The 57671-nt window shown below is 52.3% G+C and carries 50 protein-coding genes (1 of these 50 running past the window's edge); 41 read left to right on the top strand and 9 right to left on the bottom strand.

Annotated features, from left to right (window positions below):
- The 5 genes from leuO to cra form a co-directional block, all read left to right on the top strand.
- Window positions 1-86, top strand: partial view of a transcriptional regulator LeuO gene (gene leuO, locus IV04_RS00250; RefSeq protein ID WP_037403435.1) — the final stretch only. Its footprint begins 862 nt before the window's first position; only the last 86 of its 948 coding nucleotides appear in the window; its start codon lies beyond the left edge, outside the window; its stop codon occupies window positions 84-86.
- 454 nt (window positions 87-540) lie between these two features.
- A complete protein-coding gene (locus tag IV04_RS00245) occupies window positions 541-2346 on the top strand; it encodes a long-chain fatty acid--CoA ligase (RefSeq protein WP_037403436.1) in 1806 nt (601 codons plus the stop codon).
- Between the two features lie 368 nt (window positions 2347-2714).
- Window positions 2715-4433 carry an acetolactate synthase 3 large subunit gene (gene ilvI / locus IV04_RS00240; RefSeq protein WP_037403437.1) on the top strand — a complete coding sequence of 573 codons (1719 nt, stop codon included), beginning with the start codon at window positions 2715-2717 and terminating at the stop codon, window positions 4431-4433.
- Window positions 4433-4927, top strand: a complete 495-nt coding sequence (ilvN, locus tag IV04_RS00235; RefSeq protein WP_037403439.1) for an acetolactate synthase small subunit — start codon at window positions 4433-4435, stop codon at window positions 4925-4927. The genes ilvI and ilvN overlap by 1 nt, the downstream gene beginning before the upstream one ends.
- A 271-nt stretch (window positions 4928-5198) precedes the next feature.
- Window positions 5199-6203 (top strand): catabolite repressor/activator, encoded by a 1005-nt coding sequence (gene cra / locus IV04_RS00230; RefSeq protein ID WP_037403440.1) that lies wholly within the window; start codon window positions 5199-5201, stop codon window positions 6201-6203.
- 34 nt (window positions 6204-6237) lie between these two features.
- Here the strand turns inward: cra and IV04_RS00225 are convergent, their stop codons facing one another.
- Window positions 6238-6678 (bottom strand): L-alanine exporter AlaE, encoded by a 441-nt coding sequence (locus IV04_RS00225; protein WP_037403442.1) that lies wholly within the window; start codon window positions 6676-6678, stop codon window positions 6238-6240.
- Window positions 6679-7546: 868 nt separating this feature from the next.
- Between IV04_RS00225 and mraZ the strand changes: the two genes are divergently transcribed.
- From mraZ to lpxC, 16 genes are all read left to right on the top strand, one after another.
- Window positions 7547-8005, top strand: a complete 459-nt coding sequence (mraZ, locus tag IV04_RS00220) for a division/cell wall cluster transcriptional repressor MraZ (protein WP_037403443.1) — start codon at window positions 7547-7549, stop codon at window positions 8003-8005.
- Window positions 8006-8007: 2 nt separating this feature from the next.
- On the top strand, window positions 8008-8949 hold the full coding sequence (gene rsmH, locus IV04_RS00215; RefSeq protein ID WP_037403444.1) for a 16S rRNA (cytosine(1402)-N(4))-methyltransferase RsmH: 942 nt from the start codon (window positions 8008-8010) through the stop codon (window positions 8947-8949).
- Window positions 8946-9266: a cell division protein FtsL gene (gene ftsL / locus IV04_RS00210; protein ID WP_037403445.1), complete on the top strand. Its 321-nt coding sequence runs from the start codon at window positions 8946-8948 to the stop codon at window positions 9264-9266. The genes rsmH and ftsL overlap by 4 nt, the downstream gene beginning before the upstream one ends.
- Before the next feature lie 42 nt (window positions 9267-9308).
- The gene (locus IV04_RS00205; RefSeq protein ID WP_037403446.1) at window positions 9309-11072 is read left to right on the top strand and encodes a peptidoglycan glycosyltransferase FtsI; all 1764 of its coding nucleotides are present in this window, start codon (window positions 9309-9311) and stop codon (window positions 11070-11072) included.
- Window positions 11059-12546 (top strand): UDP-N-acetylmuramoyl-L-alanyl-D-glutamate--2,6-diaminopimelate ligase, encoded by a 1488-nt coding sequence (gene murE / locus IV04_RS00200; protein ID WP_037403448.1) that lies wholly within the window; start codon window positions 11059-11061, stop codon window positions 12544-12546. Before IV04_RS00205 ends, murE begins: the two co-directional genes overlap by 14 nt.
- Window positions 12543-13904, top strand: coding sequence for a UDP-N-acetylmuramoyl-tripeptide--D-alanyl-D-alanine ligase (gene murF / locus IV04_RS00195; protein WP_037403451.1), 1362 nt, complete (start codon window positions 12543-12545; stop codon window positions 13902-13904). Before murE ends, murF begins: the two co-directional genes overlap by 4 nt.
- A complete protein-coding gene (gene mraY / locus IV04_RS00190; protein ID WP_037403453.1) occupies window positions 13898-14980 on the top strand; it encodes a phospho-N-acetylmuramoyl-pentapeptide-transferase in 1083 nt (360 codons plus the stop codon). The genes murF and mraY overlap by 7 nt, the downstream gene beginning before the upstream one ends.
- Window positions 14981-14982: 2 nt before the next feature.
- On the top strand, window positions 14983-16302 hold the full coding sequence (gene murD / locus IV04_RS00185) for a UDP-N-acetylmuramoyl-L-alanine--D-glutamate ligase (RefSeq protein ID WP_037403455.1): 1320 nt from the start codon (window positions 14983-14985) through the stop codon (window positions 16300-16302).
- Window positions 16299-17501 carry a cell division protein FtsW gene (gene ftsW, locus IV04_RS00180; protein WP_037403457.1) on the top strand — a complete coding sequence of 401 codons (1203 nt, stop codon included), beginning with the start codon at window positions 16299-16301 and terminating at the stop codon, window positions 17499-17501. Before murD ends, ftsW begins: the two co-directional genes overlap by 4 nt.
- Before the next feature lie 3 nt (window positions 17502-17504).
- Window positions 17505-18569, top strand: a complete 1065-nt coding sequence (murG, locus tag IV04_RS00175) for an undecaprenyldiphospho-muramoylpentapeptide beta-N-acetylglucosaminyltransferase (protein WP_037403458.1) — start codon at window positions 17505-17507, stop codon at window positions 18567-18569.
- Between the two features lie 87 nt (window positions 18570-18656).
- Window positions 18657-20132 (top strand): UDP-N-acetylmuramate--L-alanine ligase, encoded by a 1476-nt coding sequence (murC, locus tag IV04_RS00170; protein ID WP_037403459.1) that lies wholly within the window; start codon window positions 18657-18659, stop codon window positions 20130-20132.
- The gene (locus IV04_RS00165) at window positions 20125-21045 is read left to right on the top strand and encodes a D-alanine--D-alanine ligase (RefSeq protein WP_037403460.1); all 921 of its coding nucleotides are present in this window, start codon (window positions 20125-20127) and stop codon (window positions 21043-21045) included. The genes murC and IV04_RS00165 overlap by 8 nt, the downstream gene beginning before the upstream one ends.
- A gap of 1 nt (window position 21046) precedes the next feature.
- Window positions 21047-21910 (top strand): cell division protein FtsQ, encoded by an 864-nt coding sequence (gene ftsQ, locus IV04_RS00160; RefSeq protein ID WP_037403461.1) that lies wholly within the window; start codon window positions 21047-21049, stop codon window positions 21908-21910.
- A complete protein-coding gene (gene ftsA, locus IV04_RS00155; protein ID WP_037403462.1) occupies window positions 21907-23163 on the top strand; it encodes a cell division protein FtsA in 1257 nt (418 codons plus the stop codon). Before ftsQ ends, ftsA begins: the two co-directional genes overlap by 4 nt.
- A 74-nt stretch (window positions 23164-23237) precedes the next feature.
- A complete protein-coding gene (gene ftsZ, locus IV04_RS00150; RefSeq protein WP_037403463.1) occupies window positions 23238-24392 on the top strand; it encodes a cell division protein FtsZ in 1155 nt (384 codons plus the stop codon).
- Window positions 24393-24497: 105 nt separating this feature from the next.
- Entirely contained in the window at window positions 24498-25415 is a 918-nt protein-coding gene (gene lpxC, locus IV04_RS00145) for a UDP-3-O-acyl-N-acetylglucosamine deacetylase (RefSeq protein ID WP_037403464.1), read from the top strand.
- A gap of 14 nt (window positions 25416-25429) precedes the next feature.
- On the opposite strand, the gene IV04_RS00140 is transcribed toward lpxC, so the two are convergent.
- Window positions 25430-25954, bottom strand: a complete 525-nt coding sequence (locus IV04_RS00140; RefSeq protein ID WP_037403466.1) for a DUF721 domain-containing protein — start codon at window positions 25952-25954, stop codon at window positions 25430-25432.
- A 26-nt stretch (window positions 25955-25980) separates the two neighbouring features.
- Here IV04_RS00140 and secM point away from each other — a divergent pair, with 26 nt between their 5' ends.
- From secM to mutT, 3 genes are all read left to right on the top strand, one after another.
- Window positions 25981-26514, top strand: coding sequence for a secA translation cis-regulator SecM (gene secM / locus IV04_RS00135; protein ID WP_037403467.1), 534 nt, complete (start codon window positions 25981-25983; stop codon window positions 26512-26514).
- Window positions 26515-26601: 87 nt separating this feature from the next.
- Window positions 26602-29313, top strand: coding sequence for a preprotein translocase subunit SecA (secA, locus tag IV04_RS00130; protein WP_037403468.1), 2712 nt, complete (start codon window positions 26602-26604; stop codon window positions 29311-29313).
- 82 nt (window positions 29314-29395) lie between these two features.
- Window positions 29396-29800, top strand: a complete 405-nt coding sequence (gene mutT, locus IV04_RS00125; RefSeq protein ID WP_037403470.1) for an 8-oxo-dGTP diphosphatase MutT — start codon at window positions 29396-29398, stop codon at window positions 29798-29800.
- Between the two features lie 42 nt (window positions 29801-29842).
- Here the strand turns inward: mutT and yacG are convergent, their stop codons facing one another.
- From yacG to coaE, 3 genes are read right to left on the bottom strand one after another with little or no spacing between them, the layout of a single operon-like run.
- Window positions 29843-30034, bottom strand: coding sequence for a DNA gyrase inhibitor YacG (gene yacG, locus IV04_RS00120; protein ID WP_037403471.1), 192 nt, complete (start codon window positions 30032-30034; stop codon window positions 29843-29845).
- A gap of 47 nt (window positions 30035-30081) precedes the next feature.
- A complete protein-coding gene (zapD, locus tag IV04_RS00115) occupies window positions 30082-30834 on the bottom strand; it encodes a cell division protein ZapD (protein WP_037403473.1) in 753 nt (250 codons plus the stop codon).
- Between the two features lie 5 nt (window positions 30835-30839).
- Complete coding sequence (gene coaE, locus IV04_RS00110; protein ID WP_037403475.1) at window positions 30840-31454, bottom strand: dephospho-CoA kinase; 615 nt, start codon at window positions 31452-31454, stop codon at window positions 30840-30842.
- A gap of 415 nt (window positions 31455-31869) precedes the next feature.
- Here coaE and IV04_RS00105 point away from each other — a divergent pair, with 415 nt between their 5' ends.
- From IV04_RS00105 to IV04_RS00055, 11 genes are all read left to right on the top strand, one after another.
- A complete protein-coding gene (locus IV04_RS00105; protein ID WP_037403477.1) occupies window positions 31870-32913 on the top strand; it encodes a GMP reductase in 1044 nt (347 codons plus the stop codon).
- A 436-nt stretch (window positions 32914-33349) separates the two neighbouring features.
- Window positions 33350-35947 carry a bifunctional aconitate hydratase 2/2-methylisocitrate dehydratase gene (acnB, locus tag IV04_RS00100; RefSeq protein ID WP_037403480.1) on the top strand — a complete coding sequence of 866 codons (2598 nt, stop codon included), beginning with the start codon at window positions 33350-33352 and terminating at the stop codon, window positions 35945-35947.
- Between the two features lie 322 nt (window positions 35948-36269).
- Complete coding sequence (locus IV04_RS00095) at window positions 36270-37385, top strand: RNA ligase RtcB family protein (RefSeq protein WP_037403481.1); 1116 nt, start codon at window positions 36270-36272, stop codon at window positions 37383-37385.
- Window positions 37382-37999, top strand: a complete 618-nt coding sequence (gene prfH / locus IV04_RS00090; protein ID WP_037403482.1) for a peptide chain release factor H — start codon at window positions 37382-37384, stop codon at window positions 37997-37999. The genes IV04_RS00095 and prfH overlap by 4 nt, the downstream gene beginning before the upstream one ends.
- Window positions 38000-38083: 84 nt before the next feature.
- Window positions 38084-38803 carry an RNA ligase family protein gene (locus tag IV04_RS00085; RefSeq protein WP_037403483.1) on the top strand — a complete coding sequence of 240 codons (720 nt, stop codon included), beginning with the start codon at window positions 38084-38086 and terminating at the stop codon, window positions 38801-38803.
- Window positions 38787-39902, top strand: coding sequence for an AAA family ATPase (locus IV04_RS00080; protein WP_037403485.1), 1116 nt, complete (start codon window positions 38787-38789; stop codon window positions 39900-39902). The genes IV04_RS00085 and IV04_RS00080 overlap by 17 nt, the downstream gene beginning before the upstream one ends.
- Before the next feature lie 190 nt (window positions 39903-40092).
- A complete protein-coding gene (yacL, locus tag IV04_RS00075; protein WP_037403487.1) occupies window positions 40093-40455 on the top strand; it encodes a protein YacL in 363 nt (120 codons plus the stop codon).
- 194 nt (window positions 40456-40649) lie between these two features.
- Entirely contained in the window at window positions 40650-41606 is a 957-nt protein-coding gene (locus IV04_RS00070; RefSeq protein ID WP_037403488.1) for a 2-keto-3-deoxygluconate permease 1, read from the top strand.
- Window positions 41603-42874, top strand: coding sequence for a four-carbon acid sugar kinase family protein (locus IV04_RS00065; protein WP_037403490.1), 1272 nt, complete (start codon window positions 41603-41605; stop codon window positions 42872-42874). Before IV04_RS00070 ends, IV04_RS00065 begins: the two co-directional genes overlap by 4 nt.
- Complete coding sequence (locus IV04_RS00060; protein ID WP_037403492.1) at window positions 42834-43847, top strand: D-threonate 4-phosphate dehydrogenase; 1014 nt, start codon at window positions 42834-42836, stop codon at window positions 43845-43847. Before IV04_RS00065 ends, IV04_RS00060 begins: the two co-directional genes overlap by 41 nt.
- Before the next feature lie 13 nt (window positions 43848-43860).
- Window positions 43861-44619 (top strand): DeoR/GlpR family DNA-binding transcription regulator, encoded by a 759-nt coding sequence (locus tag IV04_RS00055; RefSeq protein WP_051916474.1) that lies wholly within the window; start codon window positions 43861-43863, stop codon window positions 44617-44619.
- 65 nt (window positions 44620-44684) lie between these two features.
- Here the strand turns inward: IV04_RS00055 and speD are convergent, their stop codons facing one another.
- The 3 genes from speD to IV04_RS00040 form a co-directional block, all read right to left on the bottom strand.
- Window positions 44685-45479 carry an adenosylmethionine decarboxylase gene (gene speD, locus IV04_RS00050; protein WP_037403495.1) on the bottom strand — a complete coding sequence of 265 codons (795 nt, stop codon included), beginning with the start codon at window positions 45477-45479 and terminating at the stop codon, window positions 44685-44687.
- Window positions 45480-45515: 36 nt separating this feature from the next.
- Window positions 45516-46379 (bottom strand): polyamine aminopropyltransferase, encoded by an 864-nt coding sequence (speE, locus tag IV04_RS00045; RefSeq protein WP_037403496.1) that lies wholly within the window; start codon window positions 46377-46379, stop codon window positions 45516-45518.
- Window positions 46380-46487: 108 nt separating this feature from the next.
- On the bottom strand, window positions 46488-46835 hold the full coding sequence (locus tag IV04_RS00040; RefSeq protein WP_037403512.1) for a YacC family pilotin-like protein: 348 nt from the start codon (window positions 46833-46835) through the stop codon (window positions 46488-46490).
- 233 nt (window positions 46836-47068) lie between these two features.
- On the opposite strand from IV04_RS00040, the gene cueO reads away from it, so the two are divergent.
- Both cueO and hpt read left to right on the top strand, forming a co-directional pair.
- Entirely contained in the window at window positions 47069-48691 is a 1623-nt protein-coding gene (cueO, locus tag IV04_RS00035; protein ID WP_037403498.1) for a multicopper oxidase CueO, read from the top strand.
- 94 nt (window positions 48692-48785) lie between these two features.
- Window positions 48786-49322 (top strand): hypoxanthine phosphoribosyltransferase, encoded by a 537-nt coding sequence (gene hpt / locus IV04_RS00030; RefSeq protein WP_037403499.1) that lies wholly within the window; start codon window positions 48786-48788, stop codon window positions 49320-49322.
- Window positions 49323-49377: 55 nt separating this feature from the next.
- On the opposite strand, the gene can is transcribed toward hpt, so the two are convergent.
- The gene (gene can, locus IV04_RS00025) at window positions 49378-50034 is read right to left on the bottom strand and encodes a carbonate dehydratase (protein ID WP_037403500.1); all 657 of its coding nucleotides are present in this window, start codon (window positions 50032-50034) and stop codon (window positions 49378-49380) included.
- A 189-nt stretch (window positions 50035-50223) separates the two neighbouring features.
- Here can and IV04_RS00020 point away from each other — a divergent pair, with 189 nt between their 5' ends.
- The 4 genes from IV04_RS00020 to IV04_RS00005 all read left to right on the top strand — a co-directional run.
- Complete coding sequence (locus tag IV04_RS00020; protein WP_037403501.1) at window positions 50224-51147, top strand: ABC transporter ATP-binding protein; 924 nt, start codon at window positions 50224-50226, stop codon at window positions 51145-51147.
- Window positions 51144-51914, top strand: coding sequence for an ABC transporter permease (locus IV04_RS00015; protein WP_037403502.1), 771 nt, complete (start codon window positions 51144-51146; stop codon window positions 51912-51914). Before IV04_RS00020 ends, IV04_RS00015 begins: the two co-directional genes overlap by 4 nt.
- 182 nt (window positions 51915-52096) lie before the next feature.
- Window positions 52097-53380, top strand: a complete 1284-nt coding sequence (locus IV04_RS00010; RefSeq protein WP_037403503.1) for a polysaccharide deacetylase family protein — start codon at window positions 52097-52099, stop codon at window positions 53378-53380.
- Between the two features lie 667 nt (window positions 53381-54047).
- Window positions 54048-57671: autotransporter-associated beta strand repeat-containing protein (locus IV04_RS00005; RefSeq protein WP_200877125.1), on the top strand; the 3624-nt coding region annotated here is incomplete at its 3' end.

Raw genomic sequence — 57671 nt, 5'->3', positions numbered from 1 at the left:
ATCTTTCCTGGCACGAGTCTGCCGAACGGGATAAAGGCCACCAGTGGATGAAGTCTGTTCTGCGTCAGTCTGAATTATTGCGCTAACTGCACGATTTATTAACCCGACGTACTTGCCTGTACTTCGGGTTAATAGTCGTGATGTAATTTCATTAATAAGAAAAGTCCTGCTTTTCAAGCCGGACAAATCCCAATAGAAACGTTTTACAACCGTTTTTACGAAGCATTTTTATGGTTTTTTATTTATAAAATTAAATTCTACATAAAGATGGTTTCTTAGCATTTTAACCTAATGATTTTTTTTGCTCTCCTTTTCACTCCCCAGCCCAGAATTAACTTTCCGTTTGACCATCGTGTCCAAAGCCTGGTCGATATAAAGGTAACTCAAGTTCTAGCTCACACTTCTACGCTGAAATCTCTTTTCCGAGCGCAGGAGAGTCGGTAGACTGCGCAAAAAAAAGTAAACACGTGTAAGCTGAGATAGAGGAATCTAAGTTCCTATCGCGGCTGATCGTGTGATTAATTTCAGGCTTAGAGCGCTATGATCAATAATTTGCAGCACTACCATCTGGTCCAACGTATACAGCATCAAATCTCTCAGCGTGCCGACTGCATTGCTTTTCGCCAGTGGTCCCCCGATGGTGAAACGCAGCTGACCTGGTCACAGGTTGGTACTCATGTGAACTCTATCGCCTGCGCGCTTTTGGCTCTTGGCGTAGATGTGCAAGAACGGATTGCTATCTTTGCTAATAATTGCATGGCTTGGTCGCTGGCCGATCTGGCTATTCTGCAACTGCGCGCCATCAGCGTGCCGCTTTATGCAACCAATACCGCAGCCCAAGCCGCTTTTATTATTAATGATGCTGATATTCGCATGGTGTTTGTCGGTGAACAGGCACAGCTGGATGCTGCCATTGCTCTGCGCGGCGTGTGTCCGCAGCTCACGCATATCATCGTATTTGATGATGAGGCCGATTTACGTGGTTGCGAGATTGCTCAATACCTCAGTCATTTTGAGCGTGAGGCCGATGTCGAGCAGTTTGAGGCAATACTGCAAGAAAGGATTGCAGATAGCAGCCTGCAAGATTTGTTCACGCTGATTTATACCTCCGGTACTACGGGCGAGCCAAAAGGGGTGATGCTGGACTATCGCAACATGGCGGCACAGTTACAGTTACATGATGATCGCATCACGGTCACCGAAGACGATGTTTCGCTCAGTTTCCTGCCAATGTCACATGTTTTTGAGCGGGCCTGGAGCTTCTTTATTATGCATTCCGGTGCTCAGAACGTTTTTCTGCCGAATACCGATTGGGTACGTGAGGCGATGGCTGCCGTACAGCCAACCCTGATGTGTGCGGTGCCGCGTTTTTATGAAAAAATCTTCAGTGCGGTACATGAGAAAGTCGCGCGTGCACCTTGGTTGCGCCGTGCTCTGTTCCACTGGGCGATCGTGTGTGGTGAGCGCAAGTTTCTGCAGGAGCGAGCGGGCAAGCCGCTCGGCAAGCTGTTCGATCTCTCCCACCGTTGGGCGGATAAGCTGGTACTGAGTAAACTGCGTGCGATCCTGGGGGGCCGGGTTCGTTTCCTGCCAGCCGCCGGAGCTAAACTGGACGATAATGTCATCCTGTTCTTCGAAGCGATGGGGGTGAACATCAAATATGGTTACGGCATGACGGAAACCTGTGCCACGGTCTCCTGTTGGGAGGAAAATAATTTCCGCTTTGGCTCTATTGGTAAGCCGTTACCCGGTGTAGAAGTGCGCATCGCTGAGGAAAATGAGATCCAGGTGCGTGGGCCAATTGTAATGCGTGGCTATTTCAATAAACCGTTGGAAACTGCGAACACCTTTACCGCCGATGGCTGGTTAAAAACCGGTGATGCTGGCATGATCGATGAAGATGGCAATCTGTTTATCACCGAGCGCCTCAAAGATCTGATGAAAACCTCTGGTGGTAAATATATTGCTCCGCAAATGCTGGAAGGTACGCTGGTACAAGATCGTTTTATTGAGCAGGTGGCGATCATTGCCGATGCACGCAAGTTTGTTTCCGCGTTGATTGTCCCGAGTTTCGAATCGCTGGAGGATTACGCCCGTTCGATTAACCTGAAATACCAGGATCGGCTCGAATTGCTGCGTAATAACCATATTATTGAAATGTTTGAAAACCGTCTGCGCGAGATGCAAAAAGAGCTGGCGCTATTCGAGCAGGTGAAAAAATTTACTCTATTACCTGCGGCGTTTTCTATGGAATTGGGCGAGTTAACGCCAACGCTGAAGTTGCGGCGCAAGGTGATCCTGCAGCGTTACCAGAATGAGATTGAATCTATGTATCAGGATAAATGATGGCGTTGCTCCAGGAAGGTTGCGCACAGCCAACATGGGTTGAAGTATAACGACTATCATATCGTTCGGTAATTTCCGGCATAGACGAAACAATACCTGGCGGTTATTGCTGGCGGCTAGCGTATTGTTTCTGTAAGCGATTAATCCTCAGCCGGATGTTAACAACCTTTGTTGTTAACGGATTGTTTTGCCGTTTGCCTGCCTCATATTCTAGCGTTATGTTAGGCTGTATCACGGTATTAAGTTCCGCTGACACTGCTTAATACTGCGATACAAGCTAAACCATCCATAAATTTTGGGGCGTTGCCCCACCGCGGGCGCTTAGTTTCAGCGCCAGACAAGAATTAAGCAAGCCTGGAGGCAAACCCATGGAAATGTTGTCAGGAGCCGAGATGGTCGTCCGATCGTTGATCGATCAGGGCGTTAAACATGTATTCGGCTATCCGGGCGGGGCGGTACTGGATATTTATGACGCCCTGCACACGGTTGGGGGCATCGATCATATTCTGGTGCGGCATGAGCAGGGAGCCGTGCATATGGCCGATGGCTATGCGCGTGCGACCGGTGAAGTGGGGGTGGTTCTCGTAACATCCGGCCCTGGTGCGACCAATGCGATTACCGGCATTGCCACGGCGTATATGGATTCCATCCCTATGGTAGTGCTTTCTGGCCAGGTTCCCAGTTCACTGATTGGTTACGATGCTTTCCAAGAGTGCGATATGGTGGGGATCTCCCGCCCGGTGGTGAAGCACAGCTTTCTGGTCAAACGCACTGAAGATATTCCTTCCGTATTGAAGAAAGCGTTCTATCTAGCTTCTACTGGCCGCCCTGGCCCGGTGGTGATCGATCTGCCCAAAGATATTGTTGGCCCGGCAGTGAAAATGCCTTATGCCTATCCGAAAGACGTCAGTATGCGTTCTTATCACCCAACGGTGCAAGGGCATCGTGGGCAGATAAAGCGCGCTCTGCAGACCATTCTGGCAGCAAAAAAACCCGTGATGTACGTGGGCGGTGGGGCAATCAATTCAGGCTGTCATGAAGAGTTGTTACAACTGGCCGAGAAACTGAATCTGCCGGTAACCTGCACGCTGATGGGATTGGGGGCGTTCCCTGGTACTCACCGGCAAAGCGTGGGTATGCTGGGGATGCACGGGACTTATGAAGCCAATAACACCATGCATAACTCCGATGTGATCTTTGCCGTCGGGGTACGTTTTGACGATCGTACCACCAACAACCTGATTAAATATTGCCCGGACGCTACCGTGTTGCATATCGATATCGACCCGACCTCGATTTCTAAAACGGTCGATGCCGATATTCCTATCGTTGGTGATGCCAAGCAGGTCTTGGTGCAAATGCTGGAGTTATTGGCACAAAGTGACAAAACGCAGGATTTCGACGCGTTGCGCGACTGGTGGCAATCCATCGAACAGTGGCGGGCACGCGATTGCCTGGGTTACGACAAGAACAGCGGCACTATCAAGCCTCAAGCGGTGATTGAAACCTTGCACCGGCTGACCAAAGGTGATGCTTATGTTACCTCTGACGTTGGTCAACACCAGATGTTTGCCGCACTTTACTACCCGTTTGATAAGCCACGCCGTTGGATTAACTCTGGCGGATTAGGCACCATGGGCTTTGGCTTGCCTGCGGCGCTGGGGGTGAAGTTGGCATTGCCAGAAGAAACCGTGGTGTGTGTCACTGGTGACGGCAGTATCCAGATGAATATTCAGGAGTTGTCCACTGCTATGCAGTACAACCTGCCGGTAATCGTGCTCAATCTGAACAACGGCTATCTGGGTATGGTGAAGCAGTGGCAGGATATGATCTATTCTGGCCGCCATTCCCAATCCTATATGAATTCTCTGCCGGATTTTGTGAAACTGGCGGAGGCATACGGTCATGTGGGGATCTCAATCCGCACTCCTGATGAGCTGGAAAGCAAACTGGCGCAGGCGTTGGCTGAGAAAGAGCGGTTAGTGTTTGTTGATGTTACCGTCGATGAAACTGAACATGTGTACCCGATGCAAATTCGCGGTGGAAGCATGGACGATATGTGGCTAAGCAAAACGGAGAGAACCTGATGAGGCGCCGTATTTTATCTGTACTGCTGGAAAACGAATCAGGTGCGTTGTCGCGCGTGGTAGGGCTGTTCTCTCAGCGTGGCTATAACATTGAAAGCCTGACGGTAGCACCGACTGACGATCCTACGTTGTCACGCATGACGATTCAGACTGTGGGTGACGAAAAGGTGCTCGAGCAGATCGAGAAGCAACTGCACAAACTGGTTGATGTGCTGCGCGTTAGCGAACTGGTCCAAGGGGCGCATGTTGAGCGTGAGATCATGCTGGTGAAATTGCAGGCCAGTGGTTACGGGCGTGAAGAGGTGAAGCGTAGCACGGATATTTTCCGTGGTCAGATCGTGGATGTCACTTCTTCGCTCTACACCGTGCAACTGGCGGGAACCAGCGACAAACTGGACGCGTTCCTGAATGCTGTGCGTGAAGTGGCTGAAATTGTTGAAGTCGTGCGCTCAGGAATTATTGGTGTTTCGCGCGGTGATAAAATCATGCGCTAACCACGCTGATTTTTTGCGGGTTAACGAGAAGGCGTAGCTTTACTGCTGCGCCTTTTTTTTCGGCTTTTTAGTCATTTGCTGGCACCTTTCTGCAAAAGCGGTTGCTCGACCGGGTTTTCTGCGGTTAGATCCAAGGGGTGGGATGAATAACCATAGTGATTATTATGGTTACTCAGGATCTTTCAGCTTTCAAATCGCAGCGTGGTTTGGCCGCAAGAGCCAAACCGCCATCTTGATTGCTTTTTATTTTCAGCATCATTAAGGGGTTAACGTGAAACTGGATGAAATCGCGCGTCTCGCAGGCGTTTCGCGCACTACGGCCAGTTATGTCATCAACGGTAAGGCGAAGCAGTATCGTGTCAGCGATAAAACCGTTGAAAAAGTGATGGCCGTGGTCAGGGAGCACAACTATCACCCGAATGCTGTTGCGGCAGGGTTACGCGCTGGCCGTACTCGCTCAATCGGCCTGGTGATACCGGATCTTGAAAATACCAGTTATACCCGTATCGCCAACTATCTTGAGCGGCAGGCGCGCCAGCGGGGTTATCAACTGCTGATTGCCTGTTCTGAAGATCAGCCGGACAACGAAATGCGCTGCGTTGAGCATCTGTTGCAGCGCCAGGTGGATGCTATCATTGTGTCGACGGCATTGCCGCCGGAGCATCCTTTCTATCAGCGTTGGGCCAACGATCCTTTCCCGATCATTGCGTTAGATCGCGCGCTGGATCGTGAACATTTCATCAGCGTGGTTGGGGCCGATCAGGAGGATTCCTTGGCGCTGGCGCAGGAGTTGCGCGGTTTCCCGGCTAAGTCGGTGTTATATCTTGGGGCATTGCCAGAGCTTTCCGTGAGTTTTCTACGTGAGCAGGGGTTCCGCCAAGCTTGGCAGGATGACGAACGTCATGTGGACTATCTGTATGCTAACAGTTATGAACGCGAGGCTGCTGGTGCGCTGTTTGCTGAATGGCTGAAAACCCACCCAATGCCGCAGGCGCTGTTTACCACGTCCTTTTCCCTGTTGCAGGGAGTGATGGATGTCACGTTGAAAAAATATGGGCACTTACCAACGGATCTGGCTATTGCCACTTTTGGCGATAATGAACTGCTGGATTTCCTTGAGTGCCCGGTGCTGGCCGTGGCGCAGCGCCACCGTGATGTGGCTGAACGGGTGTTAGAACTGGTTCTGGCCAGTCTTGACGAACCGCGTAAGCCTAAACCAGGCATGACGCGCATCCGTCGTAATCTGTTCCGCCGTGGCAGCCTGAGCCGGAAATAAGCCCAAAGGGCCAGTCTGCCACTGGCCTTTGGTTTTATACATACCCCACCACGCGAAACAAGCGGCGGCAATATTCCAGAAAGTAGCCGTATACTACCCCCATTGCCATGGACACCACCGCATTACTGGCCACCGCCGCCATGATTTGTTGCCCATCGGCACCCACGCTCCACAGGATCGCAGCATAAACAGGTGACTGAAAACTGACATAGGCCAGCAGATCCGCCAGATTGCGCAGTAAAAACTGCCCTTGAGGGAAACGGCGGGCTGTTGCGATAAAAAAGTCGCGGTAGCGGCCATAGGGCCAGGCAATAAGAATGTTGACGGGAATCGACAATAAGCGGGAAGAAAGTGACTGACTGAAGCTCATGCCAGAAATCAGGATTTCAATCGCCATACCTGCCAGAAAGCAGTACACCACCAAAGCAAAAGTGTCGGCGGCAGCACTGCGTAAGCGTGAAGCAGGTGAAAACATGGGATAAGCTCCTATGAACAGGTTAACATTTTTAGTTAATTTGTTAATGTGGTGTAATAAACTGATTTTTATTTATTATCCAGTGTACTAAGCTATTTATTTATTTTAACTAGCTTGATATTTTTATTTTTAACAATTGTGTGGTTTTTATCCTGATGAGAGGGCTCAAAGCATCGCTTGGAGGGATTAAAAATGGTTAATATTGTAAATGCTATTAAAAACAGTGTGTTGTGATTTTTTCCTTGATGTTGGTGCAGAAAACCTGGTTCATGCAGAAATGGACGAAAATGTAAAAAATTTCGGTCTGAATTGTAAGTGAGTGTTTTAAGAGGAATCTCAGTAAATTGATTTAAATTCGAATGAGTAAGCTCAGTAATATCCGGGCAATATATTTTTTCTGCGGGTTCTTCATTGATAGAATAATTGACGTAGAATAGCGCGCTGTTTGCGGCGAAATATGTCTCTGGCGTTATTAAGTCAATGGTTTAAGACATAAATCCGCAAATGGGTGATGTGCAGCCAAGCCTTATCCGGCGCGGCTTGCCGCAGGGTGACATCCCGTGGCTATCCGGGTAAAAAGTGAGATCTGGATTGCAGAAGGAACTAATGAGTTAATTAATCGCCAATGTGCGACATTTTTAATCACCTCATTTTCGTTTAGAAAATTATCCCCGTTTATCAGGATGTTATTTTTTATTCGTTTAATAAATAGAGTTCTTTTCGTGAGTCAGCCCCCAAAATATCCACAGAAATATTGCCAAAGCGCTGCCGCTCTGGCTTGACAAGGTTTTCATACCCTCCGTAAACTCTTAATGTGGTAATTTGTGGGGGAAAGTGGTGGAAAAGGTCACTGGGGGGTAGCTCAGGTATGTTTCGTGGAGCGACGCTGGTTAACCTCGACAGTAAAGGGCGGCTTGCCGTACCCACCCGTTATCGGGATTTACTGAATGAGGAATCGCAAGGCCAAATGGTTTGTACCATTGACCTCCATCAGCCCTGTCTGCTGCTTTATCCTTTACCCGAATGGGAAGTTATCGAACAAAAATTGTCCCGTCTGTCGAGCATGAATCCCGCCGAGCGCCGCGTTCAGCGCTTGCTGTTGGGGCATGCCAGCGAATGTCAGATGGATAGTGCCGGGCGGTTGCTGTTAGCCAGTACGCTGCGTCAACACGCCGGGCTAACGAAAGAAGTGATGCTGGTCGGGCAGTTCAACAAGTTTGAACTGTGGGATGAACAGACCTGGTATCTACAAGTCAAGAAGGATATTGACGCTGAACAGTCCACTCAGGAACCGTTATCTGAGCGGCTACAGGATTTGTCATTATAAGCATGTTGGAAAACTATAAGCACACCACCGTACTGTTGGATGAGGCTGTGAACGGCCTCAACATCCGCAGTAACGGCACATATATTGACGGAACTTTTGGTCGCGGTGGCCATTCTCGTCTGATTCTGTCCCAACTGGGGCCGGAAGGGCGTTTGTTGGCAATCGATCGCGATCCGCAGGCTATTGCTGCCGCCCAATCTATTGAAGACCCTCGTTTCTCTATCATACATGGCCCATTTTCGGATCTGGCGCATTATGCGCAAGAGCGCGATCTGGTAGGCAAAATTGACGGTGTGTTGCTCGACTTGGGGGTTTCTTCCCCGCAGTTGGATGATGCTGAGCGCGGTTTTTCCTTTATGCGCGACGGCCCGCTGGATATGCGGATGGATCCTTCCAGCGGCCAGTCTGCCGCCGAATGGCTGATGAAAGCCGAAGCTGATGATATTGCCTGGGTGCTGAAAACCTTTGGCGAAGAGCGTTTTGCCAAGCGTATTGCCCGCGCCATCGTGGAAAGAAACCGTACCGAGCCAATGACGCGCACCAAGGAGTTAGCGGATCTGATTGCTAACGCCAGTCCATTCCGTGAAAAACACAAGCACCCGGCAACGCGCAGTTTCCAGGCGATCCGTATTTATATCAACAGTGAACTGGAAGAGATCGAGCGTGCTCTGGATGGCGCGCTGGCGGTATTGGCCCCGCATGGCCGCTTGTCGATTATCAGCTTCCATTCATTGGAAGATCGCATTGTTAAACGCTTTATGCGCCACCATAGCCGGGGAGCCCAGGTACCTGCCGGGATCCCGTTGACCGAAGCGCAACTGCGTGAACTTGGGGGGCGCACACTGAAAGCATTGGGCAAAATGATGCCGTCTGACGATGAAGTGGCGGAAAACCCGCGAGCGCGCAGTTCGGTGCTGCGTATTGCTGAGAGGATGTCCGCGTGATTGGCAATCAGCGTCACGGGCTGGTTGGGGTTATTGGCGGGGACTTACTGCGTAACGCCAAAATACCGCTGATCTTATTGGTCGCTGTGCTGGTTTCCGCTGTTTTTGTGGTTACCACGGCGCACCGGACCCGCTTGTTGACCGCTGAACGCGAACAGTTGGTGTTGGAGCGGGATGCGCTGGATATTGAGTGGCGCAACCTGATTCTGGAAGAAAATGCCCTTGGCGATCATAGCCGTGTAGAACGTATTGCCACTGAGAAGTTGCACATGCAGCACGTTGATCCATCGCAGGAAAATATCATCGTTAAACCCTAAAAGGCTTAACCGCATTGACGATACGGAGCAGAAAGAGAAGCAATGAAAGCAGCACGCCCCGGTAGGTTGAGACGCCAGGAAGACCAAGCCAGCTTTGTCAGCTGGCGTTTTGCGTTGCTGTGCGGTTGTATTTTGCTGGCATTGGTCGGCTTGATGGTGCGCGTGGCTTATCTGCAGGTGATCAACCCTGAACAACTGGTGAAAGAGGGCGATATGCGCTCGCTGCGGGTGCAGGAGGTTCCAACTGCGCGCGGCATGATCAGCGATCGTTCTGGGCGGCCATTGGCGGTGAGCGTCCCGGTGAACGCCGTCTGGGCCGATCCGAAAGAATTGATCGAGCACGGGGGGATTACGCTGGATTCGCGCTGGAAGGCGCTTTCCGATGCGTTGCAGATCCCATTGGATCAACTCTCCAACCGTATTAATGCCAACCCGAAAGGGCGCTTTGTTTATCTGGCACGGCAGGTTAATCCGGCGATCGGTGACTATATCCATAAGCTGAAACTGCCGGGGATTTACCTGCGTCAGGAGTCACGCCGTTATTATCCTTCAGGCCAAGTGACGGCCCATATCATCGGCGTGACCAATATCGATGGCCAAGGTATTGAAGGGGTTGAAAAGAGCTTCGACCGCTGGCTGACCGGGCAACCGGGTGAACGCACTGTACGCAAAGATCGTTATGGCCGGGTGATTGAGGATGTCTCTTCGGTAGACAGCCTGGCAGCCCATAACCTGATGTTGAGCATTGACGAGCGTTTACAGGCGCTGGTTTACCGCGAATTGAATAATGCGGTTGCGTTCAACAAGGCGGAATCAGGCACCGCCGTGCTGGTGGACGTGAATACCGGCGAAGTATTGGCGATGGCCAATAGCCCGTCATATAACCCGAACAACATGGCCGGTACGCCGAAAGACACCATGCGTAACCGCGCGATCACCGATATTTTTGAACCGGGTTCCACAGTGAAACCGATGGTGGTAATGACGGCATTGCAGCGCGGCGTAGTGAAAGAGAACAGCGTGCTCAATACCATTCCTTACCGTATTAACGGTCACGAAATCAAAGATGTGGCACGTTATTCGGAACTGTCCATGACCGGGATTTTGCAGAAGTCGAGTAACGTCGGTGTTTCTAAACTGGCGTTAGCGATGCCGTCCTCAGCGTTAGTAGACACTTACTCACGTTTTGGACTGGGAAAAGCGACCAATTTGGGGCTGGTCGGAGAAAGCAGTGGCTTATACCCAAAAAAACAACGGTGGTCTGACATAGAGAGGGCCACCTTCTCTTTCGGCTACGGGCTAATGGTAACGCCGTTACAGTTAGCGCGAGTCTATGCCACGATCGGCAGCTTGGGCGTGTATCGCCCGTTGTCGATCACCAAGGTTGACCCTCCGGTGGCCGGTGAGCGCGTCTTCCCAGAGGCTACGGTGCGTACCGTGGTTCACATGATGGAAAGCGTGGCGTTGCCGGGCGGTGGTGGCGTGAAAGCCGCCATCAAGGGTTACCGGATTGCGATTAAAACCGGTACCGCGAAAAAAGTCGGCCCGGACGGTAAATACGTCAACCGATATATCGCTTATACCGCAGGGGTGGCACCCGCCAGCCAACCCCGTTTTGCTCTGGTGGTGGTCATTAACGATCCACAGGGTGGGAAGTACTACGGCGGTGCGATTTCCGCGCCAGTGTTTGGTGCGATCATGGGGGGAGTGTTGCGGATCATGAACGTTGAGCCGGATGCTTTACCCACTGGCGACAAAAGCGAATTAGTTATCAACAGTAAAGAGGGTACAGGTGGCAGATCGTAATTTACGCGATTTACTCGCTCCTTGGGTGCCAGCAGCACCCGAGCGCCAGCTGAGGGAAATGATATTAGACAGCCGCATTGCGGCTGCCGGGGATCTGTTTGTCGCCGTGGTCGGTCATCAGGCGGATGGCCGCCGCTATATTCCGCAAGCCATCGCGCAAGGGGTTGCCGCTGTCATCGCCGAAGCTGAAGGCCAGGCTGAAGACGGGGAAATTTGCGAAATGCACGGTGTGCCCGTCATTTACCTTAGCCAACTCAGCCAGCGTCTTTCTGCACTCGCCGGGCGTTTCTACCAGCAACCCGCAGAGCGTTTGCGTCTGATCGGTGTGACTGGTACCAACGGTAAAACCACCACTACGCAGTTGCTGGCGCAATGGAGCCAACTGCTGGGTGAAACCGCCGCCGTTATGGGGACAGTGGGGAATGGGTTGTTGGGACAGGTTTGCCCAACGGAAAATACCACCGGTTCTGCGGTTGATGTTCAACATATCCTCAACGATTTGGCCACTCAGGGTGCCACTGTTGCTGCGATGGAAGTCTCTTCTCACGGACTGGTGCAACACCGAGTCGTCGCTTTACCCTTTGCTGCCGCAGTATTTACTAACCTGAGCCGCGATCATCTGGATTATCATGGCGATATGGCCAGTTATGAAGCGGCTAAATGGTCGCTGTTTGCGCAGCATGAAGTCGGGCAGGCGATCATTAATGCCGATGATGAAGTGGGTCATCGCTGGTTGGCTAAATTACCCGATGCGGTAGCCGTGACCATGCAAGCCAACTTACAACCAGGTTGCCGTGGTCGTTGGCTGAAAGCGACCTCAGTGAATTACCACGATAACGGTGCCACCGTGCATTTCAGCTCAAGCTGGGGTGATGGCGAGATTGAAAGCCGCCTGATGGGGGCATTTAACGTCAGTAATCTGCTGCTGGCGCTGGCAACTTTGCTGTCTCTTGGTTACCCGTTTGATGAACTGGTAAAAACCGCCAATCAGTTGCAGCCGGTCTGTGGCCGCATGGAAGTGTTTAATGCGCCGGGGAAGCCGACGGTGGTGGTGGATTATGCCCATACCCCGGATGCCTTGGAAAAAGCGTTGGAAGCTGCGCGTTTACATTGCCAGGGGCAACTGTGGTGCGTATTTGGTTGCGGTGGCGATCGCGACAGAGGTAAGCGCCCACTTATGGGCGGGATTGCCGAGCAGTTTGCCGATCGCGTTGTGGTGACCGACGATAACCCGCGTACCGAAGAACCGCAGGCAATCATCAAAGATATTCTGGCCGGATTGCTCGATGCCGGGCATGTGCAGGTGATCCATGGGCGTGCAGAAGCCGTCACCAGTGCCATCATGCAGGCGAAAGAACAGGATGTCGTCCTGGTGGCAGGTAAAGGCCATGAGGATTATCAAGTGGTGGGTCATCGTCGCCTGGATTACTCCGATCGTACTACCGTTGCACGTTTACTGGGGGTGTTGGCATGATCGCGGTATCCCTGAAGGTCTTGGCTGAGGTATTGAGTGCTGAACTGATCGGTGCTGATTGCCAAATCACTGAGGTGATGACCGATACCCGCCAAGTGACGGCAGGCTGCCTGTTTGTGGCGCTGAAAGGCGAGCGTTTCGACGCCCATGACTTTGCCGCTGATGCAATAGCCGCAGGCGCAGGTGCGTTGCTGGTAAGTAAGCGCTTATTGGTGGATGCGCCACAACTGGTGGTGAAAGATACCCGTTTGGCATTAGGGCAACTGGCTGCCTGGGTTCGTCAGCAGGTCCCGGCTAAAGTGGTGGCGCTCACAGGGTCATCAGGGAAGACCTCGGTGAAAGAGATGACAGCCACCATTCTGCGCGAATGTGGTGAGGTGCTGTATACCGCAGGGAATTTCAATAACGACATCGGCGTGCCGCTGACGTTACTGCGTTTGCAGCCGCAGCATGATTTTGCCGTGATTGAGTTAGGCGCGAATCATATTGGCGAGATCGCTTACACCACCGCTTTAACCCAACCACAGAGCGCGCTGGTGAACAACCTGGCGGCGGCGCATCTGGAAGGATTCGGCTCTTTGGCCGGGGTGGCTCAGGCCAAAGGTGAGATATTTGCTGGTTTGCCCGCCAACGGTGTGGCGATCATCAATGCTGATAATAACGACTGGCCGCATTGGCAGGTTCAGTTGCAGGGCAAAAAAGTGTGGCGCTTTTCGCCTCAGGCGGCAGATGGCGTGGATTTTTTTGCCAGCGATATTCAGATCAATGGCAAGGGTACGCAATTTACGCTGCACAGCCCGTTAGGAACGGTAGCTATCGAGCTGCCGCTGCCTGGCCGCCATAATGTGGCTAATGCTCTGGCGGCGGCGGCACTGGCGATGTCGGTCGGTGCAACGTTGGCGGCAGTGCGCGCAGGATTACAACAACTCCAGGCGGTGCCAGGTCGGTTATTCCCGGTCGCGCTGGCGGAGGGCAAGCTTTTACTGGATGACAGCTATAACGCCAATGTTGGCTCAATGATCGCTGCTGCTCAGGTGCTGGCAGAAATGCCGGGTTACCGGGTGATGGTGGTTGGCGACATGGCCGAGTTAGGGGCAGAAGCGGCAGAATGTCACCGCCAGGTGGGAGATGCCGCCCGTCTGGCCGGGGTTGATAAAGTGATCAGCGTCGGTCAACTCAGCCACGTGCTGAGTTCGGCAGCCGGTAACGGCGAGCATTATCAGAATAAAGCAGCAGTGATCGCGCGCGTGGCGGAACTACTGTCAGCACATGCGGTAATTACCGTGTTAATCAAAGGTTCACGTAGTGCCGCAATGGAGCAGGTAGTACGCGCGTTACAGGAGAAAGCACCATGTTAGTTTGGCTGGCCGAATATCTGGTCAAGTATTACTCAGGTTTCAACGTCTTTTCTTACCTGACGTTCAGGGCCATTGTCAGCCTGCTGACCGCGCTGTTTATTTCGTTGTGGATGGGGCCACGGGTGATCAAACGCCTGCAGGAAATGTCCTTTGGCCAAGTGGTGCGTAACGACGGGCCAGAATCACACTTCAGCAAACGCGGTACGCCAACCATGGGCGGCATCATGATCCTGACCTCCATCACCATTTCGGTGCTGATGTGGGCGTATCCGTCGAATCCTTATGTCTGGTGCGTATTGTTTGTGCTGGTGGGGTACGGCATCGTCGGGTTTGTCGATGACTATCGCAAAGTGGTGCGCAAAGATACCAAAGGGTTGATTGCCCGCTGGAAGTACTTCTGGCAATCGGTGATCGCGCTGATCGTCGCGTTCTCCATGTATGCGATAGGAAAAGACACGCCAGCCACCGAGCTGGTAGTGCCGTTTTTCAAGGACATTGTGCCACAGCTTGGTCTGCTATACGTGCTGTTAGCCTACTTTGTGATTGTGGGGACCAGCAATGCGGTTAACCTGACCGATGGGTTGGACGGGTTGGCGATTATGCCAACCGTATTGGTTGCTGCCGGTTTTGCCTTGGTTGCCTGGGCAACGGGTAACGTGAATTTTGCCAACTATCTGCATATCCCGTATCTGCGCCATGCTGGTGAGCTGGTGATTGTGTGCACCGCGATTGTCGGTGCCGGTTTGGGCTTCTTATGGTTCAACACTTACCCGGCTCAGGTGTTTATGGGCGATGTCGGTTCGCTGGCCTTGGGCGGCGCGTTGGGGACGATCGCGGTGCTGCTGCGTCAGGAGTTTTTGCTGGTGATTATGGGCGGCGTGTTCGTGGTTGAAACGCTGTCGGTGATTTTGCAGGTGGGATCGTTCAAGCTGCGCGGGCAACGTATTTTCCGCATGGCACCGATTCATCACCACTATGAATTGAAAGGTTGGCCAGAGCCACGCGTGATTGTGCGTTTCTGGATTATTTCGCTGATGCTGGTGCTGATCGGCCTGGCAACGCTGAAGGTGCGCTAATTATGGTGGATTATCAGGGTAAAAAAGTGGTCATCATCGGGTTAGGCCTGACCGGTTTATCCTGTGTTGATTTCTTTATGATGCGGGGCGTAACGCCGCGCGTTATGGATACCCGTATTGCTCCGCCGGGGCTGGATAAACTGCCTGAGAGCGTGGAGCGGCATCTGGGGGATTTGAACCAGGCGTGGTTGCTGGAGGCGGATTTGATTGTCGCCAGCCCTGGTATCGCCCTCGCGACACCGGCCTTGAGTGCCGCTGCGGCTGCCGGGGTGGAAATCGTTGGTGACGTCGAGCTGTTTTGCCGTGAAGCACAGGCACCGATTGTGGCGATCACCGGTTCCAACGGTAAAAGTACGGTGACCTCGTTAGTAGGCGAAATGGCTAAAGCCGCCGGGTGGGCGGTGGGCGTTGGCGGTAATATCGGCCTGCCCGCGCTCAGTTTGCTGCGTCAGGAATGCCAGCTTTACGTGCTTGAGCTGTCGAGTTTCCAACTGGAAACCACCTACAGCCTGCGTGCTGCTGCCGCGACCATCCTGAACGTGACAGAAGATCATATGGATCGCTATCCGCTTGGTTTACAGCAGTATCGTGCTGCCAAACTGCGGATTTATGAAAATGCCGGTGTATGCGTGGTGAACGCCGACGACGCGCTGACCATGCCAGTACGTGGTGCTGATGAGCGTTGCGTCAGCTTTGGTGCTGATGTGGGTGATTACCATCTCAACCGCCAGCAGGGTGAAACCTGGTTGCGGGTTAACGGCGAGAAAGTCCTCAATACCCGCGAGATGAAGCTCACCGGCCAGCATAACTATACCAATGCGCTGGCAGCGTTGGCTTTGGCCGATGCCGCCAAACTGCCGCGTTCTTCCAGTCTGCAGGCATTAACCACCTTTACTGGCCTGGAGCACCGCTTCCAACTGGTGTGGGAGCGTAACGGCGTGCGCTGGATTAACGATTCCAAAGCCACCAACGTTGGCAGCACAGAAGCCGCGCTGAATGGCCTGCAGGTTGAGGGTACGCTGCATTTGCTGTTGGGCGGTGATGGCAAGTCCGCAGATTTCTCGTCGCTGACGCGTTATCTGCAAGGTGACAACATCCGGCTGTACTGTTTTGGCCGTGATGGTGCCCAACTGGCAGAGCTGCGCCCGAGTGTTACCACCCTGACTGAAACCATGGAACAGGCCATGCACACTATTGCAGGCCGTGCGAAAGCGGGCGATATGGTGTTGCTGTCACCCGCCTGTGCCAGCCTGGATCAGTTCCGTAATTTTGAAGTGCGCGGTAACGAGTTTGCCCGCTTGGCGCGGGAGCTTGGCGGATGAGACTACGGGTGCCGACGTTTGGCCTGGCCAACAAACTGAAAGACTGGGTGATGGGATCGCGTGAAAGTGATTCTGCCAATATGGTGCTGTATGACCGTACCCTGTTGTGGTTGACCTTTGGCTTGGCGGTAATCGGTTTCGTCATGGTGACGTCGGCTTCGATGCCGATTGGTCAGCGCCTTGGCGACGATCCGTTCCTGTTTGCCAAACGTGACGCACTGTATCTGATCCTGGCATTCGGTCTGTCGTTGGTCACGCTGCGTATCCCGATGGAGGTATGGCAGCGCTACAGTAACGTTATGTTGTTGTTATCCATGGTGATGCTGCTGATTGTATTAGTGGTGGGGAGTTCGGTGAACGGGGCATCGCGCTGGATCGCTCTTGGCCCACTGCGTATTCAGCCTGCCGAACTTTCCAAGCTGTCGCTGTTTTGTTACCTGTCGAGTTACCTGGTGCGCAAGGTTGATGAGGTACGCAGTAACTTCTGGGGCTTCTGTAAACCGATGGGCGTGATGGTGGTGTTGGCGGTATTGCTGCTGGCACAGCCAGATTTGGGAACGGTGGTGGTGCTGTTTATTACTACCTTGGCGATGCTGTTTCTGGCTGGGGCCAAGATGTGGCAGTTCCTGGCAATTATCGGTTCCGGGGCGTTTGCCGTGGGGTTACTGGTGATCGCGGAACCCTATCGTATGCGCCGCGTGACCTCTTTCTGGAACCCATGGGCCGATCCGTTCGGCAGTGGTTACCAGCTAACCCAGTCGCTGATGGCGTTTGGCCGCGGTGAGTTCTGGGGGCAGGGGTTAGGTAATTCGGTACAGAAACTGGAGTATTTACCGGAAGCGCATACCGACTTTATCTTCGCAATTTTAGCTGAGGAATTGGGCTATATCGGTGTGGTTTTAGCCCTGTTAATGGTATTCTTCGTCGCTTTTCGTGCGATGTCGATTGGCCGCCGTGCATTGGAGATCGATCAGCGGTTTTCCGGTTTTCTGGCATGTTCGATCGGCATTTGGTTCAGCTTCCAGGCGTTGGTTAACGTCGGTGCGGCGGCGGGGATGCTGCCGACCAAAGGGTTGACGCTGCCGCTGATCAGCTACGGCGGTTCGAGCTTGATAATTATGTCGACGGCGATTGTGCTGTTGCTGCGTATTGATTATGAAACGCGCCTGACCAAAGCGCAGGCGTTTGTGAAGAGGTAGCGGATGAGCGGTAAAGCGAAGCGTTTAATGGTGATGGCAGGCGGGACCGGCGGGCATGTGTTCCCGGGGCTGGCGGTTGCGCATCATCTGATGGCGCAGGGCTGGCAGGTGCGCTGGCTTGGGACCGCCGACCGCATGGAAGCCGATTTGGTGCCGAAGCACGGAATCGAAATTGATTTTATTCGTATTTCTGGTTTGCGCGGCAAAGGGTTGAAGGCCCAGTTGACCGCGCCGTTACGCATTTGGCGCGCCATGCGCCAGGCAAAGGCGATCATGCGCAGTTATCAGCCTGACGTGGTGCTGGGCATGGGGGGTTATGTTTCTGGCCCCGGTGGCTTGGCTGCCTGGCAGTGTGGTATCCCGGTGGTGCTGCACGAGCAGAATGGCATTGCCGGTTTGACCAATCGCTGGCTCTCCAGGATTGCCAAAACGGTGTTGCAGGCCTTTCCCGGTGCGTTCCCACACGCAGAGGTTGTCGGTAACCCGGTACGGACCGATGTGCTGGCGTTGCCATTACCTGCAGAGCGTTTGGCGGGGCGTGAAGGGCCGGTTCGGGTGCTGGTGATTGGCGGTAGCCAGGGGGCTCGGGTGCTGAATCAGACGCTTCCTGCCGCCGCAGCTTTGCTGGGCGATAAGATTACCCTTTGGCATCAGGTGGGGAAGGGAGCGCTGGAAACGGTGCTGCGCGACTACGAGAGGGTAGGGCAGACCGGGCACAAAGTGACTGAGTTTATTGATGATATGGCAGCAGCTTATGCCTGGGCTGATGTGGTGGTCTGTCGTTCTGGCGCATTGACCGTCAGCGAGATCGCAGCAGCCGGTTTACCCGCCATTTTCGTGCCCTTTCAGCACAAAGATCGCCAGCAGTATTGGAATGCTCGCCCGTTGGAGGCCGCAGGCGCGGCGAAAATTATTGAACAACCACAGTTTACCGCTGAAGCAGTGGCGGAACTGTTGGCAGATTGGGATCGCACAACGTTGCTGACGATGGCTGAAAAAGCCCGTGCGGTGGCGATTCCCGATGCAACAGAGCGCGTGGCGGCAGAGATTGTTCGCCTCGCCAGATAGAGCTAGATCATGCAGGGCTTGGCTCGCCGGGCCATATAAAGAATAAGCAATATGGGGTTCGCAGATTGAACCCGGATAGAGAGAGTGATGAATACACAGCAATTGGCGAAACTACGCACTTTCGTGCCTGAGATGCGACGCGTCCGGCACATACACTTTGTTGGCATCGGTGGTGCTGGCATGGGTGGTATCGCCGAGGTGTTGGCTAACGAAGGCTATCAGATCAGCGGTTCCGATTTGGCACCGAATCCGGTAACTCAACAGTTGAGCGAGCTTGGGGCAACCATTTATTTTCATCATCGCCCAGAGAATGTGCTGGATGCGAGCGTAGTGGTGGTTTCTACCGCCATTTCGGCAGATAACCCGGAGATCGTCGCAGCTCGTGAGGCGCGTATCCCGGTGATCCAGCGTGCCGAAATGCTGGCTGAATTGATGCGCTATCGTCATGGCATCGCCATCGCCGGTACGCACGGCAAAACCACGACAACGGCGATGGTGTCGAGTATTTATGCAGAAGCCGGTTTGGATCCGACCTTTGTTAACGGTGGGTTGGTGAAGGCGGCGGGGACGCATGCGCGCCTGGGTTCCAGCCGTTACCTGATCGCTGAGGCTGATGAGAGTGACGCCTCGTTCCTGCATTTGCAGCCGATGGTGGCGATTGTCACCAACATCGAAGCCGACCATATGGATACTTACCATGGCGATTTCGAGAACCTGAAGCAGACGTTTATCAGCTTCCTGCATAATTTGCCGTTTTATGGCCGGGCGGTGATGTGTGTTGATGACCCGGTGGTGCGTGAACTGCTGCCGCGCGTGGGCCGCCACATTACTACCTATGGTTTCAGTGACGATGCTGATGTGCGTTTAGAAAGCTATCGCCAGGTCGGGCATCAGGGGCATTTTACCCTGAGCCGTCAGGATAAGCCGTTGTTGACGGTGACCCTGAATGCGCCGGGCCGTCATAATGCGCTGAACGCCGCTGCGGCGGTTGCGGTAGCGACGGAGGAAGGCATTGATGATGAAGCCATTCTGCGTGCGCTAGCCGGTTTCCAGGGGACAGGCCGCCGTTTCGATGTGCTTGGTGATTTCTCGCTGGCAGCGGTGAATGGTAAAGCAGGTAGTGCGATGCTGGTGGATGATTATGGCCACCATCCGACCGAAGTCGATGCGACTATCAAGGCCGCACGTGCAGGTTGGCCGAACAAGCGTCTGGTGATGATTTTCCAACCGCACCGTTTCACGCGGACCCGCGATCTGTACGATGATTTTGCCCATGTGTTGTCTCAGGTGGATGTACTGCTGATGCTGGATGTGTATCCGGCTGGCGAAGCGCCAATCCCCGGTGCTGACAGCCGTTCGCTGTGCCGCACCATCCGTACTCGCGGCAAGCTGGATCCGATCCTGATTGCCGATGCGGACATCGTGCCGGAAACCCTGGCGCAACTGCTGCAGGGGGACGATCTGATTCTGGTGCAAGGCGCTGGCAACGTCGGTAAAATCGCGCGCAAATTGGCTGAGCTAAAGTTGCAGCCGCAGAATAAAGAGGAGGGGCATCATGGCTGATAAAGTAGCTGTGTTGCTGGGGGGAACCTCCGCAGAGCGAGATGTGTCACTGCAGTCCGGTGCTGCAGTGCTGGCTGGGTTGAGAGAAGCAGGTATTGACGCGCATCCCGTCGATACCCGTGATTACCCGGTAACCCAGTTGAAAGCACAGGGGTTTAACAAGGTGTTTATCGCGTTGCATGGGCGCGGTGGTGAGGATGGCACCTTGCAGGGGATGCTGGAGTATCTGCAGCTACCTTATACCGGCAGTGGGGTAATGGCTTCTGCCCTGACCATGGACAAGTGGCGTACGAAGTTGGTGTGGCAATCTATGGGGTTACCGATAGCTCCTTATGTGGCGCTGTGCCGCCAGCAGTATTTCAGTAACGAACGGGATAACCTGCTGGCCGCTGTGGCAGCGTTGGGGCTACCGCTGATCGTCAAGCCTAGCCGTGAAGGCTCGAGCGTCGGTATGAGTAAAGTGACCGAGAGCGGCGCTCTTGAAAGCGCATTGGAAGAGGCTTTCCGCCATGACGACGATGTTTTGGTAGAGAAATGGTTGAGTGGCCCCGAATATACCGTGGCGATCCTGGGTGATCGGGTGTTGCCTTCCATCCGTATTCAACCCGCCGGGGTGTTCTACGACTACCAGGCTAAATATATTGCCGATGATACGCAGTATTTCTGCCCGAGCGGCCTGAGTGAACAGCAGGAGGCCGAAATGGCTGCGCTGGCACTGCGTGCCTATCGTGGGCTGGATTGCAGCGGTTGGGGCCGTGTTGATGTGATGCAGGATAGCGACGGTGGTTTTTATCTGCTGGAGGTGAATACTTCGCCAGGTATGACCAGCCACAGTTTGGTGCCAATGGCTGCGCGGCAGTCTGGGTTGACGTTCTCGCAGTTGGTTGCGGCAATTTTGGCATTGGCTGACTGAGATGTCGCAAGCGGCTCTGAATTCGCGTGACCGCGAGGTGGATAACGGCCCGCGCCGCAGCAATGGAACCCAACTGGCGGGAATGATTTTCCTGCTGATGGTGTTGGGAACCATTTTGTGGGGCGGTTGGGCGGTGATTGGTTGGATGAAAGATGCTAACCGCTTGCCGCTCTCAAAATTGGTGGTGACCGGTGAACGCCATTACACCACCAATGACGATATTCGCCAGGCGATCCTGGCGCTGGGAGCGCCCGGCACGTTCATGACGCAGGATGTGGACATCATCCAGCAGCAGATCGAGCGCCTGCCGTGGATCAAGCAGGCCAGCGTGCGTAAACAGTGGCCAGATGAGTTGAAGATTCATCTGGTGGAATATGTCCCGGTGGCGCATTGGAATGATTTGCATATGGTAGATGCCGAAGGCAAATCGTTCAGTGTCCCGGCAGAGCGATTAGGTAAACAGAAATTGCCGCTGCTTTATGGCCCGGAAGGTAGCGAGCAGGATGTGTTGGAAGGCTATCGCGCAATGAGCAGCGTGTTAGCAGCGAGCAGATATACATTGAAGATGGTGGCGATGACCGCCCGTCATTCATGGCTGCTGGCGTTGGATAACGATGTTCGGCTGGAACTGGGACGTGACGATCGCATGGGGCGTTTGCAACGCTTTATAGGGCTTTACCCGCTGCTACTGCAGCAGGCACAGGTGGAAAACAAGCGTGTCAGCTATGTCGATTTACGTTATGACACCGGAGCCTCGGTGGGGTGGACTCAGGCGTTGATCGATCCGCAGTTAGCTGGGCAGGCAGCAGGCGAACAGCCAAACAGTAATCAGCAACAGAATCAGGCACAGGCAAAACAACAATGATCAAGTCGACGGACAGAAAACTGGTAGTTGGACTGGAGATCGGAACTGCAAAAGTTTCCGCATTGGTAGGGGAAGTCCTGCCCGATGGCATGGTCAATATTATTGGCGTGGGCAGTTGCCCCTCTCGCGGTATGGATAAGGGGGGAGTCAACGATCTGGAGTCGGTAGTCAAATGCGTTCAGCGTGCTATCGATCAGGCCGAGCTGATGGCTGACTGTCAGATTTCTTCGGTTTACCTGGCCTTGTCGGGTAAACATATTAGCTGCCAAAACGAAATAGGGATGGTGCCTATTTCAGAAGAGGAAGTGACTCAGGAAGATGTGGAGAATGTCGTACATACTGCCAAGTCGGTTCGTGTGCGCGATGAGCACCGCATCCTGCACGTGATTCCTCAGGAATACGCCATCGATTATCAGGAAGGGATTAAAAATCCGGTTGGGTTATCTGGCGTGCGTATGCAGGCCAAGGTCCACCTGATCACCTGCCATAACGATATGGCAAAGAACATCGTCAAAGCGGTTGAACGTTGCGGCCTGAAAGTGGATCAACTGATTTTCGCCGGCCTGGCAGCCAGTTATGCCGTGTTGACCGAAGATGAGCGTGAACTCGGCGTTTGTGTGGTGGATATCGGCGGTGGCACTATGGATATGGCGGTGTATACCGGCGGAGCGCTGCGCCATACTAAAGTGATCCCTTATGCCGGGAACGTGGTCACCAGCGATATCGCTTATGCCTTCGGGACGCCACCTGCAGATGCAGAAGCGATTAAAGTTCGTCACGGTTGTGCGCTTGGATCGATTGTCAGCAAGGATGAAAGTGTAGAGGTGCCGAGCGTCGGGGGGCGCCCACCACGTAGTCTGCAAAGACAGACACTGGCTGAAGTGATTGAGCCACGCTACACCGAACTGTTGAATCTGGTTAACGATGAAATTTTACAATTGCAGGAGCAGTTACGGAGCCAAGGGGTCAAGCATCATCTGGCAGCAGGTATTGTGCTGACCGGTGGAGCCGCCCAGATTGATGGCCTGGCAGCCTGTGCGCAACGGGTATTCCATACCCAGGTACGCATTGGCCAACCCTTGAACATCACAGGCTTGACGGATTATGCGCAGGAGCCTTATTACTCCACAGCGGTAGGGTTGCTGCACTATGGAAAAGAATCTCACCTGAACGGTGAGGCAGAAGTAGAAAAACGCGCCTCGGTGGGCAATTGGTTTAAACGTATCAATAGCTGGCTGAGAAAAGAGTTTTAATGTTTCAATAAAGAGATCATGCTGAGCCATCTTTTTATGATCTCGCAGCGACAGGCACAAAACGGAGAGAAACTATGTTTGAACCAATGGAACTAACCAACGATGCGGTGATTAAAGTCATCGGCGTCGGCGGTGGCGGTGGCAACGCCGTTGAACACATGGTGCGTGAGCGCATCGAAGGTGTTGAATTCTTTGCCGTTAACACCGACGCTCAAGCGTTGCGTAAAACGGCGGTTGGCCAAACCATCCAGATTGGTAGTGGTATTACCAAGGGGTTGGGGGCGGGCGCGAACCCGGAAGTGGGTCGTAATTCAGCGGAAGAAGACCGTGAAGCCCTGCGTACAGCTCTGGAAGGTGCAGACATGGTCTTTATCGCCGCTGGCATGGGCGGTGGTACCGGTACCGGTGCTGCGCCTGTTGTGGCTGAAGTTGCCAAAGATCTGGGTATTCTGACTGTCGCTGTGGTGACCAAGCCGTTCAATTTTGAAGGCAAGAAGCGCATGGCGTTCGCTGAGCAGGGTATCGCTGAGCTGTCCAAGCATGTGGACTCACTGATCACTATCCCGAACGATAAATTGCTGAAAGTTCTGGGCCGTGGCATTTCTCTGCTGGACGCGTTTGGCGCGGCTAACGACGTGCTGAAAGGCGCGGTGCAGGGTATTGCCGAATTGATCACTCGTCCAGGTCTGATGAACGTTGACTTCGCCGACGTGCGCACCGTGATGTCCGAAATGGGCTACGCGATGATGGGCTCTGGCGTGGCAAGTGGTGAAGACCGTGCGGAAGAAGCGGCAGAAATGGCGATCTCCAGCCCACTGCTGGAAGATATCGATCTGTCTGGCGCTCGCGGTGTGCTGGTCAACATCACCGCTGGCTTCGATCTGCGTTTGGATGAGTTCGAAACTGTGGGTAACACCATCCGTGCTTTCGCTTCTGATAACGCGACCGTAGTGATCGGGACGTCACTGGATCCGGAAATGAACGACGAACTGCGTGTTACCGTGGTTGCTACCGGTATCGGTATGGACAAACGTCCTGAAATCACTCTGGTCACCAACAAGCAGGCCAGCCAGCCAGTGATGGATCACCGTTATCAGCAGCACGGTATGTCGCCGCTGCAGCAGGAAGTTAAGCCTGCTGCCAAAGTGGTGAACGATCAGAGCACGCAACCGAATAAAGAGCCCGATTATCTGGATATCCCGGCCTTCTTGCGCAAGCAGGCAGACTAGGAATAAGCCGGAAATTTGGAATCTCCGCTCTTTGTGCTAAACTGTCCCGCCGGCCTTGCTATATGCTATGGCCGGTAGGATGGATAAACATTGCGAGATAAAACGATGATCAAACAAAGGACCTTAAAACGCGTTATTCAGGCGACGGGTGTCGGTTTGCATACCGGCAAGAAAGTCACGCTGATAATGCGCCCAGCACCGGCTAATACCGGGGTCATCTATCGTCGCACTGACTTGAATCCACCGGTTGATTTTCCGGCTGATGCAAAATCCGTGCGTGATACCATGCTATGTACTTGCCTGGTGAATGAGTCAGACGTGCGTATTTCAACCGTTGAGCATCTCAATGCTGCGTTGGCGGGTTTGGGTATCGACAACATCATTATTGAAGTTGACGCTGCTGAGATCCCGATCATGGACGGTAGTGCCAGCCCGTTTGTTTTCCTGCTGCTGGATGCTGGCATTGAAGAGCTGAACTCAGCGAAGAAATTCCTGCGCCTGAAAGAAACCGTGCGTGTTGAAGATGGCGATAAGTGGGCAGAGTTGTCCCCGCATAACGGGTTCCGCCTGGATTTCACTATCGACTTCAACCATCCGGCAATTGATGCCAGTACACAACGTTATCGCCTTGATTTCTCTGCCGATTCGTTCGTGCGTCAAATCAGCCGTGCGCGTACGTTTGGCTTTATGCGTGATATCGAATATCTGCAGTCCCGTGGTTTGGCCTTGGGTGGCAGTTTCGATTGCGCCATTGTGGTTGATGATTACCGAGTTCTGAACGAAGACGGCCTGCGCTTCGAAGACGAGTTCGTGCGCCACAAAATGCTGGATGCGATCGGTGATTTGTTCATGTGTGGTCATAACATCATTGGCGCGTTTACCGCGTACAAATCTGGGCATGCGCTGAACAATAAACTGTTGCAAGCCGTGCTGGCGAAGCAAGAAGCTTGGGAATACGTGACATTCCAGGATGAAGCAGAAATGCCATTGGCGTTCAAAGCTCCTACCATGGTGTTGGCGTAAACCCGTTCCGCTGATTATTTATCACGGCTGGTAGCGTTGGCTCTCTCTCCTGCCAACGATGCCAGTCGTTCTAATACTTTCCGTAATTTTTCCGGGCTACGTGCTGCCAATCCTCGTAATTCATCCGCGCTTTCCTGGCTCAAGTGACGTAATGGTGCGCTTGGTTGCTCATTTTCTGTCGTTTTAGCAGCATTTTGCACCTGGCTGTTTCCTTTTGCCATCAAGGCTGGATTAATCCTGATGTCGATTGACGACAATGATGGTAGAATTTGGGCTCGTAGTGCGGAGAGCAGGTTGGGTTGTTCATAGCGTAAGCGCATCATCCAACTGGCATTAGCGGTTTCCAGCACTAAAACACCCTGTCTGAAGTTAGCGACACGGCACCATGGGTGCAATTGAGCTGGCAGTAGCCCCCTCACTGCACGATTGAGTTTCAGGAGCGCCAGAGCGCGTTGCTGAACGTTATGCAGCGGCCCTTTCTCTGCTGCTGTCGCATCGTCGAACAGGACATCTAATAATTGTGGACGGCTATCGCGCATAATGGGCTCCGGCGGATTATAAACTCGTGATCGGTATTCTAAATCGTTGGCGACAATTTGGCAGACGTTATTTCTGGCCCCATCTCCTGTTAGGGATGGTCGCGGCCACGCTTGGCGTGCCGCAAAATCTGTCTGGCACCTCCGATCAAACCGCATTACCGAGCACGTCGTCCAGCCTTAACCGCCAGAATTCGGCCAATAACGCCTTTAACAGCCTGGCTTTGCTGCAGGAAGTACACCGTCGCCCAACGTTTGGCGTTGATTACTGGCACCAGCATGCGCTCCGTACCGTTATCCGTCACCTCTCTTTTGCTCTTGCTCCGCAGGTGCTTTACACGCGAGTGCAAGAAGCCGAGAACGATGCTGTTGAACCTCCTTTGCAGGTTGAGCAATTGGCATTGCTCTCTACGCTCAATGCGTTACTGACGCATGAGCCGAAACCACCGACGATTATTCGTGATACCCACCATTCCGTTGTTCCTTCTTTAGCGCGGCATCAGGCCGGGCTATGGCTCGCTCAGGTGCAGGGGATTCGCGCCGGGCCTGGCCTCTTCAACTGATTCTTGCCCTTTGGGCAACAAAAACCAACGAAACAACAGCGAGTTGACGGCCAATATTGCGTCGTCGCGTAAGAGATATTAAGAATCATGTTAAATAAATTATTGACCAAAGTTTTTGGTAGTAGCAACGATCGTACCCTGCGCCGTATGCGTAAAGTGGTTGATGCCATCAACCGTATGGAACCGGACATGGAGAAACTGTCCGACAGCGAGTTGCAGGCCAAGACTAATGAGTTCCGTGAGCGCCTGAAGCAGGGCGAAGTATTGGAAAGTCTGATCCCGGAAGCGTTCGCTGTGGTACGCGAAGCCAGTAAGCGTGTGTTTGGCATGCGCCACTTCGATGTACAGTTACTGGGTGGTATGGTGCTGAATGAGCGTTGTATTGCCGAGATGCGCACCGGTGAAGGTAAAACGCTGACGGCGACCTTGCCTGCCTACCTGAATGCCCTGAGTGGGCGTGGTGTGCACGTGGTGACCGTCAACGATTATCTGGCACAGCGTGATGCCGAAAACAACCGCCCATTGTTCGAATTCCTCGGCCTGAGCGTGGGTATCAACTTGCCGAATATGCCAGCACCGGCCAAGCGTGAAGCTTATGCTGCCGACATCACCTACGGTACCAATAACGAATACGGTTTTGACTACCTGCGTGACAACATGGCGTTCAGCCCAGAAGAGCGTGTGCAGCGCAAACTGCACTATGCGCTGGTGGATGAGGTTGACTCCATTCTGATCGATGAAGCTCGTACCCCGCTGATCATCTCTGGCCCGGCTGAAGACAGCTCCGAGATGTATATCAAGGTCAACAAGCTGATCCCACAGTTGATCCGTCAGGAAAAAGAAGATTCAGATACCTTCCAAGGCGAAGGCCATTTCTCGGTGGATGAAAAAGCGCGTCAGGTTCACCTGACGGAGCGCGGTTTGATCCGCATAGAAGAGATGCTGATGGAAGCTGGCATCATGGAGGAAGGGGAATCGCTGTATTCACCGACTAACATCATGCTGATGCACCACGTTACCGCTGCGCTGCGTGCTCATGTGCTGTTTACCCGTGACGTTGACTATATCGTTAAAGACGGCGAAGTCATCATTGTTGATGAGCATACTGGCCGCACCATGCAGGGCCGCCGCTGGTCTGATGGTTTGCATCAGGCGGTAGAAGCCAAAGAAAAGGTGGAAATCCAGAACGAAAACCAGACGCTGGCTTCGATCACTTTCCAGAACTATTTCCGCCTGTATGAAAAATTGGCCGGTATGACCGGTACTGCCGATACCGAAGCGTTTGAATTCAGCTCGATCTACAAGCTGGATACGATCGTGGTGCCAACTAACCGCCCAATGATCCGTAAAGATATGCCGGATCTGGTCTACATGACCGAGAAAGAGAAGATCGCTGCGATCATTGAAGATATCCGCGAGCGCACCACGAAAGGCCAGCCAGTGTTGGTTGGTACGATCTCGATTGAAAAATCTGAAGTGGTTTCTCGTGAATTAACCAAGGCCGGTATTGAGCACAAAGTGCTGAACGCCAAGTTCCACGCCATGGAAGCAGACATTGTGGCAAATGCGGGCCAGACGGCGGCGGTGACTATTGCGACCAACATGGCAGGCCGTGGTACGGACATCGTTCTGGGTGGTAGCTGGCAGTCAGAAATCGCGCAGTTGGAAGAGCCTACCGAAGAGCAGATTGCGGCAATTAAAGATGCGTGGCAAATCCGCCACGACGCAGTGCTGGCGGCGGGTGGTTTGCACATTATCGGTACTGAACGCCACGAATCACGCCGTATTGATAACCAGTTGCGTGGCCGTTCTGGTCGTCAGGGGGATGCTGGTTCTTCCCGCTTCTATCTGTCAATGGAAGATGCGTTGATGCGTATTTTTGCTTCGGATCGCGTATCCGGCATGATGCGTAAATTAGGCATGAAAGACGGTGAAGCGATTGAACACCCATGGGTGACCAAAGCAATCGCCAACGCGCAGCGTAAGGTAGAAAGCCGTAACTTCGATATTCGTAAGCAACTGCTGGAATATGATGATGTGGCCAACGATCAACGCCGGGCGATCTACAGCCAGCGTAACGAACTGCTTGATGTTTCCGATGTGAGCGAAACCATTGCCAGCATCCGTGAAGACGTATTCAAAACCACCATTGATAACTATATTCCGCCGCAGTCGCTGGAAGAAATGTGGGATATCAAGGGGCTGGAAGAGCGTCTGAAAAACGATTTCGATCTGGATATGCCTATCACCGAATGGCTGGATAAAGAACCTGAGCTGCATGAAGAAACGTTGCGTGAGCGCATTCTGGAGCAAGCGAAGGAAAGTTATCTGCGTAAAGAAGAAGTTGTTGGCGCTGAAATGATGCGTAACTTCGAGAAAGGCGTGATGTTACAAACGCTGGATTCCCTGTGGAAAGAGCATCTGGCGGCCATGGATTATCTGCGCCAAGGGATCCATCTGCGCGGTTATGCGCAAAAAGATCCTAAGCAGGAATACAAGCGCGAATCCTTCAATATGTTCGGCAATATGCTGGAGTCGCTGAAGTATGAAGTGGTCAGCGTTCTGAGCAAGGTGCAGGTACGCATGCCGGAAGAGGTTGAAGCACTGGAACTGCAGCGTCGTGAAGAAGCCGCACGCCTGGCGCGCCAGCAGCAACTGAGCCATCAGGAAGAGAATGCGCTGGCGATTGAGGATCCAAACTCACCTGCGGTTGCAGAACGTAAAGTGGGCCGTAACGATCCTTGCCCATGCGGTTCCGGCAAGAAGTACAAACAGTGTCATGGTCGTCTGCAACAATAAGCGGGCCGCAGTGAGTCACTAAACGTAGTAGAGGTTCAGCTTGCTGAACCTCTTTTTTGTACGCAAGGATCGGGAGAATCCGATGAAGCACTTGAATATCGCGGTAGGTATCATTCGTAACCCGCAGCAGGAAATCTTTATTACACGCCGTGCTGCCGATGCGCATATGGCTGGTTTCTGGGAGTTCCCTGGTGGCAAGATCGAGCAGGGGGAAACGCCAGAGCAGGCATTACGCCGCGAGTTGCTGGAAGAAACGGGTATTGACGTACATCAGCTAGAATTGCTGGACGTACTGGAGCATCATTTTACCGATCGGGTTGTGACGCTGAACTTCTATTTGGTAGAAGATTGGCAGGGGGAGCCCTATGGCCGTGAAGGTCAGCCGATGCGTTGGGTTAAGCAGGCGGATTTGCGTGAGGCTGAATTTCCAGAGGCCAATGCCAGCATTATCAATTTGTTGGTCACGCAGGCCAGTGCGGCGCAATGATTTTTCGGCCTGGTAGTGCCAGGCCGCTATCATCACACACGATCAGTGATCGTCTTTCTCACTCCAATCTTCAGTGTCCGAGAGATCGCCACTACTTGGAATGCGTTTCTCTTCATCGGCCCATTCACCAAGATCGATCAGTTGGCAACGTTTGCAGCAGAAAGGGCGAAAAGGGCTGATTTCCCCCCAAACCACGCCTTTGCCACAGGTTGGGCACTTTACTACCGTCGTCATGTGTCTTCCTCACTTCCCTCAACGGGCGAAAGCTTTATTTCAGTGTCTTAGCAGCAGGCTAGCTCAAAGTTTAAACGCTCAGGAACCATACCGTTTTCACTGTCTAACGGCAGGAAACGGATAGCGTAACGCGTTTTATGGCCGGAAATCTGCGGGTAGAGCTGGTAATCCAGATCTATCTTTAAACGTAGCAGATCCGCTCCTTCGGCGTTGTCCTGAAAGAAGCCGTTCAAACTGATTTGGTTACGAAATGCCCCAGCCTGACGCACTAGCTCCAATACCATGGACAGTGCCTGATGCAGCGGCTCCAGAGTTTCAAGCCAAGCTGCAACGTCGTCATCACGTTCATATTGAGCAACGTGCATCCATATATGCAGCGTTGGTAAATCAAAACTGCAACAGCCGCCTGGAATACTTAAACGCTGGCGCACCAGGCTGATCAGACGATCTTCACGCAAAGCCTGCCCCATACGTGGAGCAGACATCAATGAGGATGCACGCGCTTTCAACTGACTGCGTAACTGATTGACCCGCGACATGTCTACGCCGGGGACTTCGGCCCATTGCAGTAATTTTTGCTGCTGGCGTTCCAGTTCTTTCAACAGTTCGGTACGGACTTCACCACGTTCTAATACATCCAACAGATCTGCGACGGTGCGGAAAAAGGTCAGAGCGCTAGCGGTCTCGCTTAATGTTCTTTGGCTATGCAATTGCTGCAGTAAAAACTCGATTCGCAGCCAGGTACGCATTTTTTCATTCAACGGGTGTTCAAAGAGAACGGTTAGAGAGGCATCACTCATTCATTTTAATCCTTTCGGGTCGCAGGCATGGCCAGCTCAAGGTAGCGGCGATGCAGTGCGGCGACACAGGGCTCGATTCCCTGAGCTGTGCCGCTGTTGTCAATAACGTCGTCGGCAACCGCCAGGCGCTGTTCACGCGTGGCTTGTGCAGACAAAATGTCTTGTGCCTGTTGGCGGCTGATGCCGTCACGGGCGATGGTTCTGGCGAGTTGTGTCTCGGGATCAACATCAACAACCAAAACACGATTGGCAAGATCTTGAAGATGGTTTTCTACCAGCAATGGCACCACCCAAAGTGCATAGGGGCTATTGATCGTTGCCAATTGACGTCGGGTTTCCTGGTGAATCAGCGGATGCAGGAGTTGGTTAAGCCAGGTTTTTTCGTCAGGATGACTAAAGATACGCTGGCGTAACGCTGAGCGGTTGAGTGAACCGTCCGCCAGCAACATTTCTTTACCAAAATGTGCAGAAATAGCGGCTAATGCTGGGGTTTCTGGTTCAACAACCTGCCGGGCAATCACATCAGCATCAACGATAGGCACTCCGAGGCGCGCAAAAGCGTCTGCAACGGTCGACTTCCCGCTGCCGATACCACCTGTTAATGCAACAATATAGGACATGGTATGGGAGACATCCTGATATTCACCAAAAAAATTAATACGCTGAATAATTCGAGTGGCGTGATGAACGGGCACAGCCAACCCATACACGACCTGAAGTATGTCGAGCATAGACGAATCATAAAGCGATCGTATATTAACGCGAGTATATTACCGCTTGCTACAGAATATCACTCTGCCAAAGCGGGATAAAGGTGGAGAAAATGAGGCAGAAATCACATTGCAATGTCGCAGGTAAATTTATGGGATTGTAGCGTAAATAAAGGCGAAATCGCAGTCTTGCCGATCGATTATTAGTGCGTATGATAGCGTCACTGGAACTGGCATTAATCTACCCGTCGCCTTTCAAGCCACCGCTTGAAATTCATAGGATATACCCTGCGATCCGTCGCCAAAAACCAGGAAATGATTAGTCATGCGTATTGAAGAAGATTTGAAGTTGGGCTTTAAAGATGTGTTAATCCGCCCAAAGCGTTCCACCCTGAAAAGCCGCTCAGAAGTTGAATTGGAACGCCAGTTCACCTTCAAACATTCAGGTTGGAACTGGTCCGGTGTGCCGATTATTGCCGCTAATATGGACACGGTTGGCACCTTCCGCATGGCTGAAGCACTGGCATCTTTCGATATCATCACCGCTGTTCACAAACACTATACCGTTGAGCAATGGGCTGAGTTTGTACAACGGGTGCCTGAATCCACTCTACGCCATGTCATGGTGTCTACCGGTACTTCTGAAGCCGATTTTGTGAAAATGAAACAAATTCTGGCTTTATCCTCGGGGCTGAAATTCATCTGCATCGACGTAGCAAACGGCTACTCTGAGCACTTTGTTGCCTTCCTGCAAAAAGCGCGCGAAGCCTGCCCAAATCATGTGATCTGTGCCGGTAATGTGGTGACTGGTGAAATGGTAGAAGAACTGATTCTATCGGGTGCCGATATCGTGAAAGTAGGGATCGGCCCAGGCTCTGTCTGTACCACCCGAGTGAAAACCGGTGTAGGCTACCCGCAACTTTCTGCCGTGATCGAGTGCGCCGATGCGGCACACGGCCTCGGTGGTCAGATTGTCAGCGATGGCGGCTGTTCTGTGCCGGGCGATGTTGCCAAAGCGTTTGGCGGCGGTGCAGACTTTGTGATGCTCGGCGGTATGCTGGCGGGCCACGATGAATGCGAAGGAACCGTCGTGGAAGAAAACGGTGAAAAATTCATGCTGTTCTATGGCATGAGTTCTGAGTCTGCGATGAAACGCCACGTTGGCGGTGTTGCCGGGTATCGTGCTGCAGAAGGTAAAACCGTCAGGTTGCCACTGCGTGGTGAAGTTGAGTTTACCGTGCGCGATATTCTGGGTGGCCTGCGTTCTGCCTGTACTTATGTGGGTGCCGAGCGTTTGAAAGAGCTGACCAAGCGTACCACCTTCATTCGCGTTGCAGAGCAGGAAAATCGGGTTTTCGGTAGCAAATAAGCTCTGGCTTATCTTTATTAAGCCCGATTAGATACAAATAAACCGTCGTAATGGCGGTTTTTTTGCGCCTACGGTTCGTAAACTTTCCTCATTATTGCAATCAGTAACCATTGTAAAAACATGGACTTTATGTTGTGCTCAGTTTGCTGGGCTTTTTTAGTCAGTCTGCCACGCTTACGTTGCAGCTGATTACGCTGTACTCAACGATTCAGCAAAGATTTAATGTTGCTTTTATGTGAACGAATTAACAAGCGTTCCAGATCCTGATATGCTGGCTGAGCGGAACCGGGCACTGTACCTTACAGTCCAGGATATCGACAGCAGTGCCCCGTCAGTATTATGCCCTTCATGCTTGAAGCCAAAACAGCGCAACTCGAACAATGAAAGGTATAAAACTCCAGGCACCATAAATGACAATGAGAGCGAGGAGAAAGTCGTGCTAGAAGAATACCGTAAGCACGTGGCCGAGCGTGCTGCAGAGGGCATCGTCCCTAAGCCATTAGATGCGACACAAATGGCAGCGCTGGTTGAATCATTAAAAAATCCGCCAAAAGGCGAAGAAGAATTTCTGTTAGACCTGCTGATTAACCGTGTACCACCGGGCGTCGATGAAGCCGCCTATGTCAAAGCAGGTTTTCTGGCTGCTATCGCCAAAGGCGATGCCACTTCTCCCCTGGTTACCCCCGAAAAAGCCGTTGAACTGTTAGGCACCATGCAGGGCGGTTACAACATTCATCCCCTGATCGACGCGTTGGATAACGCCAAACTGGCACCGATCGCTGCCAAAGCATTGTCCCACACGCTGTTGATGTTCGATAACTTCTACGATGTAGAAGAGAAAGCCAAAGCGGGCAACCCGCATGCCAAACAGATCATGCAGTCTTGGGCCGATGCAGAATGGTATCTGTCGCGCCAGCCATTGGCAGAAAAGCTCACCGTTACCGTGTTCAAAGTGACCGGTGAAACCAATACCGACGATTTGTCCCCGGCGCAGGATGCCTGGTCGCGCCCGGATATTCCGTTGCATGCGCTGGCGATGCTGAAAAACGAACGTGACGGCATCAATCCCGATCAGCCGGGCAGCGTTGGCCCGATCAAGCAGATCGAACAGTTAAACAAGAAAGGCTTCCCGCTGGCCTACGTCGGTGACGTGGTCGGCACCGGTTCTTCCCGTAAATCTGCCACTAACTCGGTGCTGTGGTTTATGGGCGACGACATCCCTCATGTGCCGAACAAGCGCGCTGGCGGTGTGGTGCTGGGCGGTAAAATTGCACCAATCTTCTTCAACACTATGGAAGACGCCGGGGCATTGCCGATCGAAGTAGACGTGTCCAATCTGAATATGGGCGATGTGATCGACATCTTCCCGTACAAAGGTGAGGTACGTGACCATGAAACCGGCAAACTGCTGGCCAGCTTCGAGCTGAAAACCGACGTGCTGCTGGATGAAGTGCGTGCCGGTGGCCGTATTCCATTGATTATTGGCCGTGGCTTGACCACCAAAGCGCGTGAAGCGCTGGGTCTGCCGCACAGTGAAGTGTTCCGTATTGCCAAGCCGGTGGCGGCCAGCAACAAAGGCTTCTCACTGGCGCAGAAAATGGTTGGCCGTGCCTGTGGCGTAGCGGGTGTGCGCCCTGGTGAATACTGTGAGCCGAAGATGACTTCCGTGGGTTCACAGGATACTACCGGGCCGATGACCCGCGATGAGCTGAAAGATCTGGCTTGCCTGGGCTTCTCTGCCGATCTGGTGATGCAGTCATTCTGCCATACTGCCGCTTATCCTAAGCCGGTTGACGTGACGACTCATCACACTCTACCGGACTTTATCATGAACCGTGGCGGTGTTTCGCTGCGCCCGGGCGATGGCATTATCCACTCTTGGCTGAATCGTATGTTGCTGCCAGATACCGTGGGTACCGGCGGTGATTCACATACCCGTTTCCCAATTGGTATTTCCTTCCCGGCAGGTTCTGGCCTGGTGGCATTTGCTGCCGCGACCGGCGTGATGCCGTTGGATATGCCGGAATCGGTGCTGGTGCGTTTTAAAGGTAAAATGCAGCCGGGGATCACCCTGCGCGATCTGGTGCACGCCATCCCTTACTATGCGATCCAAAAAGGGCTGCTGACTGTTGAGAAGAAAGGTAAGAAAAACATCTTCTCTGGTCGTATCCTGGAGATCGAAGGTTTACCAGAACTGAAAGTTGAACAGGCATTCGAACTGGCAGATGCTTCTGCCGAGCGCTCTGCTGCCGGTTGTACCATCAAACTGGATAAAGCACCGATCCAGGAGTATCTGAGCTCCAATATCGTGATGTTGAAGTGGATGATCGCTGAGGGTTACGGCGATCGCCGGACGCTGGAACGTCGTATTCAGGGCATGGAAAAATGGTTGGCGGATCCGCAACTGCTGGAAGGCGATGCGGATGCGGAATATGCGGCAGTGATCGAAATCGATCTGGCCGATATCAAGCAACCGATCCTGTGTGCGCCAAACGATCCGGACGACGCGCGTCTGCTTTCTGATGTGGCCAACAGCAAGATTGATGAAGTATTTATCGGTTCCTGCATGACCAACATCGGCCACTTCCGCGCGGCGGGTAAACTGTTGGATCAGCACAAAGGTCAATTGCCAACCCGTCTGTGGGTGGCACCACCGACCAAGATGGATGCGGCTCAACTGACCGAAGAGGGCTATTACAGCGTCTTTGGCAAGAGCGGGGCGCGTATCGAGATCCCGGGTTGTTCACTGTGCATGGGTAACCAGGCGCGTGTGGCTGATGGGGCGACGGTGGTTTCCACCTCGACGCGTAACTTCCCGAATCGTTTGGGCAATGGTGCTAACGTTTATCTGGCTTCTGCAGAGCTGGCGGCAGTGGCATCGCTGCTGGGCCGTCTGCCAACGCCAGACGAATACCAGACTTACATGGCGCAGGTCGACAAGACGGCAGCGGATACTTATCGCTACCTGAACTTCGACCAACTGAGCCAGTATACTGAAAAAGCTGACGGTGTGATTTTCCAGACTGCAGTGTAATTCAGTAAGTTGTACCAATATTTAGCGGGGGTCTTTTGGATCCCCGTTTTTTATTGGCTTGCTATCTCTAGAATTTATCGTTACTATCGCGGCGTTTTTTCCATTCACATTATGCAAAGGAGGTACATCATGAATTATCAAGCACTGTTTACCCTTTGCAGGTCGTATTCTCAGGCTTAATTTCCTGTTTTCCGCGTAGCCGTACAGGTGTACTCTAAATAAGTTGCAGCCAACGCACATGCAACTTGAAGTATGACGAGTATATTGCTCTGGTTCCGGCCTGCCACATCCAAATTATATTAATTAATCATCAGGATTGGTTATGGGCAATATTATACGCTCCGTTGCGCCGCGAGTTTCATTGATCGCGTCGGAACACACCTGGATTGAAGGAAATGCAATCCAGCAATTAGAAATTACGGCCAAGCTGCCAAGTATGGTACGCGTTGTCGGGATGCCTGATTTGCATCCGGGCCGCGGTTATCCCGTGGGTGCTGCTTTCTTTTCACAACATCGTTTTTATCCAGCGTTAATCGGTAATGATATCGGTTGCGGCATGTCATTATGGCAAACGGATTTAACTGCCATGAAACAGTCGTTGGATAAATTAGAAAAAAATCTGGGCAATATTGATGGCCCGTTGGATGACGACATCCTCGGTGATATTCCACCAGCACTGGCACCTTATGCGCATAGCTTGGGGACCATTGGGGGCGGTAATCATTTTGCCGAGCTTTTACAGGTTGATGAAATATATCAGCCGGATGTCATCTTCGATAAAAAGCGCCTGATGCTGCTGGTACACAGCGGCTCACGGGGGTTGGGCCAAACGATATTGGAACAGCATGTTGGCGCACATGGGCACCATGGGCTGCTTGAAAATAGCAAAGAGGCGGATGATTATCTGCAACAGCATCAGCAGGCGCTGGACTTCGCTGCTTTCAACCGGCAATTGATCGCCGGGCGGATACTGAAGCGCTTGCGTACTGTGGGCAATTGTCTGCTGGATATTCATCACAACCTGTTAGCACCGGCCACTATTGAAGGTGTACCGGGTTGGCTGCACCGTAAAGGTGCTACCCCTTCTGACGAAGGGATGGTGGTGATCCCGGGCTCACGCGGCGATTACAGTTATGTGGTTCAGCCGTTGCCAGCAGCCAGCAGTTTGTTCTCACTGGCACATGGCGCTGGGCGTAAATGGATGCGCACAGAGTGTAAAGGTCGTCTATCTGCACGTTTTAGCGTGGAACAATTGGCTAGGACGCGTTTTGGCAGCAGGGTGATTTGCCGCGATCGACAACTGATCTATCAGGAAGCGCCAGAAGCTTACAAGCCTATCGATAGCGTGGTGGGAGCGTTGCAACAGGCTGGCTTGGTTACATTACTGGCCCGCATGAAACCGGTACTGACGTATAAAACCAGCGGAGGGCAGGAATGATCCTATTACAGATTTCTGCCGCCCATGGCCCGGATGAATGCTGTCTGGCGGTAAGCCTGGCACTCCGGCAGTTTTATCGAGAGGCTCATGCTATGCAGGTAGAACTGCACGAAGTTGAGCGGGAAAACGGACGCCAGGCGGGAACATTGCGCTCGGTGTTGTTGATGCTCAGTGGCACATCAGCCGAACAGTTGGCTGAGCGCTGGTGTGGAACTTTGCAGTGGATCTGCGAAAGTCCATGGCGTAAAGGGCGTGCCAGAAAGAACTGGTTTATTGGGGCTGCGCGTTTTTCTCCGGCAACCATACCAAGAGAAAGCGAGATTCGTTTTGAAACCTTGAAATCATCCGGCCCTGGTGGGCAACACGTGAATAAAACGGAATCAGCGATTCGCGCTACCCATATTGCCAGCGGAATTAGTGTTAAGGTGCAGACGGAACGCAGTCAGCATGCGAATAAACGTTTGGCGTGTTTACTGATCGCGCATCGGTTGGAACAACTCGAACAACAGCAGTTGGATGAACAACGTGCCCAACGATGGATGTTTCATCACCAAATTATTCGTGGAGCGCCTGTGCGTATTTTTAAAGGGAATGACTTCACGCCATCCCAATAATCCGCGCGTTAATGGCGAGTAGTCATAAATAGCCTATCGTCCTGATGGAATAACCCGATAGGCTAATCAACAAGAAGAAAAACAATGGATGTACAAAGAAAATATGGTCGGACGTACCATTATCCTTTCTCACCGGGAACCACCAGTGACGATAGGATCAATAAAAAATATTGGCAAGACATGCAGTTGATTAATTTATTAATACATACTGAAAAACTCGACGGTGAAAATAACTGCCTGAATCAATATGGAGTGTTCGCTCGCTCACATGCTGCGCCGACGGTTTCGCCCTGGACACGTCAGATCCGTCAGCGTTGGCAACAGATTAAAAATGATCTCGGTGATATCGAGCTGTTTGGTGAGAACGTATATGCCACTCACTCTATTGAATATCGCGCTTTGGAACAGGACTTCTACTTATTTGCGGTACGCTGCAAAGATATCTGGTTAAGTTGGGAGGAAGTCAGGTTTTATGCTGCATTATTTGATTTCGCCTGTGTGCCTGAGTTAGCGCTGAGCGATCAACGTCAGACAGAAGCGGAATATCGAGCATCTATCATTGAACAGGCTGGCGAGGCTGGGTGTTTTGCACCGCATGATGTTCATACTGGTTTGCCCTGTAGCATGGAAGGGATCGTCACACGTAATGCGGCTGAATTTCCGGTGGCGCAGTTTTCCCATAACGTTTTTAAATACGTGCGTAAAAACCATGTGAAGACGGATCGCCACTGGAGAGTAAACTGGCAACGAGCGCGTATGGCGCATGAGTATCATCAGGAGGAAGGCCATGTGGTGCCTAAGTAAGGATAAACAGTGGACCAGGTTGGCTGAAAAGTTTCGCTGGGTGGCTGATATGCATCAGGTACCGCAAGATCCCCGGCACCATGCTGAAGGGGACGTTGCAATTCATACCCAACGCGTGTTGGCCGCGCTGACCGGGGCGAAAGAGTTTATTGCGTTGCCTCCGCAACAGCAGGAACTGCTTTGGTCGGCAGCCTTGCTGCACGATGTAGAAAAGCGCAGCACCACGCGTGTCGAGGCCGATGGCTCGGTGACCTCCCCTAATCATGCCAAACGTGGTGAACAGACTACGCGCTCAATTTTGTACCGGGATATCGTCACACCGTTTCAACTGCGTGAACAGATTGCTGCTTTGGTGCGTTTTCATGGTTTGCCACTGTGGATCATGGGGCGCCCTTCGCCAGAGCGGGCGCTATTGTCTGCCGCATTACGGCTGGATACGCGGTTGTTGGCGATTCTGGCTCGGGCCGATGTCATGGGGCGCGACTGCGAAGATCAGGCCGCTTTGCTGGAGAATATCGAGCTGTTCGAACTTTTTTGCCAGGAGCAGCGATGCTGGGGGCAGGCACGTCCTTTTGCCAGTGATTACCAGCGTTATCACTATCTGACGCATCCGCAGGCCAGCGTTGATTTTGAACCTTACGAACAGTTTCACAGCGAGGTTATCCTGCTTTGTGGCTTGCCGGGGATGGGTAAGGATCGATATATCGCGCGGCATGCACCTGAGATGGCGGTTATCAGCCTGGACGATATCCGCCGCCAGCACCGGTTGTCCCCGTCAGATAAAAACGCGACGGGGTGGGTGGTACAACAGGCCAAGCAGCAGGCAAAAGTGTTGTTACGCCGAGGCGAATCTTTTGTGTGGAATGCGACCAATATTACCCGGCAATTGCGTAGTCAATTGGTTGAACTGTTTACGGCCTATCGGGCAAAAGTGAAGATTGTGTATATCGAGGTGCCCTATAAGCAGTGGCAGCAGCAAAATGCCGGGCGGGAGCACAGTGTACCGATTAGTGCCATGGAACGTATGCTGAACAAATTGGAGATTCCGCAGGCGGATGAAGCGCCTGAAGTGGAATTGCAGATTCAGGACATTAAGTAAAATAGCCTGTTACAGGGTATAATGCTGAAAAACCAGGTTATTATAACCTTTCCTGAGCACTGGTTGGTGAAGTAGGCTGGTGATTACTAATTTGCGGGTATTTTCACCCCGTTACCCACTTTGCGAGCTTTCCCTGAGACAGTCGCGAATTAACGTTTAAACTAATAAAAACGGCTCAGGAGGGCATGCTATGGATTACGAATTTCTGCGTGACGTTACCGGTCAGGTGGTGGTCAGATTTTCGATGGGGCATGAGGCCATCGGGCATTGGATCAACGAAGAGATCAAGGGTGATTTTAATCTGCTGGATCGCATTGAGGCTGGTGCCGCAGAAGTTAAAGGCAGCGAGCGTCAGTGGCAGTTAGAAGGTCATGAATACACCCTGCTGATGGATGGCGAAGAAGTGATGATCCGCGCCAACCAACTGGAGTTTGAAGGCGACGAAATGGAAGAAGGGATGAACTACTATGACGAAGAAAGCCTCTCTTTCTGTGGTGTAGAAGATTTTCTGGCAGTGTTGAAAGCTTATCGTTCCTTTATGCTGAATTACTGATTTTCCCTCATTTAAAGAGGTGTTTCTCGTGAAGCACCTCTTTCACTTCATCTCCGAGTTATTGCTTTATCCTGATTAAATTAAGTCAAAAAATCATTATGCTGATTTTTTAATCTGCGACTCAGCGCCCGTTTTGCCTTTTTTGATTCAATATAATCAATTTGATTGAAATGAATCATATCGGAGAGGCAAGGATGAAAATTAAGGCGGCAATAGAGAAAATCCCTGGCGGGATGATGGTCGTCCCACTGGTGCTTGGCGCGATGATCAATACTTTCGCTCCGCAGGCGCTGCAGATCGGTGGTTTTACCACGGCGTTGTTCAAGAACGGCGCGGCTCCGTTGATTGGTGCTTTCCTGTTATGTATGGGGGCTGGGATCAGCTTCAAGGCGGCCCCACAGGCGCTACTGCAAGGCGGTACCATCACATTGACCAAATTGCTGATCGCGATGGCGCTGGGATTAGGCGTTGAACATCTGTTTGGCGCAGAAGGCATTTTCGGCCTTACGGGGTTGGCGATTATTGCCGCCGTGAGTAACTCCAACGGCGGCTTATATGCAGCGTTGGTGGGGGAGTTCGGCAATGAGCGGGATGTGGGAGCGATTTCGATTCTTTCTCTGAATGACGGGCCATTCTTCACCATGATCGCTCTTGGCGCCGCTGGCATGGCGAACATCCCGATGATGGCGCTGGTGGCGGTGTTGGTTCCATTGTTGGTAGGAATGCTGTTGGGGAATCTGGATCATCAGATGCGTGATTTCCTGACCAAAGGTGGCCCGATCCTGATTCCTTTCTTTGCGTTTGCTCTGGGAGCAGGGATCAACCTGGAAATGCTGCTGCAAGGCGGCGTTGCTGGAGTGCTGCTCGGCGTATTGACCACGTTTGTCGGCGGTTTCTTTAATATCAAGGCCGATCGGCTGGTGGGTGGTTCGGGGATTGCCGGTGCGGCAGCATCCAGTACCGCAGGGAATGCGGTAGCCACGCCGCTGGCGATTGCCCAGGCGGATCCGTCATTAGCCAGCGTGGCCGCTGCCGCTGCCCCGTTGATCGCTGCTTCGGTGATCACCACCGCCATATTGACCCCGATTCTCACCTCTTGGGTCGCGAAGCGTAATGCAGCAAAGGGCGCTGTGGTGGAGAAAACGGCATGAAAATGGTTGTTATCGCTGATGATTTTACTGGTGCCAATGATACCGGGGTGCAATTGGCGAAAAAGGGCGCACGCACCGACGTGGTTCTCAGCGAATTACCGCGTTCCACACAGCGTACCGATGTGCTGGTGATCAACACGGAAAGCCGGGCATTAACTGCCGCGATAGCTAAAACCAAGGTTGCCGAAGCCTTGCAGCCCTATTGCCAGAGCGACGCTCCACCATTGGTGTATAAAAAGATCGATTCTACCTTTCGCGGTAATGTGGGGGCCGAAATAGAGGCCGCGATGATCGCCAGCGGTGCGCAATTGGCGATCGTTGCCGCCGCAATCCCAGCTGCTGGCCGGGTGACTCGCAATGGACAATGCTGGGTTAATGGCGTACCGCTGGCAGAAACCGAGTTTGCCAGCGATCCAAAAACACCGATTGTTTCTTCACACATTAAAACCTTGCTCGGCTTACAGAGCGATTATCCGGTTTATGAATTGGATTTGCTGATGGTACGCGCTGGCAAGCTAGGCGCTGAATTACACAAGATAAGCCAGACAGGCCCGGCGATGGTGGTGGTTGATGCGGAAACTGATGCCGATCTGGCGCTTTTGGCGCAGGCCACCCTGCAACTTAGCGCGCGTTATTTACTGGTGGGGGCCGCCGGGTTGGCGAATGCACTCCCGGCAAGCTGCTATCTTGCCGAGCGCCAGCGTTTGCCGGTGTTGGTAGTTGCCGGTTCGATGAGTGAGGCTACCCAGCAGCAGATCAGGTTTGCAGCCGAAGAGCAATTGCTGGGCGTGGTCGACGTGGATGTTGAAGCGTTATTGCAACCAGACCATCAGAACGCGCTTGAAGCGATTATCCACCAGGCAGCAGCGGTACTGCGAGACAGGCAACATTGCGTGTTGCGTACCTGTCGGGATGCCAATGCCCGCCAGATGATCGATTTATTGTGTGAACGATATCATCTCTCACGCCAACAGTTAGGTGACCGGATTAGTGAGGCATTGGGTGCGGTCACGTTGGCGATTATTAATCAATCACAAATTGGTGGGTTATTCCTTACCGGTGGAGATATCGCGATGGCGGTTGCCAGAGCGCTAGGGGCAGAAGGATACCGGATCACCCACGAAGTTGCCCCTTGTGTTCCGTGCGGCACCTTCGTGAACAGCGAAATAGATGATTTACCGGTGATCACCAAAGCGGGTGGGTTTGGCGGTGCAGCAACGCTGCGTGATGCCCTTTATTTTGTCGAGGAGATGTACAGTGGTAAATAACACGATTGCAGTCACCATGGGGGATCCTGCAGGCATTGGGCCAGAAATTATTATCAAGGCATTGTCTGAAGGGGAGTTGGCGGGAACGCCAGCGGTTGTGGTGGGTTGTCTGCAAACGTTGCAACGAATTCAGGCTTTACGGATCGTGCCAACGGTAGAGTTAAAGCCGATCCAGCGCGTTTCGGAGGCACGCTTTGCACCCGGTGTGATCAACATTATTGATGAACCACTGGAGGATCCCGCTGCGCTAACACCAGGGAAAGTGCAATCACAGGCGGGCGATCTGGCCTACCGTTGTGTGAAGCGTGCCGCCGATTTGGCGATGGCTGGCGAGGTGAAAGCGATAGCGACTGCGCCGCTGAACAAAGAGGCGTTGCATCTGGCTGGGCATCTGTACCCTGGTCATACTGAACTGTTGGCGCACCTCACCAACAGCCGGGATTACGCCATGGTGTTGTATACCGACAAGCTGAAAGTTATTCATGTTTCCACGCATATTGCCTTGCGTAAATTCCTTGATACCTTGAATGCGCAACGCATTGAGACGGTGGTAGCGATGGCGTATACCTTCCTCAAGCGTGTCGGTTATCAACAGCCACGTATTGCTGTTGCCGGGGTCAATCCCCATGCGGGTGAGAATGGCCTGTTTGGCGATGAAGAGATCACCATTGTCAGCCCGGCGATTGCGGCGGTAAAACAGCGTGGGATCGATGTTTATGGCCCATGCCCGCCGGATACTGTGTTCCTGCAGGCGTACGAAGGGCAATATGACATGGTGGTGGCGATGTACCACGATCAGGGGCATATTCCGCTTAAGCTGCTGGGTTTTTATGATGGGGTGAATATTACCGCCGGTTTACCGTTTATCCGTACCTCCGCTGACCACGGTACGGCGTTTGATATTGCCTGGACAGGTATAGCCAAGTCTGAGAGCATGGCGATCTCGATTCAACTTGCCACGCAGTTGGCATGATCAAACGGATGTTATGAAGCCACAAAGCCGTCAAAACCAGATTCTGGAATTCCTCAAAGCCCATAATCTGGTTACCGTTGAGCAACTGGTCAGCGCGATTGATGCTTCCCCAGCTACCATCCGGCGCGATCTGATCAAGCTGGATGAGCAGGGGATTATCAACCGCAGCCATGGCGGTGTGGCGCTCAACCGGTTTATTCCTTCTCAGCCTACGACCAACGAAAAGCAGCTGCGTTATCCGCAGGAAAAACGCGCGATTGCCCGCCAGGCGGTAACGATGGTAAAGGCTGGTGACGCGCTGGTGCTGGATGCCGGAACTACCATGCTTGAATTGGCCCGGTGTTTAACCCATCTGCCGTTACGGGTGATCACCGCCGATCTGCATATCGCTTTGTTTCTGTCCGAGTTCAAGCAGATAGAGGTGACCATTATCGGTGGCCGGATTGATGACAGCAGCCAGTCGTGCATTGGCGATCACGGGCGCAGGTTGCTGCGGGGGATTTACCCGGATATCGCTTTTGTCAGTTGTAACTCGTGGAGCATGGAGAAAGGGATTACCACCCCTACCGAAGAAAAGGCGGGCCTGAAACAGGATCTGATGGCCAATGCCCGGCAGCGGGTGTTGTTGGCCGACAGCAGCAAATACGATGCCTACTCGTTGTTCTGCGTGGCTCCACTTGGCAGCCTGACGGATATTGTCACTGATAAAGCTTTACCCGCAGCGGCACAGCGGCAACTGGCTGATCTCCCTTGCAGTTTGCATCTGGTGTGAAATACAGATCGGGCACGGCCACAATAACTCATCCAGGGCAACGGACGTTACCCTGGAGGCCAGAATTACAGATGTGGAATATTCCGCCCGTAGTAGATCTCTTGCATCTCTTTCCACAATAGGTCGGTAATTCTTTTACGCTCGATAGTGCTGAGCTCTTCCGGTTTGGCGTTGAACAGGTAGTGCTGTAGATCGAAATCTTTCAGCAGCATCTTGGTATGGAAAATGTTTTCCTGATACACATTCACATCCATCATGTGGTACAGCGACTTCATATCTTCCGACATGAAGTTCTGGATCGAATTAATCTCATGATCGATGTAATGCTTCACGCCGTTCACGTCACGGGTAAAGCCGCGCACGCGGTAATCCATGGTGACAATATCGGACTCCAACTGGTGGATCAGGTAATTCAGCGCCTTGAGCGGTGAAATCACCCCACAGGTAGAAACTTCAATATCAGCGCGGAAGGTACATAAGCCGCCTTCAGGATGGCTTTCCGGGTAGGTATGAACGCAGATGTGGCTCTTATCCAGGTGGGCTACCACCGTATTGGGCAGCGGGCCGGGGTGTTCCGAGGTATCGACATCTTTAGGGTCGACCGGTTCTTCGCTCACCAGAATCGTCACGCTGGCACCTTGCGGATCGTAGTCCTGACGTGCGATGTTCAGAATATTAGCGCCAATGATCGAGCAGGTTTCGCTGAGGATCTCGGTCAGGCGGTTGGCGTTGTATTGTTCGTCAATGTAGGCGATATAGCCATCGCGATCGTCTGCGGTTTTGGCGTAACAAATATCGTAAATACAAAAACTCAGGCTCTTGGTCAGGTTGTTAAAGCCGTGCAGTTTAAGCTTATGCAATTGGGGTCACCTTCCTTATCTTTTCGATCTTCTCGCTTAACGTGAAACGTTCAGTGCGTCGAGCAAATACTGTGGCAGTGCGAAGCTGCCGACGTGAATTGCCGGGTTGTAATAGCGGCAGTGTAAGCCAGGTTGATTAACGCGCTGCTGCAGCGTAGCGATATCAAGCTGGCGTAGCGCCGGATCTTGGCTCGCCCAGGCAAAAGTCATGATGCCACCGTAGTAGGTGGGGATCGCCGCCTGGTAGAAGCTGACATCGTTGAAGTACTGGTTCAGCTTGGTGTGGCTGTTGACCGCTTCCTCCTGCTGCAGGAAGCAGACACCGTTTTGCGCTACAAAGATGCCACCTTCGTTCAGGCAGCGTGCGCAACCTTCGTAGAACGCGGAAGTAAACAGGCTTTCACCCGGGCCGATCGGATCGGTGCAATCAGAGATGATCACATCGAATTTTTCCGCAGTCTGGGTCACAAAATTAACACCATCATCGATCACCAGCTTAAAACGGGGATCGTCATAGGCTCCAGCGTGATGGTTAGGCAGATACTGACGGCAGAACTCAACAACGCCAGCGTCGATCTCGACCATTGTGATCTGCTGTACCCCCTGATGACGGCTGACTTCGCGTAACATGCCGCCATCGCCACCGCCGATGATCAACACTTTCTTCGCCTGACCATGCGCCAGCAGTGGTACGTGGGTCATCATTTCGTGATAAATAAATTCGTCGCGTTCGGTGGTTTGTACCACACCGTCAAGCGCCATCACGCGCCCCAGTACCGGGTTTTCAAAGATCACCAGGTCCTGATGCTCGGTTTTTTCACGGTACAGCACTTTTTCAACCGAGAAATACTGGCCGAAGTTGGCATGCAGCGTTTCATACCAAATATCTTGCTGGGTCATGTGCGGTAAACTCCGTAAACAGCCATGAAAATGGCGCAATATCATAGCTAACTCTGCCGGAGGATGCACGGCAGAATTCAGCAGGGAGGGCGCTAAAACGTGGGGTATTTAATTGGCGTAGGCCAGCAGGCTCAAAGAGTCACGGGCCAGAGATTTGCACTTGTTAGCGGTTGGAATAGCAATACCGCTGAGATCGCGATAACTCTCTTCACCCAGCGTCTTCATATTGAAGCTATTGTAATTGCTCAGATCCCAACGGTTCTGCTGAGCGAAATAGATAATCGCGCGTTTGATTTGCGCATTCGGCAACTCTTGGTATCCGCACTCGTTTTTAAGATAGACAAAAACCGCCGTCAAATCGGCCAGATCTTCTGCCTCAGATTCATTCAGTGCCAAACTGGTATTGGAAAATCCCAGCGTGGTCAGCAATAGCATCAATAACGTTGTTTTCTTCATCATAAAATAGACCTGTTTATTATTTGCTGACGTTACCACACTTGTTCGTAAAGGCCGCAAACTTATTACACGGGCTTAACTTTAATTCAGAGTATACCCGTCATATTTCAAGTTGCTTGGTATTGGCTGCGTGATTCCTTTCTGCCCCTTAGATCTATTGCTTGACCTTCCCGCAGGGGGAGGGTTTAGGCTGCTGGCGTTGAGCTATCAATCACTGAAATAGGGAGTCAGCGATGTTACGCCGTGATTTTATTAAATTGACCGCCGCTCTAGGTGCAGCCAGTGCCTTACCTCTGTGGAGCCGGGCAGCCTGGGCTGCCGACCAGCCCGCTTTACCCATCCCTCCGCTATTGTTGCCAGATGCCCAGGGCAACATTGCCCTGACGTTGCAAACCGGTGAAATGAACTGGCTGCCAACCGCAGCAACGCGTACTTGGGGTATCAACGGGGCTTTATTGGGCCCGGCGGTGCGTTTGCAGCGTGGTAAACCGGTTAAGGTCGATATCAGTAATAAACTGCCGCAAGCCAGCACCGTGCACTGGCATGGGCTTGAGATCCCGGGCGATGTTGATGGCGGCCCACATGCGTTGATTCACCCTGGGAGCACGCGCACCGTGAGCTTCACGGCCGATCAACCTGCGGCGACTTGCTGGTTCCATCCCCATACTCACGGCAAAACCGGCCATCAGGTGATGATGGGGCTGGGTGGGTTGGTGCTGCTGGAGGATGATGAAAGCAGCCAATTGCCGCTGCCGAAAACCTGGGGCAAAGACGATATTCCGGTGATCCTGCAGGATAAGCGCCTGGGGAAAGATGGCCAGATCGAATATCAGTTGGACGTTATGAGCGCTGCTGTTGGCTGGTTTGGCGATCGTATGTTTACCAACGGCGCGGCCTATCCGCAGCACATTGCTCCGCGTGGTTGGCTGCGATTGCGTTTTCTTAATGGTTGCAATGCGCGCTCACTCAATCTGGCTGCCAGTGATAACCGGCCTCTGTATGTGATTGCCAGTGACGGTGGTTTCCTCGCTGAGCCGGTAAAATTGACCGAGTTACCGATCCTGATGGGCGAGCGTTTTGAAGTGCTGGTGGATGCCTCTGACGGCAAACCGTTTGATATCGTCACCCTGCCAGTCGTGCAAATGGCGATGACGTTGGCCCCATTCGATAAGCCGTTGCCGGTGTTGCGTATTCAACCTTCGTTGGAGCAAGGTGTAAAAGCGATGCCGGATAGCCTGGTGAAATTACCTGCATTACCACCGCTCGCGGGCCTGCAGGAACGTTTGCTGCAGCTGTCGATGGATCCCAAACTTGATACCTTGGGGATGCAAGCTCTGATGGATCGCTATGGGCAGCAGGCGATGGCAGGGATGAGCATGAATCATGGGAATACCAACAATATGGCCGGGATGGATCATGGCGATATGCAAGGTATGGATCACAGTAAGATGGCGGGGATGGATCACAGCAACATGGCGGGCATGGATCATGGTGCGAAACCCTTCGATTTCAGCAATGGCAATATGATCAACGGTAAAGCCTTTGATATGAACAAGCCGATGTTCACCAGCAAGCGTGGCCAGTATGAAAAGTGGACTATCTCGGGTGAGGGCGACATGATGCTGCATCCGTTCCATATTCACGGCACCCAGTTCCGCATTCTGTCGGAAAACGGCCAAGCGCCAGCGGCGCATCGTGCTGGCTGGAAAGACACCGTACTGGTTGAAGGCAAACGCAGTGAAGTGCTAGTCCGCTTCAATCATCTCGCCAGCGCGGAACAGGCTTACATGGCCCATTGCCATCTGTTGGAACATGAAGATACCGGCATGATGCTGGGCTTTAACGTGGTTGACTGATCTTCGAGCAACTCGTGGCGATGCACTCGCGTCGCCACGGTCGGTCAGCTATGTTAAACTCTGCGCCTTTCCTCCGGCAACTGACCTGAAAACTATGAAACACACCGTAGAAGTAATGATTTCCGAGCAGGAAGTTAAGACCCGTATTGCTGAGCTTGGCCGCCAGATCACTGAACATTACCGCGACAGCGGCAGTGAAATGGTGTTGGTCGGGCTGTTACGCGGTTCTTTCATGTTTATGGCCGATCTGTGCCGTACTATCGAAGTGCCGCATGAGGTCGATTTTATGACAGCCTCCAGCTATGGCAGCGGTATGTCCACCACGCGCGATGTGAAAATCCTCAAAGATCTGGATGAAGACATTCGTGGTAAAGATGTGTTGATCGTTGAAGACATCATCGATTCTGGCAATACCTTGAATAAGGTGCGTGAGATCCTGGCGCTGCGTGGGCCAAAATCTCTGGCGATCTGTACGCTGCTGGATAAACCTGAACGCCGTGAAGTGGATGTGCCTGTGGAATTCGTTGGTTTTGCCATCCCAGATGAGTTCGTCGTCGGTTACGGTATTGATTATGCCCAGCGTTATCGCCATCTGCCGTATATCGGCAAAGTGGTGTTGCTGGACGAATAACCGGGCAAGCGCCGGTTATTGAGAACAAGGCGCGGAACCGCGCCTTGTTGGCAGATTATAGGCCTTTATCCTGCAGCAGCGTGGCTATCGCTTTGCGGTAGCCCATTTCCAGGCTTTCGCGGCTGGTGGCGGTCACTTCCAGGTCGCGCAAGCGGCCATCCTGAATCCCATATACCCAACCGTGAATCATCACTTTCTGGCCGCGTTTCCAGGCGGATTGCATGATGGTGGAATGGCCCAGGTTATACACCTGTTCGATCACGTTGATTTCGCACAAGACATCCAGGCGCTGTTCCGGTTCCAGTTCGCCCAGCAGTGAGCTGTGTTTGTACCAGAGATCGCGAATGTGCAGCAGCCAGTTATTGATCAAACCCAATTCCGGGTTTTCTACCGCAGCTTCTACGCCCCCGCAGCCCAGGTGACCGCAGATAATGATATGTTCGACTTCCAGTACGTCGACGGCATATTGCACTACGGAAAGGCAGTTCAAATCGGTATGAATTACCAGATTGGCCACGTTGCGGTGAACGAACAGTTCCCCTGGCTCCAGGCCAGTCAGGCGTTCGGCAGGAACGCGGCTGTCGGAGCAGCCAATCCACAAGAATCGCGGTTTTTGCGCCTGTGATAAACGTTCAAAAAAACCGGGGTCTTCTTGGTTGATGGTAGTGGACCAGGCTTGGTTATTGGCGATGAGCCTTTCGATTTCTTTCATGGCGGTTATTGGCCTGTAATGAACGAATTGCGTTGATGTAATATAGGGCAAGCGTCACAATTTGGAAATCGGAACAGTGAGGCTAATTTTCCGCACGGATTCGACTCAGTCAGCTGGCGGCTGGTGGTAAACTCGTTCTCATTGTCAGACACAGCAGCATACACATCTCCACAAGGTACTCTCTAACCTATGAATTATGCACTGGAAATAGCGCAGTTGACCAAAACTTACGCTGGTGGCGTAAAGGCATTGCGCGGCATCAATCTGAACGTCGAAGCAGGGGATTTTTATGCCCTGCTGGGGCCGAACGGTGCCGGGAAATCGACAACCATCGGCATTATCAGCTCGCTGGTCAACAAAACCTCGGGCACAGTTCGGGTGTTTGGTTACGATATCGACAAAGATATCGTCAACGCCAAGCGCCAGCTTGGGCTGGTGCCACAGGAGTTCAACTTCAACCCGTTTGAAACCGTGTTGCAGATCGTGGTCAACCAGGCGGGCTATTACGGCGTAACGCGGCGCGAGGCACTGGCGCGGGCAGAGACATACCTCAATCAGCTCGATCTGTGGGGCAAGCGCAACGAGCGTGCGCGCATGCTCTCGGGCGGCATGAAACGCCGCCTGATGATCGCTCGGGCCTTAATGCACCAGCCGAAGCTGCTGATTCTGGATGAGCCCACCGCCGGGGTCGATATCGAGTTGCGCCGCTCGATGTGGGGGTTCCTGAAAGAGCTTAATGCTCAAGGCACCACTATCATCCTGACTACCCATTATCTGGAAGAAGCCGAAATGCTGTGCCGCAACATCGGCATTATCCAGAACGGTGAACTGGTGGAAAACACCTCAATGAAAGGGCTGCTGGCGAAGTTGCAGTCGGAAACCTTTATTCTCGATCTGGCGACGAAAAGCCCATTGCCGAAGCTTGAGGGTTATCACAGCCGCCTGACGGATACCTCCACGCTGGAAGTGGAAGTGATGCGGGAACAGGGGTTGAACGGTTTATTCGCCCAATTGAGTGCTCAGGGCATTCAGGTGTTGAGTATGCGTAACAAGGCGAACCGGCTGGAAGAACTGTTTGTCACCCTGGTCAACGGTAATGGGGAAAAATCATGATGCATTTGTATTGGGTGGCGTTGAAGAGCATCTGGGCCAAGGAAATCAACCGGTTTATGCGTATCTGGATCCAGACGCTGGTCCCGCCGGTGATCACCATGACGCTCTACTTCATTATCTTTGGCAACCTGATCGGCTCGCGTATCGGTGAAATGCACGGCTTTGACTATATGCAGTTTATCGTCCCTGGTCTGATCATGATGGCGGTGATCACGAACGCCTATGCCAACGTGGCGGCGTCGTTTTTCAGCGCCAAATTCCAGCGTAATATCGAAGAGTTGCTGGTGGCACCGGTTCCCACTCATGTGGTGATCGCCGGTTACGTTGGCGGGGGCGTCGCGCGTGGTGTTTGTGTCGGCATTCTGGTGACGGTGATCTCGCTGTTCTTTGTTCCTTTGCAGGTTCATGACTGGTGGGTGATCGCAGTTACCTTGCTGCTGACGGCGATCCTGTTCTCGCTGGGTGGCCTGCTTAACGCGGTGTTTGCCACTACCTTTGATGATATCAGCCTGATCCCGACCTTTGTGCTGACACCATTGACCTATTTGGGCGGAGTATTTTATTCGCTGGCCTTGTTGCCGCCGTTTTGGCAGGCAGTCTCCAAACTGAACCCGATCGTGTACATGATCAGTGGATTCCGCTTCGGCTTCCTGGGTATTTCCGATGTACCACTGGTGTTAACGATGGCGGTACTGGTGGCATTTATCGTGGTGTTCTATACGCTTGCCTGGTATCTGATCGAGCGTGGCCGTGGTTTGCGTTCCTAGTTGGAGCCCGTTTCCCCTCTTCCCGCTGCGGAAGAGGGGGGATTATTGATTTGACACAGCTATTAACGAAATCTATAAAATCGCATCAATAACCCCTTTCTTGCTGTTCTAAAAATCGTGCTATGCTGACGCTCCAGTTTTTTCTCGATTTTTCACTACTGTACTCGTAAGCAGAGCAAATCATGCGGTTTCAACATAAGATAGCGGCAATGCTACTCGGCATTTTTGTTTCTTTGATAGCACCGGCAGCCTTGGCGAATTTGCTGTCAGAAGGCGGTGCTGTTAAATCTGAATACATGGAAGTGCAACGCGATAGCGAGGTTTATTCGCTGATCGGTGAACATGTCATTCCGGTGGCTGAGGTGAAACGGGGGCAACTGATCCAGGTATTCCCCGCTGCAGCTGAATATTATGAATTCAAGTTTGGTCACGGCACCGGTTTTATTGATAAAAACGATGTGCGGAGCATCAGTAAGTCGCGCAAAAAAATGAAGGACAGCTTGGGTGAGCTGAACAAGCCGCTGACTAACCAGAATCTGATTACCCCACGGTCAACCAAGGTTTACACAGCAGCAGATAGTGAAAGTGCAGTCTTCGGCGTGCTTGAAGAGAACCTGCGTTACCCTATCATCGGCAAGCTGAAAGACCGGTTTAATAACACCTGGTATGAGGTCAATATTGGCCAACGTCTGGGGTATGTCAGTGAACTGGACGGTGAAATCGACGACGGCATCCCGGTGCTGACTTATCACCATATGTTGAAGAATGAAGAGAATAAGCGTTTTCGCAATACTTCAACCACCACGTCAGATACCGCATTCAGTAACCAGATGACTTACCTGAAGCAGGCGGGTTATGACACCATTTCTCTCTATCAGTTGGAAGCCTACCTGAAGAATCAGATTAACCTGCCAGCTAAAGTGGTGGTACTGACTTTCGATGATGGGTTGAAGTCGGTGTATCGCTACGCTTATCCGGTGCTGAAGGCTTATGGGTTCCGTGCCACGGCGTTTGTTATTTCTTCACGGATCAAACGCCATCCACAGAAATGGAATCCCGATTCGCTGCAGTTTATGAGTATTTCTGAACTGAGAGAAATTCAGGATGTGTTTGATATCCAGACACATACCCATTTCTTGCATCGCTTTGACAACAAGCGTCGGCCCGTCTTGTTGAGCCGTTCGCTGCATAACATTACGTTTGATCTTGAGCGTTCAAGGCGTGCGTTGTCGCAATTTAACCCGCATGTGCTGTATCTGGCATATCCATTTGGTGGCTATAACCAGAATGGCATCCAAGCGTCAAAAGATGCCGGGTTGCATATGGCATTGACCACCGTGCAGGGGAAAGTGAGGCTTGGGGATAATCCCTACACCTTGAAACGGCTATACATCTTGCGCACCGATTCTATTCCGGTGATGGCGGAGCGGATTGCCAACAAGCCAAGCAGGTTGGCAGCGCAGTAAAAAAGAAACCGGGTGCAGAAGCACCCGGTTGTTTTTTGTACTTATTGTTTTTATTACCATCATATTATTTTCTCTAACAGAAAGTCGCTGGAATTAGAGTTCTGGTTGCAACAGCCTGGGCTTGGCGGATATTCTCTCCTTGAATGAGATTAATTTGTATTAAGATAATTCTAATTGTTGGTTTTTTCTTGAGCTATGTTGGTTTATCGCTATTTTAAACTTCACTTAGCTGAGTAAAAAATAACAGTTACATCAGTAACATGTCATAACCTTTTAAAATCTATCTATTTGTTTTTCATTAATTTTCATGCTATGGGTATTCGAGTTATCTACAATAACTATCATAAAATCAAGGCATAATTCTCTTCTCTTGCTTTTGTGGCGGAGGGCAAACTCCATCCAACAGAAAGCAGCTACCACCCTCACACACAGCTTCATTGAGCCTGGAATGTTAGAAAAACACTAATATTTGTTACCAGATATTTGGCGTTTTAAACAGACTTGACTATATTTCCCTTATTCACCGGAAAACCATGCGATCCTTCGTATGAGCTTTTTTAATCGAAATATTTCTCAAGCGGCTTTCTTTAATAAATCATTATTTAATTGATTAAATTTTAACTTTAAAGCTGTTTTTATGTGGGCATTACAACCAGGAGGTGGTGTTATGAATCATATATATCGTGTTATTTTTAATAAGGTTTTAGGTGTCTATCAGGTTGTCTCCGAGCTAGTCAAATCCCCGGCTAAAGTCAGTTCTAGTGTCGTCTCATCGCAATGTGTAGTTAAACTGTCAACTTCAAAAACGTTACTTGCCCTGCTGATGGGTCAAATGCTAGGAATGGGGGCGGCAAACGCGGTACAAGTTGTGGTTCCAGTCGGTGGTAATATTTATACCTCTCTGAATGCGGGGAACTATGAATTATTGCTGAGTGGTGATGCGGTCTGGAATACCGTTTTTCCGATAAATAGCGCGGCACGTTCAACCATTTTCATCGATGGGGCAGGCAACACGGTCACCGTCGGGTTAGCTAACCGCCTGTTCGATCCGATCAGTCAAAATAACAGTAACTTAACGTTAAATAACACCACTTTTATCACACCTGCTTCGACCACTAACACACGCGCCAATCTGTTTAATTACACCTCTAATGTTAATTCATTGCTGACTCTTGATGGCACGACTTTTACTGGTTTTGGTGGGACAGACACGGGTGCTACTGGTTCTGGAGCCAACATTATCTATGTGAACTCCGCGAGTGCAAATGTGACGGTGGATGGGGGCGTGAACGGTGTCACCTTTGCCAATAACCGCAGCACATACGACGCGGCAGGGGCCGTTGCCCTGAACAACGGGACGCTCAATTTCAACGGTGCCGTCACCTTTGATAATAACTGGACCGGCAACTATGGCGGGGCAATGAGTGTCTATAGCGTGACTAACGCCGCCAATTTTAACGGTACGACACTGTTTAAGAATAACCATGCTACGGTTTTTGGCGGGGCGATAGATATTTGGGGTGGGCCATCCACTCTCTCTTTCAATGGCTCAACCACTTTTGATGGTAACTATATTTATTATCAGGCTGCTAATAGCGGAGATAGCCCGACTCATATCAACGATCAGCATCCACGCGGTGGCGCAATTAATATTGGCTATGTTAGCCCAGGTGCGACAGGGACTGCGGTTATTTTCAATGCCTCAACCTCTTTCCTGAACAACTATGTGGTGAGCACTGGCGCGCTGACCAGCAATAGAAATGCTCTGGGGGGCGCCATTAGTGCTTATGGTAATGGGGCAGCCCTCCTTTACAAATACATTTTTAACGCCCCGGTTCTGTTTCAAGGGAATTACGTCTATGCCACCAATGCTGCTGGGGTGGCAAACGGTGGGGCCATTTATTATGACTCTTCCGCAGCACTGATCGATTTTTCCTCCGGTGCTCAATTCCTTGGCAACTACGCCAAAAGTCTCGGGGGGGCTATTTATCTGCAATCAGGAACCATTAACCTGAATGCGGCCACCGATGATATTCGTTTTGAGGGGAACTATCAGGGAGCGAGTTTTGATGGTTCAACCAACGCGTATCAACCAATTATCGGTAGTGGTATTCCCAACGCTGTGTATCTGGGCAGCTCTGGTAATCTGAATTTCAATACGACTAACGGCCACAAAATACTGTTCTACGACCCTATCGCCTCGATTGCTGGCTCAACGGTGACCGTGACAAAAACGGGTGACGGCGAAGTGATCTTCTATGGTGACAATGGTGCTACCAGTAATTTTGACTCAAATATTCGCGCCAATACGGTCGTTTCAGGGGGGTATTTCACTCTGGATGACGCGGTTAAATATGGGGTAGCTGGAGCGGGTACCTTCGTCGCTAACTCAAGTGGGACCGTGCGTGGTGGCCAAGGGGCACAGTTGAATGCACAAACGGTAACCATTCAGTCAGGTGGCAGCCTTGCGGGTACTGGCGGTAATTTTACCGTCAACGCCAATACGTTTACTATCCAGAACGGCGGTGGGATATCTGGGGTGGGGACACTTTTGGCACCCTCCAACATCAGTCTGGCGGGGGTAATCAATGCGAATATTACTGGCACCGACCAACTTAATATTGCGGCTAATCTGTTGGGCGCAGGGGGCGTAAGCAAGATCGGCAGTGGGACGCTGAACCTGCAGAATGCGAATACCTATACTGGCGGGACGACGATTAGTGATGGCACCCTGTTAACCAGTATCGCCAATGCTTTTGCCAGCAGCAGTGCTGTCACAGTCAACGGCACGCTAGCGCTGAATAATTTTAACCAAACGGTCAATCTGTTATCTGGGGCGGGCAATATCAACCTGGGAACGGCGACCTTAACGGAAAATAATACGGCTGCTACCACCTTTAGCGGCGCGATCAATGGCAGCGGTAGTCTGGTAAAAACTGGGGCTGGAGCCTTAACACTTTCGGGTAGCAGTAGCTATAGCGGGGGAACCAGCATTAATGCCGGTAGAATTATTGCTACAGAAGGCAGTTCTTTTGGTACAGGAGCAATTACCAACGGGGCGACAGTCGAATTGGCATTTGCCAGTGATAAAACGTTGAGTAATGTGCTGAGTGGATCGGGGGCTTTTGTTAAAAGTGGTGCAGGTAATGCGACGCTAACCAGCAGTGGCTCCAGCCAGGGGGCGGTCAGCGTGAATGGGGGAACGTTGACCTTGGCGCAGAATGGCGTCTTTAACAGCGGTGCTTATACCACCGCTGCCGGGGCGAATACCACCATAGGTAATACCGCACAGTTGAACGTTAATGGGGCCTTTACGCAGAGTGCGGGTTCCGGCCTGTTCGTTGATATCAGTAATAATCCACCGTTGATCACGGCAACCAGTGCGGCATTGAACGGTGTGCTCTCCATTATCGGTTTTAGCGCACCAGAGCCTAGCTCAGCCAGTGCTGCTTTTTCTACCCTATACAGCATATTGGAAACAACCAGCGGTATCAGCGGTGACTTTAGCAGTAAAAATATCAGCGGTGCGGCCAGTAGCGTTGACTATTTGACCATCTCAGCCAATAAAAGCAGTGATAACCTGCGTTATCAGGTGGGGTATGGCTTGACTTGGCAGGAGGGCACTACTGCTGGAAACGGTACTTTCACCCTGGCAGGGGTGGGCGACAATTTTAATGTGGATGTCGCTTTGAACGATGAGGCCGCATCCCTCACTGGTTGGAATGGACGCGATCTGACTAAAGCGGGTGCGGGCACTCTGACGCTGTCGGCACAGAACGGCTATACCGGAACCACCACCGTCAGTGGGGGTACGCTGAGCCTGGGGATCGCCGATGCGTTGGCCACCAGCAGTGCCGTGGCCGTGGACAGTGGCACCACGCTGGCGCTGAATAGCCTGGACCAGACCGTACAACAACTGAGTGGCGCGGGGAACGTTACGCTGGGTAGCGCCACCCTGACCGCCAGCAACGGCGGTAGCAGCACGTTCAGCGGGATAATGAGCGGCAGCGGTAATCTGGTGAAAACCGGTGGCGGTACGCTAACGTTATCGGGCAGCAATAACTACACCGGAACCACCACCGTCAGTGGCGGCACGTTGAGCCTGGGGATTGCTGATGCCCTAGCGACCAGCAGCGCAGTGACATTGGGCAGTGGCACCACCCTGGCGCTGAACGATCTGGCTCAGACCGTACAGCAACTGAGTGGAGCGGGGAACGTTACGCTGGGTAGCGCGACCTTGACCGCCAGCAACAGCGGTAGCAGCACGTTCAGCGGGATAATGAGTGGCAGC

Source organism: Serratia sp. Ag1 (genome assembly GCF_000743355.1).
In the GTDB taxonomy this organism is placed as follows: Bacteria; Pseudomonadota; Gammaproteobacteria; order Enterobacterales; family Enterobacteriaceae; genus Chania.
The sequence above is the reverse complement of the archived record's forward strand: the minus strand, read 5'-3'. Positions and strand labels throughout refer to the sequence as shown.

Coding starts and splice junctions, on each gene's coding strand:
- IV04_RS00245 (WP_037403436.1), top strand. CDS start 541: ATGATCAATAATTTGCAGCACTACCATCTGGTCCAACGTATACAGCAT.
- ilvI (WP_037403437.1), top strand. CDS start 2,715: ATGGAAATGTTGTCAGGAGCCGAGATGGTCGTCCGATCGTTGATCGAT.
- ilvN (WP_037403439.1), top strand. CDS start 4,433: ATGAGGCGCCGTATTTTATCTGTACTGCTGGAAAACGAATCAGGTGCG.
- IV04_RS00225 (WP_037403442.1), bottom strand. CDS start 6,678: ATGTTTTCACCTGCTTCACGCTTACGCAGTGCTGCCGCCGACACTTTT.
- mraZ (WP_037403443.1), top strand. CDS start 7,547: ATGTTTCGTGGAGCGACGCTGGTTAACCTCGACAGTAAAGGGCGGCTT.
- rsmH (WP_037403444.1), top strand. CDS start 8,008: ATGTTGGAAAACTATAAGCACACCACCGTACTGTTGGATGAGGCTGTG.
- IV04_RS00205 (WP_037403446.1), top strand. CDS start 9,309: ATGAAAGCAGCACGCCCCGGTAGGTTGAGACGCCAGGAAGACCAAGCC.
- murF (WP_037403451.1), top strand. CDS start 12,543: ATGATCGCGGTATCCCTGAAGGTCTTGGCTGAGGTATTGAGTGCTGAA.
- mraY (WP_037403453.1), top strand. CDS start 13,898: ATGTTAGTTTGGCTGGCCGAATATCTGGTCAAGTATTACTCAGGTTTC.
- murD (WP_037403455.1), top strand. CDS start 14,983: ATGGTGGATTATCAGGGTAAAAAAGTGGTCATCATCGGGTTAGGCCTG.
- ftsW (WP_037403457.1), top strand. CDS start 16,299: ATGAGACTACGGGTGCCGACGTTTGGCCTGGCCAACAAACTGAAAGAC.
- murG (WP_037403458.1), top strand. CDS start 17,505: ATGAGCGGTAAAGCGAAGCGTTTAATGGTGATGGCAGGCGGGACCGGC.
- murC (WP_037403459.1), top strand. CDS start 18,657: ATGAATACACAGCAATTGGCGAAACTACGCACTTTCGTGCCTGAGATG.
- IV04_RS00165 (WP_037403460.1), top strand. CDS start 20,125: ATGGCTGATAAAGTAGCTGTGTTGCTGGGGGGAACCTCCGCAGAGCGA.
- ftsQ (WP_037403461.1), top strand. CDS start 21,047: ATGTCGCAAGCGGCTCTGAATTCGCGTGACCGCGAGGTGGATAACGGC.
- ftsA (WP_037403462.1), top strand. CDS start 21,907: ATGATCAAGTCGACGGACAGAAAACTGGTAGTTGGACTGGAGATCGGA.
- ftsZ (WP_037403463.1), top strand. CDS start 23,238: ATGTTTGAACCAATGGAACTAACCAACGATGCGGTGATTAAAGTCATC.
- lpxC (WP_037403464.1), top strand. CDS start 24,498: ATGATCAAACAAAGGACCTTAAAACGCGTTATTCAGGCGACGGGTGTC.
- IV04_RS00140 (WP_037403466.1), bottom strand. CDS start 25,954: ATGCGCGATAGCCGTCCACAATTATTAGATGTCCTGTTCGACGATGCG.
- secA (WP_037403468.1), top strand. CDS start 26,602: ATGTTAAATAAATTATTGACCAAAGTTTTTGGTAGTAGCAACGATCGT.
- mutT (WP_037403470.1), top strand. CDS start 29,396: ATGAAGCACTTGAATATCGCGGTAGGTATCATTCGTAACCCGCAGCAG.
- yacG (WP_037403471.1), bottom strand. CDS start 30,034: ATGACGACGGTAGTAAAGTGCCCAACCTGTGGCAAAGGCGTGGTTTGG.
- zapD (WP_037403473.1), bottom strand. CDS start 30,834: ATGAGTGATGCCTCTCTAACCGTTCTCTTTGAACACCCGTTGAATGAA.
- coaE (WP_037403475.1), bottom strand. CDS start 31,454: ATGTCCTATATTGTTGCATTAACAGGTGGTATCGGCAGCGGGAAGTCG.
- IV04_RS00105 (WP_037403477.1), top strand. CDS start 31,870: ATGCGTATTGAAGAAGATTTGAAGTTGGGCTTTAAAGATGTGTTAATC.
- IV04_RS00095 (WP_037403481.1), top strand. CDS start 36,270: ATGGGCAATATTATACGCTCCGTTGCGCCGCGAGTTTCATTGATCGCG.
- prfH (WP_037403482.1), top strand. CDS start 37,382: ATGATCCTATTACAGATTTCTGCCGCCCATGGCCCGGATGAATGCTGT.
- IV04_RS00085 (WP_037403483.1), top strand. CDS start 38,084: ATGGATGTACAAAGAAAATATGGTCGGACGTACCATTATCCTTTCTCA.
- IV04_RS00080 (WP_037403485.1), top strand. CDS start 38,787: ATGTGGTGCCTAAGTAAGGATAAACAGTGGACCAGGTTGGCTGAAAAG.
- yacL (WP_037403487.1), top strand. CDS start 40,093: ATGGATTACGAATTTCTGCGTGACGTTACCGGTCAGGTGGTGGTCAGA.
- IV04_RS00070 (WP_037403488.1), top strand. CDS start 40,650: ATGAAAATTAAGGCGGCAATAGAGAAAATCCCTGGCGGGATGATGGTC.
- IV04_RS00065 (WP_037403490.1), top strand. CDS start 41,603: ATGAAAATGGTTGTTATCGCTGATGATTTTACTGGTGCCAATGATACC.
- IV04_RS00060 (WP_037403492.1), top strand. CDS start 42,834: ATGCCCTTTATTTTGTCGAGGAGATGTACAGTGGTAAATAACACGATT.
- IV04_RS00055 (WP_051916474.1), top strand. CDS start 43,861: ATGAAGCCACAAAGCCGTCAAAACCAGATTCTGGAATTCCTCAAAGCC.
- speE (WP_037403496.1), bottom strand. CDS start 46,379: ATGACCCAGCAAGATATTTGGTATGAAACGCTGCATGCCAACTTCGGC.
- IV04_RS00040 (WP_037403512.1), bottom strand. CDS start 46,835: ATGAAGAAAACAACGTTATTGATGCTATTGCTGACCACGCTGGGATTT.
- cueO (WP_037403498.1), top strand. CDS start 47,069: ATGTTACGCCGTGATTTTATTAAATTGACCGCCGCTCTAGGTGCAGCC.
- hpt (WP_037403499.1), top strand. CDS start 48,786: ATGAAACACACCGTAGAAGTAATGATTTCCGAGCAGGAAGTTAAGACC.
- can (WP_037403500.1), bottom strand. CDS start 50,034: ATGAAAGAAATCGAAAGGCTCATCGCCAATAACCAAGCCTGGTCCACT.
- IV04_RS00020 (WP_037403501.1), top strand. CDS start 50,224: ATGAATTATGCACTGGAAATAGCGCAGTTGACCAAAACTTACGCTGGT.
- IV04_RS00015 (WP_037403502.1), top strand. CDS start 51,144: ATGATGCATTTGTATTGGGTGGCGTTGAAGAGCATCTGGGCCAAGGAA.
- IV04_RS00010 (WP_037403503.1), top strand. CDS start 52,097: ATGCGGTTTCAACATAAGATAGCGGCAATGCTACTCGGCATTTTTGTT.